The sequence below is a fragment of the Chloroflexus sp. genome (assembly GCF_056331925.1).
Window position 1 is genome coordinate 52162 of the sequence record NZ_JBWGQH010000005.1, and the last position, 57671, is coordinate 109832.

Genomic DNA, 57671 nt, shown 5'->3' on the forward strand with positions numbered 1-57671 from the left:
AATGGGACAACCGGTGCCGGCGTAGCGGTCAACCTGACCACGACCACCGGCGGCGGTGGGTTCTACCGGTTCGACAACCTTACTCCGGGGACATACACGGTGACAGTGAGCCGACCGAGCGGGTACGAGTTCACGGCGGCCAATCAGGGTGCAGATGATGCGGTGGATTCGGACGCTGACCCGACGAGTGGCGCGATGAGCGCGACAGAGTTGGTGTCGGGTGAGGAAGACTTGACGTGGGACGCCGGTCTCTACCAACCGGCTAGCGTGGGCAACTTCGTCTGGCGCGATGTGAACGGCGACGGCGTGCAAGATGCCAGCGAATCCGGTATCAGCGGTGTGACCGTCACTCTGACCGGGGCCGGGCCGGATGGCGTGTTTGGCACGGCGGATGATATCAGCCGAACCATGACCACCGGCAGTAACGGTGAGTACCTCTTTGATAACCTGCCGCCGGGTAGCTACCGGCTGACCTTTAGCGATATTCCGGCTGGATTGACCTTCAGCCCGGCTGATCAAGGCAGCGATGATACCGCTGATAGTGATGTCATCACGAGCGGCGGTGCCACCGATGTCTTTGCACTCACCAGCGGCCAGAGCGATCTGTCGCGCGATGCCGGTCTGTATCCGTTGTTGAGCCTCGGTAATCTGGTCTGGGTCGATACCAACAATAACGGTGTGGTGGATAGCGGCGAGAGCGGTGCGAGCGGGGTGCAAGTCCGGCTCTACCGTGACAGCAACGGCAACGGGACGTGGGATGCGGATGATCTACAAGTGGGTACAACGTGGACTGATAGCAATGGCAATTACCGCTTTGCCGGCTTGCCGCAAGGCAACTACTTCGTGGTCTTGCCGGGACGGCAATTCGGCATCGACGGCTTCTGGTATGGCTATCGCAGCAGCACTGGCGACTTCTCGCTAGCGGCTGGGCCATATGAGCCGGCGCCTGATACCAACACCGATCGCGATAACGACGATAACGGTACGCGACAGGCGGATGCCGACTCGGACTTCAACATCGTCAGCAGCTTGATCGAGCTGCGGCCTGACAGCGAGCCGGATACGGCCGTTGATGGCGACGGGAGCGACAGCAATCTGACCATCGACTTCGGCATCTTCCGGCCGGCGGTGGTGGGTGATACGGTTTGGAGTGACCGCAATGGTGATGGCCGGCAAGACGCCGAAGAGCCGGGAGTGGCGAATGTGCGAGTTACCCTCTACTACGTTGGCACTGACGGCATTGCCGGCACGGCTGACGATATGGAGGTAAGGACGCAGTTCACCGATGGCAATGGCTTCTACGAGTTTACTGATCTGCTGCCGGGCGACTACTATCTGGTCTTTAGTGAATTGCCAACGGGGGCGCGCTTCACCGCTGCCGATCAAGGCGCTGATGACACGGTTGACTCGGATGCTGATCCGGTCACCGGCATGACCGCCGTCTTCTCGCTCGAGGATACGATCGCTTGGGATTGGGACGCCGGTCTGCTCTTGCCGGCCAGTGTGGGTGATCGGGTGTGGCTGGATACTAACGGGAACGGGGTGCAAGATGCTGGCGAGCCGGGGATTACAGGCGTGACCGTGCGGCTAACCGGTACCGACATTGATGGGAACACGGTTGATCGAACCATCGTTACCGATGCGAACGGCACCTACCGGTTTGACAACGTGCAGCCGGGCACGTACACAATCACGGTGATGCCGCCAGATGGGTATGTAATCTCGGCAAAAAATCGAGGTGGTGATGACAGCACCGATTCAGACCTCAATCCGAGCGGGACAACCGATAGTTTCACCATTCTCGGCGGTGATGTTGCACTGACGTGGGACGCCGGTCTCTACCAACCGGCTAGCGTGGGCAACTTTGTCTGGGAGGACGTGAACGGGAACGGGGTGCAAGATACCGGCGAGCTGGGGATTGATGGCGTGACCGTGACATTGAATGGGACAACCGGTGCCGGCGTAGCGGTCAACCTGACCACGACCACCGGCGGCGGTGGGTTCTACCGGTTCGACAACGTGCAGCCGGGTACGTACACGATCACGGTGACGCCACTGACCGGTTATGTGATCACGGCAGCGAATCGGGGCAGTAATGACAACACCGATTCGGACATCGATCCGGTCACTGGTGCCACCACCACCTTCTCTCTCACGAGTGGCACCACCGATCTAACGTGGGATGCCGGATTGTACAAACCGGCGACGTTGGGTAATCGAGTCTGGCACGACCGCAATGCCAATGGCATTGCTGAGAGTGGTGAGGAGGGTGTCAGCGGAGTTACGGTCAGGCTGTATCGGGCTGATGGTACCCTGGTTGATACCGTCGTGACCGATAGTAATGGTCGCTACCTGTTTACCAATTTACCGCCGGGAAGCTACTATCTGGAGTTTGAACTACCGGGTGGCTGGGTCTTTAGCCCACCAATGCAAGGCGGTGACAGGGGACAGGATAGCGATGTCGATCCGAACACGCAGCGCACAGCAATCTTTACGCTCGGTTACAGTGCAACCGATCTCAGTTGGTGGGCAGGTATCCACCAGCCGGTGCCGCCGACAGCGATTACGTTGCTCAGCTTCACCGCCGAGCGCCAGAACAACGGAGTGTTGCTGCGCTGGGTAACCGGTAGCGAGCGGGATACGCTCGGCTTCGTGATCCTGCGCAGTACGAGTGACAATCGGGCAGATGCAGTGCAACTCTTCACGACACCAATTCCGGCACGAGGTAGTGCAGGCGGTGGTGAAAGCTATCAGTGGTTCGACCGCACGGCCCGGCCTGACGTGAGCTATCACTACTGGCTGGTTGAAATCGAGGCTGGCGGTGGGCGTAACGAGTTTGCCCTCCATAGCCCAGTGCTCCAATCCATCTATCGCCTATTGATACCGGTGATCTTGCGTTAAGCATAGACCGGAACAGTGACCAAACCGGTGACCGATCCTCACAATTGCGTGAGGCACGGTCACCGGTTATTTGTGCATGAGCGTGAGTTGAATTGGTGATGATGAGCGAGTCGGGGATCGAACCTGAGCGGCTCAATGGTTCGTTGCTCGTCTTGTTTGCGTGATCTGCTCGTGCTACAAAAAGGGTTTTTCAGACAATTTTTTGATTTTTAAGCAAAAATACATGCCAAAATCGGCTGAATATGTTATAATAGGCAAACAAGATCAAACCTCGATAAAACTCCACAAGAACGGTTGGGAAGGTGTGAGCAAACACCACGCTCAATGAGAGTAGTTGTACGGTTTACACGAGACAACGAGATAGGTACCGAACAAATCAAGAATTGCATATCTGCCTACAGCCAGAGCAGGAGTTGGTGTTATGTATATCCGTTGGGTGGTGAGAAGGCATAAAAATGCCGAGATAGCTAATACCAACTTTCACGATGCATATCTCGTCGAGAGTTATCGTGACGAGCGCGGACAACCGCGCCAGCGCACGATTGCGTACCTCGGCAACATTCGCCAAATCGGTGATGAGTTTCCGACAATTGAGCGCGAATTATTCCTCTTGCGGGCCGACCGGATCCTCGAATCACTCCCTGACCTGACTGAAAGTGATCGGCAAGAGGCACGTGAAGCCCTTCGACGCAAAGTACCGCCACTCACCCGGGACGAGGTAATCCGAGCCTTTACCGCTAATTTAACGTGGTACCGGCAATGGTGGGAGCAGAACGGTTGCCCACTCAGCGATGACGAATTGCTGAGTATCGTTCGTACAACCCGTAGTGGGTTAGAGCCGATTTGAAGTTTGCATAAGGCAACAATTTTGTCACACGCATGGTAATCACTCCATGGTAGGATATAACCATGGAGCAAAATACAATCCTCATAGTTGATGATGATGAGCAGATTCACGATCTGCTCACTGCAATAGTCGCCCCTCTTAGCCTTCGCCTGCTGGTCGTGCAGCGTGGTGACGAGGCACTGCATTTGGCAAGACAATACAAGCCCGATCTCATCTTGCTAGACGTTATGCTGCCCGATATGAGCGGGTTTGAGGTGTGTCGGACATTACGCGAAGACCCCATACTTGCGCAGATTCCGATTGTGATGATTACCGCATTACACGACCGTGAAGCGAAGATCCGCGGGTTTGAAGTCGGTGCTGATGAGTTCATCGCCAAGCCGTTTGATCTCGGCGAGATGCAAGCTCGGATCACGACCATTCTTCGCCTCAACCGCTATCGCCGTCTGTTGCAAGAACAAGCTCGGGTGAATGCCGAACGAGCACGGTTTGAGTGGGTGATTGAGAATTCTGATAGCCCCTACCTCATTGTTGATCGCGATGACCGGATTGTCTATGTCAATGCCTGTGCCCGTTCCTATCTCGGTCTTGCCCCTAACGAGCAATCGTCGCAATCGTTGCGCGAATTGGTTGCGCAGCGTTATCGATTGATCCCACCAGAAGCGTGGGAACGGTGGCCATTGCCGGTCGATATCCAACGCTTTCTCATGCATCCTGAGACGTTACATAGCCCTGAACAGTGGTTGAGTGTCGAAACGGCGATCATCCATCCGTCTGATGATCAAATTGTGGTGACATTCCGAGACATAACTAGAGAAGTTACAACGGAACGTGATATGTGGACCTTTCACACGGCTATCTCGCACAAGTTGCGCACGCCATTAGTGAGTATTATTGGAGGATTGAATATTTTACATGACAATATCGAGCAAATTGACCGCTCAATGGCGCGTAATATTGCCGCGATTGCCCTTAGTGGTGCGCACCGACTGGAAAGTGAAATCAATGATATTCTGCGCTACATTGATAGTCCAAGCGATGCATACCATTTTGATACCTGCACTGTATTCGATCTTCCCAATATGATCGCTACGATTAGTCAAGATTTGCACATCCGAAGTGTAAACCTCAGCCTTGATCCGGAACTTGATACACGGCGGTTACGCATTTCGCGCCGTAGTCTGGAACAGATTTTATATGAGTTATGCGACAATGCTATCAAGTTCCATCCCCAACGTCATCCGGTCATTATGATACGGGTCACGACCAATCCAGACCATGATCAGGTGCGGTTATTGTTTTGTGATGATGGTATCCATCTACCACCTGAGCAACTGCGCAAGATTTGGCAGCCGTACTATCAAGTTGAGCGCAGTTTTACCGGTCAAGTTGAGGGAATGGGGCTAGGATTGGCCCAAGTTGCACGTATTGCACTGGCGTTTGGTGGCAGCTATTGGGTCTGGAACCGGGTCGACCAGCCTGGCCTCTGTATCGAATTGCGTTTCCCCTTTGCTGAAGGTGAACAAAGCAATGTCTCTCCAGTGCCAACGCTACCTTCGAGTTGACGCTATCCGGCTCTTCTGCTACCCTGTTGCTTTAGGTATGTGCGAAGAAGGAGTCGGAGCGTGCGAATTGCGATTACCGGAGCAAATGGTCAGTTGGGGCGTGCATTGATCGCAACGCTCGCCGGTCATCACGATGTTGTCGCGTTGGGTCACGATCAACTCGAGTTGTCCAACCCGGCCACGGTTGATCAGATCGCGAACACGCGGGCAGAGGTTGTTATCCACGCTGCTGCCTATACCAATGTTGACGGCTGTGCTCGTGATCCCCTACTAGCCTATCGGGTAAACGGGTTGGGTACGCGCTATGTGGCGCTCGGTTGCCGTCGAATTGATGCAGCGATGGTCTATATCAGCACCAATGAGGTGTTTGCCGGTACGAGCCATCGTCCATACTATGAAGATGACCCCACCGGACCGATCAATCCCTATGGGCAGAGCAAATTGGCCGGTGAACAGGAAGTTCGTTTTCTCGTGGCGCGCCACTTTATCGTGCGGGTTGCGTGGTTGTTCGGTGGTGAACGTAATTTTGTGCGAACGGTGTTACGCTTAGCCGCTAATCCGCCAAACGGCGTACTCCGTATGGTTGCTGACGAGATCGGCAGTCCGACCTATGCCGGCGATGTAGCGGCAGGTTTGGCGCGCTTGATTACGACCGATTATTATGGAACGTATCATTTTGTCAACGACGGGATATGTTCGCGCTATGAGTTTGCCGCCGAGATCTTGCGCCAAGCGAGGATTGATATGCCGCTGCTACCGATCCGGTTACGTGATTTTCAGCGCGATAGTACCCCGCCACCCTACACACCGTTGGCGAATATCGCCGGGGCTGCACTCGGGATTACCTTCCGTCCGTGGCAGGAGGCCGTTGCCGATTATCTGGAGCGTCTGCGGTCTGCGCACGTATGACCATGATCGATGTCATCATTCCTAATTACAACGGACGTGAGTTATTACCGACGTGCCTCGACTCATTGCGGGCGCAGACACGGCGTGATTTTCAGGTAACGGTGGTTGATGACGCGAGCACCGATGACTCGGTCGCACTGATCCGGTCCCGTTATCCTGAAGTGCAAGTGGTGCAGTTGCCCCAGAATCGCGGTTTTGCGGCTGCCGTCAATGTCGCTTTGGCGCAGACGGATCGGCCGTTTGTGGTACTGCTCAACAATGACACAGAGGCCGATCCACAATGGTTGGCAGCGTTGATCGGTGCGCTCGAACGTTGGCCGCAGTTTGCTTTTGCCGCCTCGAAGTTGCGATTGTTTGATCGGCGTCACGTACTCCATTCAGCCGGTGATTTTTACCGATTGAACGGTGAGCCAGGTAATCGCGGTGTGTGGGAAGTTGATCGTGGTCAATACGATGTATTTGTCGAAGTGTTTGGGCCGTGTGCCGGCGCAGCGGCGTATCGGCGAAGCGCTTTGGAGTTGCTTGCCACAGATGGGTATGTATTCGACGAAGAACTGGTGATGTACTGCGAAGACGTTGATCTGAACTTGCGTGCGCGACGAAGGGGGTTGCGCACGATTTTTGTGCCGACAGCGGTGGTGTATCATCGGCTGAGTGCGAGTGGTGGTGGCGTCTTGGCAAGTTATTATTGTGGCCGCAACATGCCGTTGGTGTGGGTAAAGAATATGCCCACTCCGTTGGCCCGTCGCTATTGGCCAGCTTTGCTTCTTTCCCAACTGCGGTTTGCCCTCCACAGTCTGCGCCATATTCGCGAACCGGCTGCACGGGCACGTTTGCGCGGTCAGTTTGACGGTTTACGTGCGTTACCCCGCTTTCTTGCCCGTCGCGCTGCTAAGGTCCACGAAACAGCCACGTTCATTGCCGCGGTAGATCGCTCTAGCTATGCGAGATTCCCATGACGACCATTGATGCCCCATTCCTATCGATTGTTATTCCTGCCTACAACGAGGAGCGACGCCTACCATCTACCCTCGCAACCATCATGGCGTTTCTCGCCCACGAACCGTATACCGCCGAGGTGATCGTTGTTGATGATGGAAGCGACGATCGGACTGCTGAGATCGCAGCGACAACTCCCGGCGTGACCGTGTTACGCTGCGAGCATCGGGGAAAAGGTTTTGCGGTACGGGCCGGTGCTTTAACCGCGCGGGGTTCGATTATTTTACTCTGCGATGCTGATCTGGCAGTACCGATTGAAGAATGGTCGCGGTTGCGGGCTGCAATTGAGGCCGGTTATCCGATCGCAATTGGCTCGCGTGAAGGTCTCGGTGCATCGCGTGAAGGTGAACCGTGGTATCGTCACGTAATGGGCCGAGTGTTTAACTGGATCATCCAGATGCTTGCCCTACGTGGGATTAACGATACCCAATGCGGCTTCAAGGCATTGCGTCGTGACGTAGCCTGTGATCTCTTTAAACGGATGCGCATTTACGGCGATGATGCCCCGGTGGTCCGTGGTCCGGCCGTCACCGCCTACGATGTAGAATTGCTGTTTCTTGCCCGACGGCGTGGCTATTCGATTGCTGAGATTCCGGTTATTTGGCGCTATGGCGCCGAAACAAAGGTGAACCCATTACGCGATTCGTGGCGTAATCTGCGCGATGTGCTGCGAGTACGCCTCAACGATCTTTGTGGACGTTACGATACGACTTCAGCCCCGGTCGAGGAGGTTGCACCGTGATGAAACCCGCTCAACGTGCGTATTTACGTCGGCTCGCCCATCCGTTGCCGGTGACGGTTATGATCGGTAAGCATGGACTGACTGAAAATGTGCTCTCGAAGATTGAACAAGAACTCGACGCTCACGAATTGATCAAGATGCGCTTTCTTGATTACAAAGATCTGAAAGAGCCGTTGTTAGAGGCGATTGTCGCGACAACAGGTGCTGAATTGGTGGCAACGATTGGTCATACTGCCATTCTCTATCGTCAGCATAGCGACCCGGCACAGAGGAAGATTGTGCTATGAATACGAAAGCCTTACAACGCGGGTTTTGGCTCTCGTTTTGGTCGGTCGTCACTATTATGACGGTGCGGGGGGCGCTTATTCCGGCACGACTGCGCAATCCACGGATCACGAGTCTCAGCGGAATCGGGCCGGTGTATGCAATGCTCAGTTGGGGATATAGTGCAGGCGGCCGACCGGTGAATGTCATTTTTGATTTGCAATTCACCGGTGGCGCCACAGGGAGTGTGACCGTTGATGGTGAAGCGTTGGAAGCCGAGGTGCCATTGATCGGCATAGCACACATCGGCGAGGCTTACACGATTACGGCGACGTTGGTCTACCGCTGGCTTGGGTGGACGTTTACTCGCCAGATGCAGGTGTCGGGTCAGGTTGGTTAGCCTGTGCTTCGAGTTCGGCAATGCGAGCGCGGACTTCTGCGGCTAGTCGCTGCAATTCGCGGTTTACCACATATTGCCATTCTGCCGCTTCGTGATCTTCAAGCGCACCACCACCATATTTGAGTTCCATAGCCAAATGCCATCCCTTCCGTTCCGCGAACTTCTCGATCTCCGCGCAACGGCTCGGTGGCCAACGCCGGCGAATGAACTGGCGAAATGCTCGTTCCATTCGCCCCGATCCGTCAGGATTGAGTGATGGGAGCGAGAAGAATGGCTCCTGATCGCGTGGATCGGGCGCGGTGGCTTTACTGAAGTAGAGGGTGCGCTGGGTGATTGAGTAGCGCCATTCGCCATCGCCATGGTAGTTGCCGGGGTTGTTGGCGATGGCACCGGTCAGCATGCGGTCGGTGATGGTCATAGTGGCACCTGTTCTACACAAACCGATCTTACGACAGTAGCCCGTTCAGTACAGCATAGCACAGAGCCTATAAAGAGACAACTGGGACTTTCACTATTTTACGCTGACACCGAATTGGCGTATACTTCCATAAGGAAGATATTTTGAAATGGGTAGAGCTATTCTATGACGATTGATCCACGAGAGTATCGAGCAACGATCGGTCTCTTTGCCACCGGTGTCACCGTTATTACGGCAGATGATGGTAAACAGGTGCGGGGGATGACGGCTAATTCCTTGACATCGGTTTCCCTCGAGCCACTACTCTTGTTGGTTTGCGTTGACCGTAAGGCACGGATGGCTCCGGTGATTAGTGCAGCAACGCACTTTGCCGTCAATATTCTGCGGACCGATCAGGAAGCGATAGCACGTCATTTTGCCGGGCGTCTACAGCCCGATCTCGAAATCCTATTTACCGAACTAGCCGGGGCGCCGGTGTTGCACGATAGTCTGGCCACACTTGTATGCCGACGTGATCGGATTCTTGATGGTGGTGATCATGTAATCGTTCTTGGTCAGGTCGTTGCGCTCAGACGTGCCCCCGAAGGAGAGCCATTGCTCTATTTTGCCGGCTCATACCGTCAACTAGCAGAGCCGTCGCCAACATTGGCAGCAGCCGATTAGCTGTGCTACGATACACTCTGGTAGTAGAGAAGGCTTTTTTGCCTTCCTACCGGAGTTTTACCTATGGACCGGTTGTACCAGCGCTATCTGTTTGGTTTCAGCCTTGTATATGCTGTACTCATCTGGCTAGACGTACAGCTTGCGTTGGTGCGCTCTGATACCCTATTAGTGTGGTTTGCTACCGGGTTGTCAATCGGTGGCGTATTGGCCTTTGGGAACCGGGCGCTTTGGCCGGTCCTCTTTGGGATGCTCGTCGGATGGAGCGTCGTATGTTGGCAACTAGGCCTTGAGCCGTACCTCCTGATCACCGTGACGATGCTGTTTGCCTTCAGCGCCGTAGGGCAGGCGTGGTTGGCCGGTTGGTTAGTGTGCCGATTTGGTCGTTCACTGCCACCCGCTTCGTTGCGCTGGGGGTTGCATACGTGCGGATTGCTGGCGCTGGCTGTACTACCGGTGCCGGTGTTATGGTTAACGGTACTAACTGCCCTAGATGTGGTGGTGGTATCCGATCTGTGGATCGCTGCTCTCCAATGGTGGCTCAATCTCCTGACCGGCGTTTGGTTGGTCGCACCTTGGGTGGTTTTAGCTGTTACCTATTGGCGACGAAAACCAATACGTGAGCCGTGGCTGTGGCCGGTAAGTAGTCTACTGCTAGCGTTGTTATTGCTTACCCTCCAGCTCGTTTGGCGCGATGCACAGCAGCGTTACGCAACAAAGGTGCAGTCCGAAGCAGACGAAATAGTGAGCGTTATTGATGATCGTTTGCTCCGCTACGAACAGGCGATGCAGAGCCTGAGTGCATTCTTTTATGCGTCACAGTTTGTAGAACAGCACGAGTTTAGTGTTTTTGGGCGCATGATCCTCGAACAACTACCGGCGGTGCAGTCGGTGGGATGGGTGCGTCGGGTACGACAGGCCGAGCGGTTAAACTTTGAGTATGATCAGCAGGAGCGTGGGATACCCGACTTTGTAATTCGCGAACCGGGTGTTACGGGGCCACCAACCGCAGTCCGCGATGAATATTACCCGCTGATCTACGTTGAACCGTTCGCGACTCGTCGTGCATTGTTGGGGATGGATATGGCTATGGAGCCATACCGACGCGATGCGTTGTACCAGGCACGTGATAGTGGACAAGTGGTGATGACAGGGCTGATTCAGCCCTATGCGACCGATGTCGAATCGCCGGCTGTGCTCTTGATCATGCCGGTTTATACGTCTGGCCCACCTCCGCAAACCGTGGAGGAGCGACGGCAACGGATTCAAGGTGTGGTCTTGATGCTCGTATCACCGGCAGAGCTGCTCAAACAGGCGCTACAACCTATCGCTGCCCCCGATTTCGACATCCTTCTGATTGATGCAAGTGCAGTGCCACCTCGTCCCCTCGCCTTTCATTCGTTAGCGACAACGCAGGTCGATACAGTACCCGACCCGGTGAGCTATGTGCGTGAGGCAATCATTATTCACGAACTATCACGTTATGGTCGCGTATGGCAAGTTGCGGTCCGTCCCGGACCGACCTATCCACAGCGTTGGTTAGATGGGGATGCCATACGGCGTAGTGTGTTGGCGGTAGGTAGTGTAGCGATCTTTTTTCTCTTCGTTGGTGTGCGCCAGCGTCACGAAGTTCGCCAGCGTCGGCTCACGCGGACCTACGCCCTGCTTAGTGCCATCAACCAAATGATTATTCGCGAACGTGAACCACTGCGTATCTTTCAGGCAGTCTGCCAAATTGCCGTGAAACAGGGTGGTTTTCGGATGGCGTGGGTAGGGTTACGGAATACGACGAATAACCGTCTTGAGCCGGTTGCAGTTGCCGGTAAGGCAGATGATTATCTTGCCCAACTCGATATTGCGTTAACCGAAGATAATCCCTGTCCCACAGCGCAAGCATTGCTCCTCAAGCAGGCGATCATTGTCAACGATGTTGCTAACGATCGGCGGGTAGCGATATGGCGTGAGTCGGCGTTACGTTTAGGGTATCGTGCATTGGCGAGTTTTCCAATAGTGGTTGATGGTGAAGTATATGCCACGCTCAGTTTGTATGCCGCTCAGCCGGGATTTTTTGATACAGCGGAAGTTAAGTTGCTGAGGGAACTGGTGCAGGATATTGCCTTTGCCATTGTCGTTGGGCGGCAAGAAGCTCAACTACGGGCGAGCGAACAACGGAATCACTTGATCGTTAGTACGTTACCCGATATCGTATTTCGCCTCAACCGGGAAGGACGGATTATCGATGTTGCGGCCAGCAATACGAACAGTTTGCTCAAACCACCGGCAGAAATTCTGAACCAGACGTTGGAAGACTTGAGCGATGTGCTGAGTTCAGAAGTGATTAGCCAGCTTCACTCGGCATTGATAGCCGCTTTTGCCAGCGGCGAACTACAAACGGTGGCGTATGAGATGCTCTTTTCAGGTCAAGAACGCTTCTTCGAGGCGCGGGTCAAAGCCATCCCGACCGGTGATGAAGCGATTGTGCTGATGCGCGACATCACTGCCTGGCGAGTTGCCGAATTGCAGTTGCAAGCCGAGCGTGATTTGTTGGCGCAGCGTGTCGCGGAACGTACTGCCGAACTTAGTCGGGCCAATGCTGAACTGGCCCGGTCGGTGCGGGTCAAAGATGAATTTCTCGCTAATATGAGCCACGAGTTACGCACGCCACTCAACACCATCCTTACCCTGAGTGAGAGCTTGCTGGAAGAATTGCGCGGTCCGCTCAACGAACGGCAACGGGCATCAATCCAATTGATTGAAACGAGTGGTCGTCATCTATTAACGCTCATCAACGATGTGCTCGATGTGGCAAAGATTGAGGCAGGACGGATGGAGCTGGTCAAAGAGGTGGTTGCGGTCAGTGATGTGTGTGAGTCCAGTTTAGTTTTAATTAAAGAACAAGCGGCCAAGAAACAGATTCGGCTGCATTGTGTCATCGATGTTCCGCATACCCGTTTCCTCGCCGATCCGCGTCGTTTGAAGCAGATATTGGTCAATCTGTTGAGCAACGCCGTTAAGTTCACATCGGAAGGTGGTTCGATCGAGTTACGGGTGACTACCGATACGGCGCAAGGAACGATTGCGTTTGCAGTCAGTGATACAGGAATTGGGATTGCACCTGACCAGTTGCCACGACTATTTCAGCCGTTTGTGCAGCTTGACAGCAGTCTCACCCGACAACACGAAGGGACGGGCTTGGGGTTGGCGTTAGTGAGGCGGCTGGCCGATCTTCACGGCGGTAGTGTGAGTGTTACCAGCACGCCGGGATCAGGTAGCGTATTTACCGTCACGTTACCTTACCAACCACTCCAGTATGCGGTATCGAATACTGCGGCAAATGATCCATTACCGCCGGTGCGATCGGCACTGATTATTGAAAGTTCAGCCGTCGTTGCCGAACAACTAGCCCGCTACCTCGCCGATCAAAACATTCAGCCGGTGGTGTGGTTGTATGGTAATGGTGCGGTTGAGCAAGTAGCAGCCGTGCATCCTGATTTAATTGTGCTCAGTGTCGAGATGTCAGATCGCTCCGGCTGGGAGATTCTCGCCGATCTGCAACGTGATCCAGAGCTACGCCGCATTCCCGTGATCCTTGTCTCGGTAGTTGATGAACCGGAGCGAGGTTTTAGTGCAGGCGCTGCGGCGTATCTCGTCAAGCCGATCAATCGGGCGATGCTAAAGCAAGCATTGAGCCAAATCTCGTTTTCGGCTGTCTTACCCGCTGAGCCGGTAGTAGGAAAGGGTAACGGTGCGCGAGTGCTGGTTGCTGAAGACAATGAGATGAATCTCATGGTCTTGAGTGAATATCTGCAAGCTTGTGGTTACGAGGTGTGTGTGGCGCGGAACGGACGTGAAGCGTTACAGATGGCAGCAGAGTGGCAACCGAATCTCATCATTATGGATATCCAGATGCCTGAACTTGATGGCTTAGAGGTCATCCGTCAGTTACGGGCGCAGGCAGTGTATGCGACTACGCCGATCATTGCGGTAACGGCACTAGCGATGCTGGGTGATCGTGAACAGTGTTTGCTGGCCGGTGCAACTGACTATCTCACCAAGCCGATTAGTTTACGTCGGTTGGCTCAACAAATCGAACGATTGCTGACTCACTCGCCACATGCCAGATAATTCCGTTTCATCGGGTAAGCTGCATGTGCTACAATCAGACATAAGATAAGGCCGATGCAGTGCCTTTTTCCTGCGTTCGTATACCCGTACTTCCATCGGCCAATGGCGTTCGGCAACATCACAATCCTCGCGAGGAACGCACTATGTTTACCCGAATCGCGCTCAGCTTGTTGTTAGGGTTTATTTGCGGCACGACCGGTCTGGTCTTTATGCCGGATCTGGCGCGTGTGATGGGGCCATTGATCTGTGTTGGTGAGCTCCAGCCGGTACGCGATGAAGGGTCACTCCATTTTCGTTGCCGCACGGTTAATGGTACTGAGCAGCGACTTGATCTGAGGCAGATGCTACCGTATGCCGTGATCAGCACTTCCTTGCTCCTCATTCCACCGGTACACACAGCGATTCGCCGGTTTGAGCGTCGTTATATACTGATCCGGCAGGCGATGGAGCGTGATCTAGCGACTTCAGTGCCGGTACGTGCCGAGGTATTGAAGGTTGAGATGGTCGGCTCGTACAAACGGGCAATTCTCATGCGGGCGGTTGAACTTGAACTAACGCTATGGGTATATCCACCGGCGAATCGTCCGTATGAAGCACGGGTGCTGTGGCTCGTTGAAGAGACCGGTTTGCCTAAATTGCATCGCGGTACCATGCTCAATGGCCGGATCAACCCGTTGCGGCCACAGCGGGTCTACCCGGACGAAGAGTGGGCCAGCTATCTTTGGTCTGAACCGGTACCGACGGCATAAATGATGGGGTAGGTTGTCCACCTATCCCCACCCTGTCTTACCTCACCTGTTGGTACGATTATCGGCTATTGGTTGTGGGCAAGCTGGTGTTCCGATTGGGCAGCGTCGAGTAGTATCCAGAGAATGACTGCCAGCAATATCCAGTGCAACTGATCACGGATCAGAGCAGCGATACCGATCACTTCGCGGGCAAAGGGCACCATCGTATACAGCATCTGGAGGAAGCGGTCTGGCCATGCTTCCAGTTGAGTGAAGATCGTGTCAATACCAAGCTGGAACCAAAGGATCTGGTAGAAATAGGCTGCGCCAACAATTGAGAGCAGTGACGTTATGACGATCAAACCCAAAGCAAGATAAAGACGCCAGCGCGGCAGTGGTGCATCGGGGGTTGGGGGTACAGTTGCACCGGGCACCAGTTGTAGCAGACGGTTGGTCAGCTCTGGTGGTGCTTCCCACCGCAACTCGTGGCGGAGAGCTGCATCGAGCAATTCTTCTGGTGGTGTTGGCAATGGCGTGCTCATCCTTCACCTCCTCCCCCACCCCGGCAGCAGGCGTAGCGGTGTAATACACAGCAAGTGTTCGTCAGCCGGCTTCTGTGTCGGCTGACGAACAGCACGCGCTGTTGGTGGTTCATCGGCTTGTAACAGTTGGGCTAATCGCTCCTTACCGCGGCGGATGTGACTCTTGACCGTATTGAGCGGTAGGTCAAGGATTTCGGCAATATCGGTATACTTCAGGTCCTCGAAATAATACAGCGTAAGCACCAGCCGGTAATGTGGTTCAAGTTGTTCGAGCGCTCGTCGTACTTCTAGACGTAACTGGTTTAAGTCTAGGGACTGGGCAGGATCGATCAAGCGGTCAGTATCAGCCACCGTATGCAAGGCATCGAACTCATCGTCGTCGGGGGTAGGTGGCACAATCGGCGCTTGCCGTCCACGTCGACGGAGTTCATCGCGGCACAGATTCACGACGAGCCGGTACAGCCATGTGGTAAAGCGACTTTCGCCGTTGTACTGAGGAAGAGTACGAAACAGACGAATAAAAGCCTCTTGGGTCAGATCGGCGGCGTCATCAGCATTTTTCAACACGCTCATCGCGATGCTATAGACATAATGCTGTTGACTAATAATCAGATCGGTCAATGCCTGTTGATCGCCCTGTTGGGCACGCACAATCGTCTCGCGAGATGGTTCAGCCACAGTTCATACTCCTGATACCATCGGCGGTATCACATCCTCGCTGTAGCTCAGAGACAGCGAGCTTGGCTGAAGATATAGACGACGGCGCGGTGGAAAAAGTTGCGCAGAAAAAAACCGAGCGCCGCAGTCACGCGGCGCTCAGAATATGCTTACGGTACCGGATCGTAACCGCCGCGAGCGAAAGGATGGCAGCGAGCAATACGTTTAATCGTCAGCCAGCCACCACGCAAGGCACCGTACTTCTGTATCGCCTCGTAGCCGTAGTGCGAGCAGGTGGGGGTATAGATACAGCTCGGCGGCGTCCACGGCGAGATGGCGACTTGATAAAACCGAATGATTTTTAGAAGTAGCCAGCGGAGCATACGGTTACTCCAATGGATCCTTACCGATAGCAAAGGCGCACGACTCACAATTCCCCTGACCGATACATGAGATCTGCTCAACGGCGAACCGGCGTCCACCGCTCACCCAGGCGGTAGCCTCTTCGAGGATACCACGGGCGATATAGAACACCGGGCCGGGTTCAGGTCGGGTAATGCAGTTTGAGCAGCGGGTAATGTGGTAGACAAAGCGCCCGCGTTCCTCCTCGACATGGCTCGACTGGTCGGAGAAGCGGTCAAATGTTTGGGCAGTGGCGTTCAGCACGATCTTGAGTTTCATGGTGATCGGCATCAGCTTCAGTGCCAAATCCGCCATCCCAAGTAGCGGGCCGAACTCCTTCAGACCAAGCGAGAACGCAACCCGTCCGGCGCGCAACTCAAGACCGCGTGCTCCACGCGGCCCGTACATCGTGCCGAGCGCGACCGAATACTTCGAGATAGCCTCAAAGGGAAACTCGCGCTTCAAGTCGTTTGGCGGATAGGCATCGATGTACTGGTGCAGATCGGCAAGCCGGAGCAGGGCCTTCACGCCGTTCTGACCCATGACTTCCTCCAGCGACAGGAAGCAGAGTCGGCCGATCTTGTTAGGGTAGTACAGGCCGCGGAAGGCTTCTACTGACGTCATGGGTTCTCTGGCTCCTTCTCACAGCAACGAAGAGAACGATTTGTTCCACGAATGCTCATACTATAACAGAAAATCGCTATTAGCGCACCGTCTCCCATACCAAATGCGCTAGTTCGGGCAAGATGAGGCGTTCCATGCCGAGCTGGACGGCGTTAGGTGAACCCGGTAGACAAAAGATCAGTGTTTCACCGAAGACACCGGCAGTTGCACGTGAGAGCATTGCTGCCGGCCCAATTTCGGCGAAGGAGAGCATGCGGAATAGCTCACCAAAGCCGGGCAACCGTTTCTCGAGCAAGGCATCAATCGCTTCAAAGGTGCTGTCACGTCGGGCAATTCCGGTGCCGCCGTTGGTGATGATAACTTTACACCCTTCAGCAGCAAAACGACGCACCATCTCTACGATCTGCGCCGGCTCATCTCGCACCACGGCATATTGTACCACATTATGACCGGCTTGCGTCAATGTAGTACGAATAAAGTGCCCACTTTCATCGGTGGCTTCAGTACGGCTATCGCTAATCGTGAGGACTGCACAAGGAATGGATGCCGTTTGTGCTGCTGCCGACTGACGGTGTTCTTGGTGACCCATAGGATAGCCCTCGCCGTTGGTTAACTTGCTGTATCCTACCATATTTTGGGCAGATGTGCCAATGCGAGAACGACAAGCACGCAGTTGGTATACTGTCGCAATCAGTTCTCGATAAATGTGATAAACACTGAGGCAAATTTCTGCACTGTTATCTTGCAAATACCTTGTATTCCAAATCGGAATGTGATATAGTTGTCTCAGATCTCATCCCATCTTCACCCCTAATATTCCACAGCGTAGCGTTCCTCCTTTGCGTTCTCTCCTCGATTCGGTATTCGGCCTGCATCGGTGGAGGTGTCAATGTTAGCAACCACAACGGTTGGTGTCGATCACGATGAGGTGATAGCCGCTCTACGGCGCTGTTACGACCCATGCTGCAAGGAGCGACAGGTGAGTGTCGTCGATATGGGGCTGGTTGAGCGGGTAACGGTTGACGGTACACAGGTGGGGATCGATATTATTCTTACCACCGGTTGGTGTCCGTTTGCCGTTCATCTGCTGCAAATGATGGAAGAGGAGGTGAAGCGACTGCCCGGGGTCGAGCATGTGCAGGTGAACATTACGTGGGATACACCTTGGTCACCGGAACGGATGTCAGCTTTAGCCCGTGAACGGTTGCGGTTGCCACTTGAACAGTTGCTACCACTACGTGAAGCTCGGCTGCGGAGTGCGCAACAGGAGGTGCGCAATGATTGAAGACGCCTTTGTGTTCGATTGTGTCTGTCACGTGTTTAATTTTGATAAATCGAATGCGTTCGGCAAACCGGGTGAGATGTTTATTGATCATCTCTACGCCTTTCACCAAGTGCTGAATGCGCCCGGTGAGAAGACCCTCAGCCCCGAAGAGTATATGCGCCAGTGGCATCCTGAAGAGATCGGGCGCATGGTGTTTGATGAAAGCCCGACCGATATGATCGTCGCCCAACCGCTGCCGCTGACCGATTTGTTCAAAGATGGCTTGTCGTCGTGGGAGCGGTGCGCCGAGATGGCACGGCTCTACCCGGATCGAGCCATCTTTTGGGGACGATTAATCCCCTCGAGGGCAAAAAAGCGCTCGATCTGATGGAGATTCAGGTGAAGGAGTATGGCGCACGCGGGTTTAAGCTCTATAATGTCCGCTACGATTATGGTCAGCCCTTCCCATGGCGGATGGATGACCCACGAGTCGCCTTTCCAATCTTCGAGAAGGCGCTGGAATTAGGTGTCAATATCATCGGTGTGCATAAGGGCGTGCCGCTTGGCCCACAACCCATCGAACATACCCAAGCATGGGATATGGATGGTGCGGCGGCGAATTTCCCCGAGATTAACTTTATCATCTTCCACGTTGGCTTACCCTTCATCGATGAGGTGTGCTGGCAGTTGGTGCGCTATCCGAACCTCTATGCCTCGATTGCGGCAACGGTCAATTTCGTAACGCGGTCGCCGCGGGTGTTTGCCGAGACGATGGCGAAGCTGCTCTTCTGGTGCGGCGAGGATAAGATTATCTACGGTGGTGAGACGCCGATCTGGCATCCACGTGGTGCACTCAAGGCGTTCTGGGAGTTTGAACTGCCCGAAGATATTGTTGAAGGCTATGGTTGTGGCCAGTTAACGAAAGAGGCGAAGAAGAAGATTTTGGGCTTGAATCTGGCCCGCCTGCACGGGATTGACGTTGAGGAGAAGAAACGTAGCCTCGGTTTGGCAGCGTGACGAGTGACGGCTCCACGATGAGGTGAGGTACCGGCGGGTGCCATCTGTGGCAAGAGGGGTGATCGTCGGTTCACCCCTCTTGCGTTCTTTCGGTGTTGTGTTGGTGGTGCATAAGGCCACCGATACTGTTACGTGTCACGTAGCTCAGTTAATAACCATTCCAGCGCTAAGAGATACCCTCGCCAACCCAACCCGGTAATCTGACCACGTGCAATCGGGGCAATGACCGAGGTGTGACGAAACGCTTCGCGTTGATAGACGTTCGACAGATGAACCTCGATGATCGGCGTCGAAAGCATAGCAAGGGCATCACGCAAGGAGAGGCCATAATGCGTGAGGGCGCCCGGATTGATGATAATGCCCTGTGCATCCCAACCGTGGCGTTGAATGGCGTCGACGAGTTCCCCTTCGTGGTTCGATTGAATGCAGATGACCTGAACATCTGCCTCGGCACCACGCTGTTGGAGGGCGGTGTTGATGTCGGCCAGCGTGGTGGTGCCGTAGATGTGGGGTTCACGTCGGCCCAACATGTTCAGGTTGGGGCCGTGAATTACGAGAATGGTAGCTGTCATCACCGTGTTCTCTTTGGTATTGTTTCCAATTGATGATTTAGCGACTTACCAGTGGTATAAAGATCGGTTCGCCAAACATATCTGCCCGATAGAGATAGATCATTGAAAGCCGAATCCTACTCTGTTGTGACGGATCGCGCCGCGATGTCGCAGTGAGCACCAGGTCGTGGCGCAGTGCTGCCGGCTGGATCGGCGGGAGGTTGACGATGACCCTGATCCCAACATCGCGTTGGCCGCCGTTGAGGGTAATTTCGTTGGGGATCACCGTCACCCCGAACCTACTATCCAGCCCACTCACTGTCAGATCGAAGGTGTCGAGCGCATTGCCCAGATTTTCGAGTTCGATCCCACTAAAAGTGAGCCGGTTGATCCCAGACGGGATGCCACGTAGACGGTCACTGCTCAGTACGACACCGGTTACCAGCCCTACCCTCACCCGATCGAGCACACTTGCTTTGACCGACGGATCACTGCGAGAGATAGCAGTGACTCGCAAATTGCTCAGCACGGTATCGGCAGCAAGACCTGCTGGTAAGGTTAACAAGACCGCAATTTCACGACTTTCACCCGGTCCTAAATCAATTTGGTTCGGTGTCGCAATGGCGCTTAATCCGTCGCCTTGAAGTGCGGTAATAGTGTACGAATCGGCGCTGAAACCGATGTTGCGTACCGTGTGCGTAATGACGGTAGTCATGTCGGGTAATGCGATCACGTTACGTTCTGGTTCGATTACTACATTCCGTAAAGCACCGACTTGGATGGTGTGCTCGGCGCTTGCCAGTATGGTTGTGTCGCCGGTGGCGCGGGCAGTAACGGTGATCAGATTGCTGGTACCGGGTGGTGCGGTGGCAGGGACAGTGACAGTCACCGTAATGAGCATACTGCTTCCCGGCGTGAGGACGGGCGTGGTGACCGGTTCGATGACCGGTGCTGACCAACCGGGATCGGCACTCTGGGCGGCCAAATCATAGGCAGTAGTGGTTGAGCCGCTGTTCTGGAGGGTGTGGGTCAAGACAACGGTTGCGCCCGGCGTACTGTTCACCGTTGTGCCCGGCGAGAGTACAGCTCCGTTCACCGCATTGACGGTGACGCTATCAGCAACATCGGCATATACTGTCGGATTGCCTTGCGAGGTGGCGCGGATGGCGGCGGTTGCGGTTGCGCCGGCGGCGATGCCGGTTGGAACCGTGATCTGCACGGTCACCGTGATACTGGCATTACGCGCAAGGATAGGCGTCGCCACCGGATCGACCGTCGCCGTCCAGCCGCTCGGTAACCCGCTGAGGCTGAGGGTGAAGCGGTCGGGTGCATTGCCGGTGTTGGTCAAGGTGTGGGTAAAGGTGACGGTTGCCCCCGGATCGGCATTCGCATTGAGCGGGGTGGGCGCGAAGCTCAGATTGCGGATCGTCGTCACCGTTACCGTGGCGGTTGTACTCGCCGTGCTATCGGGTGCAGGCGGGGTCTGGCCGCCGTTACGGGCAATTGCACGCACTTCGATTAGCGTATCGCCGCCATCAGCCGTCGCTGGCACATCTACTTGTAAGGTGTATGTACAGGTGCTGCTATTGGTCGGCACTGGCGAGGGGCAGGTGGTGCTGCTACCGGCGAGGTTCCAGCCGGTAGGTAAGGTTTGCTCAAAATCAAACGGGGCCGGCGCATTGCCGCCGTTGCGCACGGTGATAGTGATCGTTGCCGTCGCACCGGGATCAACCGGGTTAGGGGCCACGATTGGCGTACCCACAAAGATCGGCGTGCCGCCGCCGATGACCTGCGCCGTGCCAGTCGCCGTGCGGTTGGCTGGCGGGTTAGCGCCGCTGGTGACACCGGCTTGGACGGTAAAGTTGTAGAAGCCAACCGGCTCACTGGCGCCAGCGGTAACGGTGAGAGTGATCGGGCGCGATTGTCCGGCGGCCAAGATGAAGTTGCTGGCTGGGGCGGCGGCAAACGTCAGGCTGGAAGCGGGAGTTGTGCCGGTCGGTGGTGTGATGAGAAAGGTATCGGTAAAGTTGCCGGTGTTGGTCAGCACATAGCTAAACTCAACCGAACTGCCCGGTGTCAATTGGCGGGTGGTTGGGTCCAGAGCAGTAAACTCGAAGCTGCGCACCACCGGAACGCGCACAGTATCGGTCGTCGGCGGATCGCTCTGCTCCGTGAAGATCTGCGTGCCCTGCTGACTCACCGCGCGCACGCGGAATGCAAACGGGTAATCACCGGCAATGAGGGTTCCACTATCCGGTACATTGACGACAATGGTGAGTGTCGTCGTGGCACCGGCAGTCAGTGTTGTGCTGCCGAATGTAGCCGAAACAATACTCCATCCGGTCGGTGGCGTACCGCTGAATGCCGGTAAGCCGCTGCTGCCGTCAGGTCGGATCACGCTGAGATTACCGGTCAACTGGCCGGTATTGGTCACAGTATGGGTAAAAGTGATCGTATTCCCGCTGCGTTCGATAATGTAACCGGGCGAGACTACCGGTTGCGCGGGAGTAATGGTCGCGGCTTGGGCAACGGTCGTTAGGGTGATACTGTTCGAGACCGTTTGATCGCTGCGTGCGGTAACAGTCGTGGTGTCGGTATCACCGGCTGCCGCTGTAAACGGCACGAGAACGCCGATCAGTATCTCGGTGCTGCCTTGGGGTGGCACCTCGACCAGAGCGGGACCGCTCGTCCAGCCGCGATCGCTGGTAAGGTTTAAGGTATAGGTACGGGTGACCGATGCAGTATGGCTAAGAGTCAACGTGTACGTCGATGTGCTACCGATACTCACAACCCGACTACTGCCACCGGTCACGGTGAGCGTAGCGGTTGGTGTGGCACAGGCATCGGTGGCACTGACGTTGAGCGCGTTGGAGAACGGTGAACTATTGCCGGTTGTCGGATTGTGGACGGTAGCGGTGATATAACCAAGACAACCGGTAACGTTGGCGCTGAAACTGCCGCCGGTTGTCGTCGTAACGCTGGTCAAGAAGACCGGCCCCTCCCGATCGCGGTCGGTAATACTGGCGCTGGTGGTAAAGATTTCGACTACGCAGTTTGCTCCGCAGCCCGTCGATCCGGTGACAATTGGCGAACCGGCGGTAATCGGGTTGAAGGTTGGCGCGACTAACCCACCGTTAGCTCCACTACCAAGGCTAATACCGTCACCTTCGTTATTTTGGGTCGTGTTGCGCGAGATCAATACTCCCGAAATACTGTTGGCGACAAAGATACCATGACCGAAACTTAACCGACCATTGCGCACCAATCGGTTGCCGATTAGTTGGTTGTTGCTACTGTTAACGGTAATGCCGTGAGCGGTACTGAAGGGGTTTACATTAGCCTGGCCGGTAAAGGCGATAAGGTTATTTTCAATTCGATTATTACTACCACTATTGAGTTGGATACCATCTTTACGAGTAGTCGTACCACTTCCCGGTGTCTCGCTACTCGAAGCGCGGACACCGATACGGTTACCAACGATCAGATTACTACTCGCATTATTACGTATATTGATGCCGCGGTCGACGCCACCAATGAGATTGTTACGTACTGTCGTATTACTGACGCCACTTAGTCGTAATCCTTCACTCTCGGCAACAATGCTGCTGGCAAGGATGCCGTTACCATCAGCCCGCACACCGAGATAGTTCCCCTCTACGATGTTGCTGTTAGCGGTACAGGTAGTGCATGGTTCGATCAATACCGCTGCCCCCGATCCGGTATAAGCAAAGTTACCGGCGGCGATCACATTACGGTCGGACGGGTTGGGTCCGCCGATCTGCGAATTACTACCGTTCTCAATATAGACCGTGGCGTCACCAGTACCGTAGCCAACAGTTGGTTGGTTGATAGTGGTGGTGGTTGTTTGGGAACCAGTTGGATCGGTACCCAGATAGTTGCCCCGCACAATCGTGTTACCGGATCGAATGCGGATCGCATTCGTGCGCGCACCGACAATCACGTTGCCCGGCCCGATAACGGTGTTTACACTGTTGCGTCCAACGAAAACACCTTCACCACCGTTCACTTGATTGATCGTGCCGTTACCGACCGGGAAGGGATTACCACCTGCATTGAGGGCAACACCGATCCAGTTCCCGACAATAGTCATAGGGCCGGTCGCGAATTGGGTATCGCTGATCACAATCCCGCCGTTGGTGTTGCCGCTAATATAATTTCGCCCACCCACCGGGTCAATTGGATCACCGATCACCGTGTCGATTGCACCGTACACAGCGCCGCCCGAAACTAAAATACCGATCCGGTTGGCAATAACCGTACCGGTAGGTGTAACGCCGATCCAGTTGCCGGTAATCCGGGTAGTACGTGGAATGCTGGGCGAGCCGGCGCTTGTCGAGTTGCTAAAGAGCACAATACCGGCAGCGTTGGAACCGAGATAACCACCGATCACATTACCACTGATAATGGTGTCGCGGGCATATTGCTCAATAGCGATACCACCGAGGTTTGTCGTTAACGGTGTGACCGGTAGGGCGGCATCGCCGGCAACGGTCGTGCCGATGTAGTTGCCAAGGATTTGGTTACCACTAACGAAGGCAGTGCTCGTGGTATTACCAATCGAAATATCGGCAATGACATTACCACTTATGACATTACGATCAGACGGATCACCGGTTCCGATCCGGTTATTGCTTGCGCCACCATCGACGAGGATACCATACCCCGTGTTCGGTTCAGGCAAACCGTTCAGATGGCCGATCCAGTTATTAGCGATCAGATTGTTCTGCGCATTGTTATACAGGTAAATACCGGCACCGCCGACACTGGTACCGCGACTAAAGCGGATAATCACCAGTCCGCGAATAACGTTGTTATTGGATGCGATGCCCAAACCATGCGCTGGGATCGGGGTATCGTTAGCGTCACGCAACTGTTCGCCGCTGATGACCACCGTATGCCCATTGCCACCGTCAATCGTGGTATTGCCTTCGGTTAGTGGTGGTAGCCCGGCGTTTTGGATGTAGATCGTTCCGCTCACGCTAAAGGTGATCGTGTCGGGGATACCATTACTGTTCGCGGCATTGATAGCTTCGCGCAGTGTACATCCGTTGGCACTGGTGGTACAAGTCCCGTCGTCGGTGTCGGCCAGTGAGTTAACTACAAATGCAGCGGCGTAGACCGGTTTGGTTGTAGGCAACAAGCCGATCAAGATAATTATCAGGATGGCAACGTGCAGATGACGGTGCATAGGGCCATTCCTACTGGAGTATGAGCGGAATCCAGACTACCGGTACCAAGACGCCTGATGAGTCGCGGACAATTGCTGTATTCTGAACTTCTGCCCCGCTCAGCGGTTCAGTCGAACCGGGGATTGATGCCCAAATGCGTAACGTTTCGCGGCTACCGGGCAAAATCAATTCACTGATCCGTACTCGGACACGTAACGTAATCTGATTAATCCGACCGGCGCCGGCGATGTTGTCGAGTGTCACCGTATTGCCGCTGATCGTAACACCACTCGTTCCTGACTCAAAGGCTACCATTGTACTGCCACGGCTGGCGGCAAAATTGAGTTGGAAGGTTGCGCGGCCATTGCTGGTATTGCGCAGCGTGTGCAAGAAGACGACCTCGCGACCAGCTTGCACGTCTTGTTCATAGCTGCTGCGTAATTCGGCCCCATACCGTAACCCGACGCTGGTTGTGTCACTCATCGTGATGGTTTGTGCGCCGAAGCCACGTGGGGTAGCGGTAATCACGGTTGTGGCCCGTAGCGGATTACCGTCGGGGTCGGTAGTCTGGGCGGCTGACGGTACAGTGATACGAACTGCAATCTCGGCGCTGGCTCCCGGCGCTAATGTAACCGTCGGTGTCAACACAGTGGTGTTGTAGGTGTCTAGTCCAATCGGATCGGCGGTAGCGGCACTAACGTCAACCGGCACCGTCACATTACCATTGTTAGTGATGCGGTGGTGGTAGATGTACGTGTCGGCAGGGAGAACGGTCGCTGTACTATTAACCGGATCGGCGATGAGTACCGGTAGAGCCTGGACGGTGGTAGTGAGGGTTTGTGTAATCGGATTGAGAGCCGGCGCCGTTAGCGAGAGGGTTGTCGTGTCGGTAATCGGTACTTGCACCGATGGATGAGAACCCGTCGGCAGCGTGAGGGTAACGGTAAGGAGCTGGCTGGCACCAGGCAAGAGGGTAAAGCGTTCGCTCGGCGCGACGGTCGCTGTCCACCCGCTGAGGGTTCCGGTTGTGGTAAGCCGGATCCGATTAACGCCAAGGTTTCCGTGGTTTTCGATCCGTAGTCGGTAGTTGATGGTGCTACCGGGAGCAGCACTCTGTTCAATCGGATCGATTGGAATCAGTCGTAGATCAAAGACCGGTGTGAAGGAACGGAAGACTGAAGTATTACCGAATTGGTCGGTAGCCGCGAAGACGAGCTGACGATAGCTCTGTGGTGGCGGACTAAGAAGTGTGCTGAATGCACCGGCCCCATTCACACTGACATTAGCGAGTTGCTGCCAACCTTGCTCGTCCGGTGTCGGTAGATCGGGATCGGTGCTGTAAATTTGGATGGAACAACTAACACATGCCGATACCGGCTCAAGATTTGCTTCCTGTTCGGCAGTACTGGTAAAGACATTCCCACTCACACCACCGTCTTGGAAGAGCTGGAGGTTAAACGGCGGATCGATGCTATGGTTTGGCCGGTCGAGGTTCTGATCAGGATCAGGTAGTGTGCCGTTGTACAACGTTGTATTGACCAACGCGATCCCGCCCAGCGTATTGGCCGCCATCTGATTTTGTGTAATACTGACGCGGCGGGCGTTGTCGGTAACGCGGACGCCGTAACCGGTGTTAGCGCGTAATCGATTGGTCGTGATGGTAACACCGAGGCTCGTACCGCCAACTTGAACTCCATCTCCGTTGTTCTGCTCAATGACGTTATTATTGTTGATGGTGATGGCGGATGAATGAGTCAGTTGAATCCCATCATCTGCGTTGAGGCGGATTTGATTGGCAGCGAGGGTAGCCGTTGTCACATTGGTGAGGGCAATGCCAATCCTGGCCGGACGAGGGAGCGGGTTCGACCCACCGTTCGGATCGGCGATCCAGCCGATTTGATTCTGCTGAACGGTTACCTGCTCGACATTATGTAGTTCAATACCGGTATTGCTACCATCACCGGCGATCAGATTGTTGGCAATGGTTATCTGTGCGCTGTTCCCGACTCTAATTGCAGGGCCGTTGTTTGGGGCAGCAACACTAAACGCATCACCGGTTGTATCGCGGCGCAGCCCGAAGGTATTAGCACGAATAGTAATGGTTAGATTAGTCGTGCCACCGATCTCGATCCCAGGGCCATTGGTTGCTGCAATCACATTTCCACTACTATCACCGATGGTTACGTTGGCGCTATTGACTACCGTAATCCCGGCGCTCGTACTACCGAGTGCAGTACGACCATCGGCACTGAGACCGATGATATTACCGTCGAGCGTTACCCGGCCCACATTATTGATGTGAACATCATAATTGGTGTTGGCAGCAATGACCGATCTGGTCATTGTCACTTCAGCAACACCATCAAACCGGATACCGCCATTATTGACAAAGGTTGTTGTGACGTTGGGGAGAACGCCGACAAACGTGCGCGTGATGGTGGCGTTAGCAACCCCGTTACCGATCCAAATACCTGGTCCACCGTTACCGCCGATCTGCACATCTCCGTTATCACTGCCGATTGTTGCCGTGCCGGTGCTTTCGCTAAATCGGATCCCACCCTGGTTGTTCGGGCGGGTGCTCGTGCGGCTCCGACTTAGCCCAATCACTGTATACCCATTGATCATTGTTTGCACCGGTGCCGCTCCACCACCACTCCGCACGTGTATTCCATACCCGTTGTTACCGCTGATCACGAGCGGTTGGGTGACGTTAGGGCTGCCGATCATCGTTCCTCGGGCGCCATCTTCGATCCGGATACCATCGCCGCCGTTACCAAACGCCGGTTCACCGTCGAGATTTACGCCGATAAGGTTACTACTGATGGTTGTCGTATAAGTCTGTGTGCCGCCGATAAGAATACCGCTCAATGAATTCGCACCGATGATATTGCGTTCAGCATTTGTGGCGCCGCCGACAATGTTGAGTTCAGTTCGGGCATTAGGATCGATGGTAAGGTCGCTCAGAATCTGAATACCGTACCCACCGTTCGATCGAGCGACGGTTGAGGTTGTGAACAGCACACCGATCCGATTGGCCTTGATCGTGTTTTGTGAAGCGTTTGTGATGACAATCCCATTCGCGATATTACCGGCAATCGTATTCGGTTTGGTTACATCACCAATCTGATTATTACGGGCCGCACTGCCAATGATCACGATGCCGTTGCGATTCCGCTGGGCATCGGGTGGCACTGTTCCATCAAGCTGTAGTCCAATAATGCAATTCCGCACCGTATTACCGGCGCTGCTGATATAGATCCCACTGCCGCGATAGCTTCCGGCATCGCTACTAGCACCATAGATGACCAATCCTTCAATCGTGGCATTACCACCGTTCAGTACTAAACCCGCATCGGCGCCGTTGGCATTAATAGCAATCAGTGGAGTGCCAAACGATAGATCGGCGCTAATCACCACGTTTGGTCGGGTTAGCGGAGGCAGTCGTTCGGTTAGCGTAATGACGTAAGGAGGGGTGCCTACAGTACCTTCGGTGATCAAGTTGAAGTTGATACTGATCGGGTTTGTCCCGGAGGTGGCGTTTGCTTTGGCGATGGCTTGGCGCAGACTACAATTGTTGTTAGCGAGCGAGTCGATACAATGGTTATTCAGATCCGTGACTGCTGTATCGGCCAGTGTATCGACAAAAAACTCGGTCACTTCTGATTGCCCCAGACTCACTTTGGGCCATAGCAGTATACTTGCGATGAACAGAAGAATCGCAATCCACCATACTCTGCGCCTGTACATATCCTTTGCCTCAACGAACAATACGCAGCATTGAGGGTGCTGGTCACCCTTGATGTGCTTTGGCTTACCTGTTGCTGTTGATTGTAGCATGGCGGATTGGAATGATGTCGAGCAACAGGTCTTTAGTCCTGATTTTACAAGCGAGGTAAGACCCCAATGGTGCGCAGGTAGGCGATTGAAGTTGCGTACTGTTGATCTTCGTATAGACTGATCTGCTCTTCACCGGAACCGCGTTCCCACGGCGTGCGCCAGTCATCGTCACGGAGGCGCATCGTTTGGGCAAACAGCCGCAAGACCGGCAGCACCTCACGCACATCGCAGGGCGGATACCCTTGCCACCAGTCATCATCGAGAATACGCACGTGACGAGCACTATGACTGACCAGCTCAATCTGACACGCGACATCAGGCGCATACTGCTCGATCAGGCCAAACAGACGACGAATGTCCAGGTCGCCCTCGCCGAGCGCACAACGCACGAGTCGCCAACCTTGGGTGGTGGGGTACGTTTCATAATCGGCCAGATGTACATTCCGAATCAGTGGGCCGAGCCGTTCAAACGCCGTATACGGTGTTTCACCGACAACAAGGCAGTTCACAGCATCGAAGCAGACACCGATGAAGGGGCTATCGACTGCGGTGCAGATCGCAGCAAGATCGGCGCTCGTTGCATCCTGATGGTTTTCAACTGCCAGCACAATATTGTGTTCGGCGGCCAGATCGATCACCGCACGCAGACGGGTCGTGACATCGGCCAAATGTGCCGACCAGTTGTCGGTGAAAGAACGACGATACCCTTCAAGTACTGGGCTGATCAGGACACGCAGCACGTGTGCACCGAGTATCGCCGCTGCCGGAATATGAGCCTTTAACAGTTCGATGTCGACAATCTCGCTATCAACAACCGGTGTGAGACCACAGCGATTGCACCGCTCGCGGAGTGTACTGAGCCGGTTGGGCGACAGATCGGGTAGCATACTGAGGGGAAACTCAATACTTTGCAGACCGGCGCGGGTTGCCAGAGTGATGATATCTTCGACACCAAGTGGATGACTAACGGCACGCACCGTCCCACGCCCGATCAGGCCACAGCGATAGCTAAAACTTAAAGCGGAAAGACCGATGAACACGGCCAAACCTCATCAACACCAATAGTGTAGAACATTATGATACCACACGTGGCAGACGACGTGATTCGCGCGGGGTATGGAGACACGGATAGTGTTCTCCATTATTTACCCACTACTATGTACCGGCAGGTTGTTGAGTTGTGCTAGACGGAGCACGCTGTTCGGCGATGGAAGCTATCGCAATTCCGCTAAGCAGCAGCACGATCCCGCCGAACTGTAAGAGTGCCAGTGTCTCACCGAACAAGAAGAAGGCCAGCAGGGTTGAGCCGATGGGTTCGCCGAGAATAGCCACCGCGACGTAGGTCGCCGACAGACTGCTGAGCGCGTAGTTAAAAGCGGTATGACCAAGGAGTTGCGGGCCAACTGCCAGGCCAAGAATGAATAGGTAGGTGATCGGTGAGAAACCGAAGAATTGCTGACCGGTCACGATAGCCCACACGATCAGCACCACGGCTGCACTGGTGTAGACGAGCCAAATGTAGGCCAAGACTGATAATCGTCGGCGGAGATCGCGCCCGATCAGGAGGTAAGCGCTCGCAGTCATGGCACCGATCAACGCCAGTGCGTTCCCAAGCAGTGGGTTGCTTTGTACAAGATTGGTACTATCGCTCACGCTGATGGCAATTGTCCCGATGAGGGTCAGGGCAATCCCGAGCAGCGTCGTCCAATGCAGACGTTCACGAAAGAAAAAGAGCGATGCCAATCCGACCCAGAGCGGGTTTGTCGAGACCAGAGCCGCGCTGCTTGCAACCGAAGTATACTCCAATGAGCTGATCCAACTGGCGAAGTGAATGGCCAGAAAGACACCGGCTCCCATACCGAAGAGCACATCACGTCGGCGAAGCTGACGGATCTCGTGTCCGGCCCGACTCAAGGCCAACGGGGTCAAGATGAGTGCTGCCAGCCCAAGTCGGCCGGCGGCAATACTCAACGACGACATACCGGCCCCTTGCGCGTAACGGATCATGATCGAAGCCGTTGACGCGATCAGCACACCGGCGAACAGAACGGTATATAGCCACAAACGATGTCGGTTCATGCAGTTACTTTCGTCCAGCGTATCAGCGAAGCAGCGACCCAGGTCGGTGGTGGTGTCTGGTACAGTTGGGTGGCATCACTCGCCACCAGATCGAGAATCTCGCCGTGGAGGGGGCCGCGCAGGAAGCGGAAGACCTGCCCCGCATCACGGGCATCGCTTTTCGCGCGAACACAATGTTGGTTATACCCCCAATAATCTCCGGCAGCGAGTAAATGGATGCCTTCTTCAATGGTTTGGCGAGCCAGGGCAAGACCACCGGCTTCGGGAGCAAGCGATTGTTCAGGCGGATCGCCGTAACCGATACCGTGATGAAAGGGATCGGCGGTAGAGACGATGACGGCATCACGGGCCAGTTCGACCAGCTCGTCGATACCGGGCAACGCTTCAGGATGACCACCGGCCAGATAGGGATAGCGTTCGATCACCTGTGGCCCGCGAATACCGCGGCGACGAGTTTCTAGATCCCAAAAGAAGCGGAAGCTGTAAAGGGCATGGTCAAGCTGCCATTCATTACCACGGTCGAGACCCGGTCCCTGAATGCCCCAGTAGCGTTCGTGAGTAGGCGAACCACCGGCAGCTACCCGTCGGCGGGCCTGTTCCATCTCATCGTTCCACGCATGCAGCACACTAATCACCAATACACGGTCGGCGCCGCTATCGAGGCAGGCGTGAACTGCGGCGGCAATCTGGTACCCACAATCAGCTACCCCGGCATGCGGAAAGACGATCACGCCACCGGCAGCCAAGGTGGGTGCTAGATCCCACTGTCGTGCTCGCTCCAGTAACTCATAACCACCACGCTCGCCGAGCGCTTCGTGTTCGGCCCGATACAGATCGTGAATGGCTCGATTCAGCTCATCATGGCGCATACCTTACCCAAATTGCTCGACAAAGCGCTGATCGCCACTATAAAACCAACGGATGTCATCGATGCCGTATTTGAGCATTGCAACCCGTTCGGGGCCAAACCCACCGGCAAAGCCACTAAACTCAGCCGGATCGTAACCGCCGTTGCGCAACACATTCGGATGCACCATCCCACAGCCACCGATTTCAAGCCAGCCCGCATACTTACAAATCCGGCAGCCCTTTCCACCGCAGAGGAAGCAGGTCACATCCATCTCGGCGCTTGGTTCGGTGAAGGGGAAGTAGCTTGGGCGTAGCCGCACCTGCGTACCCGGCCCAAACATACGCTCGGCAAAGAAGCCCAATGTTCCCTTGAGATCGGCCATCGTCACATGACGACCGACTGCCAAAAACTCAAACTGGTGGAACATCATCTCGCTACGCACCGTCACTTGTTCATTCCGATAGACCTTGCCGGGGATCAGCACGCGCAGCGGGTTGGGTGCATTCTTTCGCATCGCGTGAATCTGGCCGGGAGAGGTGTGGGTCCGCAACAGTACCGATGGCGCACCGGCCGGCATCTCAACATAAAACGTGTCTTGCATATCGCGGGCCGGGTGATCGTCGGGGAAATTGAGCAGGCTGAAGTTAAAGGCATCGTATTCAACTTCAGGGCTTTCCCAAACCTGAAACCCCATTTCGGCGAAGATCTGCTGCACTTGACGCAAAATTTGGTTGGTGAGATGGACATACCCAACAGCAGGTCGGCGACCGGGCATCGTAATATCGATCCGTTCAGCAGCCAACTCAGCAGCAATCGCCTGGGCTTCCAACCGTTCTTTGGCGGCTGCGAACGCTGCTTCTAACTGTTCACGCAACGAGTTCACACGCTGGCCGGCCAAAGGTCGTTCGGCGACAGGGAGGGTACCGAGACTGCGGCTGAGGCGGGTCAGACGACCCTGCTTACCGATGAAGCGGCTCTTCCATTCGGTGAGGGCTGTCAGATCGGTAACGGTGTTGAGAGCGTCAAGTGCTTCTTGTTCGAGTGTAGTCAGTTCATCGAGCAGTGTGGTCATGCGGCACCATTTGCTTGTGATACGGGCAGTATTTGCGTTGCTATTATACCTTAGTTATGAGGTATGTTAGCTAACGGGTGTTCTGAGCGAATGGTTTGCTGGCGAAGCGCTTCAAACAGAATAATACTGCCGGCCACCCCGGCGTTTAGCGATTCGATAGGTCCGGCCATCGGGATGGTAATGGTGGAATGGGCAAGGGTACGCGCTGCGGTGCTCACACCGTGGGCTTCATTCCCGATGATCAATGCCGCCGGTTGGCGCCAATCGACAGTGTAGTATGGCTGTTGCGCAGCGCTATCGGCAGCGTATACCGTGTAGCCGGCCAATTCGGTTGCAATGTCGTCCCATGGGAGTAGGCGGAGTGGCACAATGAAATGTGCTCCCATCGCCGCCCGGGCAACTTTCGGGCTAAATGGGTCGGCTGTACCGGGAGCACAGATCACAAGACCTACTCCGGCAGCGGCTGCCGAGCGCAGCAAGGTACCTACGTTACCGGGATCTTGGATCTCGTCGAGTATGAGGCGGAGGCCGGGACGAGGTGGGAGGTCGGGCCAGGCGACCGCCGCAACCACTCCCTGTGGTTGTTCGGTATCGGCAGCAGCGGCGACGACAGCAGGAGTGGCCGGGAAACAGCGTGGCAAGTCTTGGAGCTGGGCAAGCAATGTCGCACCTGCTGCCGTTGTCGCTAATTGGTCGGGTGCATACAAGACTACCTGTAGATGGGCACCGGCGGCCAACGCATCGCTCACAAGACGGACACCTTCGATCACGAAACTACGCTCACGTCGGCGAAGTCGAGTGGTATCGGCCAGAGCACGCAGTCGTTTCACATGTTGATTCGCGGTGCTGGTAATCACAGTGTGTTAACCCAAGTTGTCTCCTACAGCGCCATTATACGACGGGAATGCCACAGACAGAGGATTTGTGCACCATCGCCTCGCTCGGTGCCGGTCCTGGTGGGTGTGATGCGGGTATCGGCCCACATTCGCCGGCAAGGCGGTGAAAGACACTTTGCAGACGATGGTTATGACAGAAAATTAGGTAGCAAGCAACCGGCTCGCTACCTGAAACCTCGGTAAACTATCGAGTATCGGAACGTCTTACGTCACTTACCTTAGGCTGCAACTGCTGCCTGCGCTTGTTGCACGATGCGGCTAAACGCCTGCGGATCACGCACAGCCAGATCGGCCAGCATCTTACGGTCAATCTGGATGTTAGCCTGCTTCAGCGCATTTACCAAGCGGCTGTAGGTCGTACCGTTAAGGCGCGCAGCGGCATTAATCCGCATAATCCACAAGCGGCGAAAATCGCGCTTACGCCGACGCCGGTCGCGGTAAGCATCGGCGAGGGCGTGCATCACTGCTTCGTGGGCCACTTTATAGTGGCGACTGCGGGCGCCACGGTATCCCTTCGCCTGTTTTAACAGTTTCTTATGGCGCTTACGCACCATTGTGCCACGCTTGACACGAGCCATATCTGTTCTCCTTTAGCGGATAGGTCAGGGGGTGGCAAACCGAACCCTGAACTACATCCGAACTCAAACGATTAACATGCTGGTATAACGAATTCGCAGAGATACTACTCTGCGGTAACAGGAACTGTGAGCAAGGTGTAGCCCACAAGCTTAGTCAAGGCCGTAAGGCAAGGCTACTTGCAGCAACCGGCGATTAGCCGGTGAGGTGGGTTGATCCTTACCCCACGCACGTTGTGAGCGGCTAGGCCGATTGCGCTTATTGCCACGCACACCACGCTGTTGCAGAAACTTACCTGACGCCGTTATTTTAAAGCGCTTTTTAGCACCTTTGTGCGTCTTCATCTTCAACTTTGGCATGAATAACTCCTTTACCGCGACCGAATCGGCAATATGCAAGCCGGTCTCGCATTAGTTACCGTCGCCGTCGCTCGCGCTCATCGTCCTCGTTGTCCTCGTCGTCCTCATCTGCGTCGTACTCCTCATCGATGATCTCATCGTCTTCGTCGTAATCTTCATCGATAAGGTCGTCTGCTTCTTCATCCTCCTCAACTTCCTCATCAGGAGGCGGCGTGTCAGATGTTGTGCTGCTGGTTTGAGCAGGGGCAGCACTTGTTGCCGCAGCCTGGCGCTGTGCAGCAGCCTTTTGGGCCTGCTGAGCTGCTTTCAGCACCTTCGCGTTCGGTGCTAGCAACATCGAAAGCACGCGGCCTTCCATCAGTGGTTTTTGCTCGATGATAGCAATATCACTTAACTGTTCGGCAATCTCATCGAGCATCTTGCGCCCGATTTCCGGGTGAGCCACTTCGCGGCCACGGAAGCGCAGGTTAAACTTCACTTTATCGCCGGCCAACAAAAAGCGCCGCGCTTGATTCGCCTTAACAGCGATATCGTGATCATCGGTTTTGGGCATCAGCCGGATCTGTTTGAGTTCCGACTGTTTCTGATTACGGCGCGCTTCACGCTCCTTCTTGCTCTGCTCGTAACGGAACTTACCGTAATCGAGCAGACGACATACCGGCGGAACCGCATTGGGTGCAACCTCAACGAGGTCGTACCCCCGCTCCTCAGCCATTGCCAGCGCCTCGCGTAAGGGGACGATGCCGACCTGCGTACCGTTTTCGTCGATCAGGCGGACTTCACGGGCGCGAATGCGATTGTTGATGCGAAACCGGTCTCTGATAGCGCGACTCCTTCGTCTGGTGAGCGATGACGGTTGTCGTCAGGTCAACCGTCATCGTAACGACTTTCCTCAAGTTAGACGACAATACAACATATCCGTGAACAGATTGCTCACGTCAAGCCTGCATTATACCAGTCTGTAAAAATGCCGTCAAACTGTCGCCGGTAGGAATTGCATACGCCGTCTATCCATGCTATGATGAGACTAACATGGATGCCAGGGGAGCCTGGGGGAGCCGGGCTGAGAGGGTACCTTTGGCTATTGCCACCGGTACCGACCCTCTGAACCTGATCTGGGTTATGCCAGCGGAGGGAGGAGCAGTTCGCAGACTCGCTATCTGAGTCTGTGCGATCGAGTATAACCGTCCTGCCGCGGCAGGGCGGTTTTTTTACCCCTATCGCCGCGCTCGTCCGTTCACTGGCGCAAGGAGGTTGTGATGACGTTCAATGACCGGATCGCCGAGTTGCGAGATCGGGTGCGCCAGCAGCGCCCTCTCATTCACCACATTACCAATTTTGTCGTAATGAACGATACGGCTAATGTAACCCTGCATATCGGTGGGCTACCGGTGATGGCGCACGACCGAGAGGAAGTGGCCGAGATGGTGGCGGCTGCTGGAGCGTTGGTGCTGAATGTTGGTACGCTTTCACCAGATTGGATCGAGGCGATGCTCATTGCCGGCAAGCGGGCAAATGAACTCGGTATTCCGATTGTACTCGATCCGGTCGGGGCTGGCGCAACATCGTTGCGCACGAGTAGTAATCGCCGCCTGCTGGAGACGTTGCAGGTTGCTGTGATCCGTGGAAATTCGGGTGAGATCGGTGCCTTAGCCGGGATGGGTGGTGTCGTGAAAGGGGTTGAGGCGGTCGTTGAGGCCGATGATCCGCTGGCCGCTGCCCAGGCACTGGCCCGTCAGTATCACACGGTGGTAGCCGTGACCGGACGACGCGATCTCGTCACCGACGGATCGCGGGTGTTGGCGGTTGATAATGGTCACGAATGGCTCAAGACGCTGACCGGTACCGGTTGCTCGGCAACAACGGTTATTGCCGCCTTTGCCGCAGTCGAGCGTGATTATCTCTTTGCCGCTGCTGCCGGCTTGGCTTGTTTTGGTTTGGCGGCTGAGCTGGCTGCACCACAGGCACGTGGTCCGGCCAGTTTTAAAGTAGCCTTCTATGATGCGATCTATCACCTCGCAACCGATCAGATTCGGGCAGGTGCGCGGGTAGTCGATCTCAGTACGGAACAGAGTAAGACAGTGGCGCAGTCGTAGTCGTGAGTGGTCGGTATGTGTGGTGCGGTGCCAGCATACCGGCCTTGTGAGGAATGGATATGGCGCTCAGGCAAGCCGTTGATTGGAGTTTGTATGTCGTTACCGATGCCGGTTTCTCCCGTGGCCGTTCGCATGTAGCGGTGATCGAGGCTGCAATTGCCGGTGGCGCAACGGTAGTGCAGTATCGGGAAAAGCAGGCCCCGACCCGACAGATGGTAGCCGAAGCTCAGGTCTTGCGTGAGTTGACGCGCCGCACCGGTGTGCCATTGATTGTCAATGACCGCCTCGATGTCGCGTTAGCTGTTGATGCCGACGGTGTGCATCTCGGTCAAGATGATATGCCGGCGGCGTTGGCCCGTCGCTTGATCGGTCCTGACAAAATCCTGGGTATTTCGGTGAATACGTTAGCTGAAGCTGTGCAAGCGGTGCAAGACGGCGCCGATTATCTCGGTGTCGGGCCGATCTTTGCCACACCAACCAAACCGGATGCTGCACCACCGATTGGTGTAGATGGTCTACGCTTGATCCGTCAGCACGTGTCGTTGCCAATCGTGGCGATTGGCGGAATCAATGCCACGAATGCGTCTGAGGTCATGGCTGCCGGTCCTGACGGGATTGCCGTGGTGTCGGCAGTGGTCGCCGCCGAAGATATTGCGGTTGCGGCCCAGGAGTTGCGTGCGATGGTAAACGCAAGCCGCCAACGCCGTGAAGCTGCGTCAGATTGAGGATACATATGGAAGAGGAGGCGAAATGCCGATGAGCTTGCCACGTTGTCTGACCATTGCCGGTTCCGATTCAGGAGGTGGCGCCGGTATTCAAGCCGATCTGAAAGCTTTTGCCGCCCTCGGTGTCTATGGGATGAGTGCTTTGACAGCGGTGACGGCGCAGAACACCATCGGTGTCCAGGCGGTGTTTGAATTACCGGCGGTATTGGTGGCACAGCAGATCGATTCGGTGGTTACCGATATTGGTGTTGATGCCGTCAAAACCGGTATGTTGGCGAATGCTGAGATTATTGCCGTTGTGGCCGAGAAAGCGCGCACCTACCGCTGGCCGTATCTAGTGGTCGATCCGGTGATGGTTGCTAAAAGCGGCGATCTATTATTACGCCCAGAGGCACGAACCGCACTGATCTCACTCCTGTTTCCACTGGCAACCATTGTGACACCTAACTTGCCCGAAGCAAAGGCGTTAACTGGTCTGAACATCACTTCTGTTGCCGAGATGGAACAGGCCGCCCAGCAGATTCATGCGCTCGGTCCACGGTGGGTGTTGGTCAAGGGCGGTCATTTGGCCGATGATAGCGTTGATGTGTTGTACGATGGCCATGGGTATCGTTATTTCAGTTCATCACGGATCGAGACAAGGCATACCCACGGTACTGGCTGCACGTTTGCCTCGGCGATTGCTGCCGGGTTAGCAAAAGGTTTGTCGGTGCCTGAGGCGGTGCAGGCAGCGAAGGACTACATTACGCTCGCTTTGCAACACGCACCCGGCCTGGGGCAAGGCCATGGTCCGGTGCATCACTTTGCCGCATGGTATAGGTGATGCAGGGGCGGGGGGATGGTGTACGTGCGGTCGCCTGGACCGGTACTATTCGTTGACGAAACAGATAATTAGGCGTATGGTATCCTCGTCGGTCAGCATGTGGCCGACATCTAAGGATGAGGATACCAGCATGCTTGTCAACAACAAAGTCATCGTTGTTACCGGTGGTGGTAGTGGCATCGGTCGAGCGCTTGTTTTGCACCTCCTGACCAAGGGGGCGCGCGTCGCTGCAGTTGATCTGAACCCGACTACCTTACAGGAGACGGCACAAATGGCCGGTTCATCGGCGAATCGGTTGTCTACCCACACGGTCGATATTACCGATCGGGCAGCGGTAGCGGCCCTGCCCGATCAGGTTATCGCGGCTCACGGGGTCGTTGATGGTTTGATCAATAATGCCGGCATCATCCAGCCGTTTCTACGGGTGCCTGATCTTGATGAAGCCACCATCGAACGGGTGATGAAGGTCAATTTCTACGGTACTGTATGGATGACCAAAGCCTTTTTGCCCCATCTCCTCTCGCGACCTGAAGCGCATATCGTTAATGTTTCGAGCATGGGCGGCTTTTTACCGGTACCGGGCCAGACGATCTATGGTGCGGCGAAGGCGGCGGTGAAGTTGTTTACCGAAGGTCTCTATGCAGAATTGCTCACAACAAACGTGTGTGTCACGGTTGTCTTTCCCGGCGCGGTGAGTACCAATATCGTTGCCAATTCGGGCGTGAATCGGTTACCGACGGGGACGACCAATAACCGGCGTGCGCCGACGGCACTTGCACCAGAGCGCGCGGCTCAGATAATTGTTGAGGGTATCGAACGCAACCGGTATCGGGTGTTAGTCGGGAGTGATGCGCGGTTGATGGATCTCCTCTCGCGCCTTAATCCGCAATTTGCGGCGCGCTTTATCTTTCGCCAGATGAAGAGTTTATTGCAGCAATAGCCATCACCAAGCAGTGCTGAAGTTTCTCTTCATGACTTTATAATCATCTGGATAAAGGCACGCGGCGTTAAGTTAAGGGGGTGCTGCTGGTGAAAGGGGTGTCGGTTGACCAGTGTTGTGCAGCGCCTTCGGGACGTGGTTTCAATTCGCCGGGGCTTTGGTTGCCTGGTGTGCTATCAGCGATTGTCGTACCACTACCTTCATCGAAGCGGTAAAGCGCGATGGTGTTTGCATCAATGGCGTGCGGTGTCGTGGGCCGGCTAAATGGGTCGGTGTAACGCACCACGTTTGATATGCGGACATCGTCGAGTAGGCCGTTGTAGTGAAGGCTACCGGTTACCTTGTGTTTTTCAGCTCCAAACACAAGGTAGGGATCACTGTTGGGATAATCGGTGGGGCGATTGAGCCGGTAATCGATCCGTCCACTTGGTCCGATCATTGTTGCATCGAGCTGTCCATCAACGAACAAGCGTACTTCTCCGCTATTGGCGCGGGTAACGGCGATATGATGCCAGGCTCCGTCCGTGATGATGGTGTTGCCTGTGAGCAGCCGATCATCGCTATCAACGCTGAATCCGACCACGAGTTTGTTCGCGCAGATGGCAATACCGTAGTCACCATAATCACCTGCCCAAAAGACATCACGATCGATGATAATATTGCCGTAGTACCATCCATCACAATCAGGAGCGGTATTATCGCTGGCGGTGGCTTTCATCCAGAACTCAATCGTCAGATCGCCGCTCACATTGACCGGTCGGGAAGTGGTGAGCTGACCACTGCTATCGATAGTTCCCAGCGGTATCTTGATGCGGTCACGGTCGTCGTTACTACTGCCAAAGAAACGAATGGCATAGCCGGAGCTGGTTGGGGTAGCGGTTGTCGATGTCGTTGCCGGGACGCCGGTCGGCGGTAAAGCGGCGGTTGCCGATCCGATAGTGGAGGTTGTAGTGGGCTGCTGAGCTTGCGTAGGAGCCGGCGTATTCACTCCGGCGCTACAGCCGATAATAAGCCCACAGAGGAGAACTATCAAGCCAAGCCGATATTGCAACTATCACCTCCCCTTATAGCGACAAACAACGTCTGTGTCGCTTTTGTACTACGCCGGTCTCTCTGTCTCAATAGCCTGATGGTACCGCCTGTGGCTTAGGGTGCAGGTGTTCGCGCATGATCCGTGCCGCCCGTCGGCCCAATTCGACTGCGTAGTTGGTGCCGCGATCCCACGGATAGACTTGGCTCATGCTAGCCCAATAGAGGCCGGGCAGGGGAGTTGGGATGGGCGGAATGTTGCGGCTATGGTTAACCGGCACAATCGGTTGAGCGTAGAGTTCGCGGTGTAGCCAATAGGCTCGTACCCATTCGCGTTGGAAGGCGGGGTTGATCTGGCGTAGTGCCGGCACAAAGCGTTCGAGCAACCCTTCTGGGGTGAGCCGAAAATACTCGTGGTCGGGGTCGAGATAATCGCCGCAGTAAATCAGATTATCACCGCCATAGCGACTCGGTTCAATAAAGTTCGTATGTTCAACCAGCGCCAGAAACGGGAATTCATCCTTCGGTAGATTGAGCCAGTAGATGCCGTTGGTAAGCGGTCGACGTAGAGCGATAGTCATCACAACTGCACCCATCGAACGCAACCGGTGTAATTGGCCGAGGTAGCCACTCGGGAGATGCGGAACCAGCCGTGCCAACAGTTCTGGCGATCCGGTAACGAGCAGAGCATCATAGTCGGTTGGCGGATGATCACCGGCCAGTACCTGCCAACCGCCGGCAGTTTGGTGAACGGCTTTCACCGGTGTTTGCAGTACAACCTGTACGCCGCGACGGAGGCATGCTGCACATAATGCGTCGGCGAATGCTTGAAAACCGCCGACAAAGTAGCCCAACTGAAAGCTACGTGCGCGAAGTCGTGCCCAGAGCCACGCCATATTGACCTCATCGGCGTGAAGACCGAACTTTCCTTCGAGTAATGGATGCCAGATTACCTGTGCAGCGTTCTTGCCCGAAAAGCGCTCGATCCATGCTGTAGCGGTGGTTTGTTCGAGTTTCTGCCAATTGTTCGTAAGATACTTGAGGTAAAACGCGGTCAACCCAAACCGTAACCGGTCGATGAAGGGTAAGCCGGGAAAACGTAACACCGGCAGCACGCCATCGAGGGCATAACCGCGTCCTCGCCACCATTGAGCCGTCACCGGACTGCGAAAGAAGAGCCGGTCACGCAGGCCGATCTCGTTGGTCAGGGCAATAATGGCATGATCGGTGGTGAAGATATGATGATAAAATCGCTCGAGCGGCCATTCCCACGTCGGATCGCGAAAACCACTGGCTAAGCCTCCTACCTGCTCGCCGGCTTCGTAGATCGTGACCGTATAGCCGTGGCCGGCAAGGTCATAGGCAGCGCTCAGACCGGCAAAGCCCGCACCGATGATCGCAACCTTCATGGCAGAACCTTTTGTGTCGTGATAGCTTCATCGTTGGCCGAGGGGCTTGTTTGAGATTGCAACGCTGCCGCTCGCTCCATATCGCGCCATGTCAGGCTTTGACGCAGCATATACCATGCACCAAGCAGGGTAACCGGCAACCATAACGCAACGTGTAATACCAGCGTATAGCCGGCAGCGATCGCATGGACAACACCGAATTGGGTCAAAATCGCAATGCCGGGCGCATCAAACGTACCGATATATCCCGGTGTGGAGGGGATGGTGGTAACGAGATTCACCACCGCCGTCATGAGCATCAAGACGAGAAACGATACTTCAAACGGAAAAGCATGCATCACAAACCAGTATTTTAACGTTTCACCTAACCAGATCAGCGTTGAGGTCATCAGAATAACCAGCATCTCACGTGGGCTACGCAGCGATTGTAGGCCGATGATGAACCGATCAAAAAGGCCGTGAATACGCGGGCGCAAAAATGGTGGGGCAAAACGATCAACGGTTAAGGTGTAGAGCCGACTCATACGTTGTGGATAAGCAGCGACGGCAATGAAGCCGATCAATGCTACGATAAACATCGCACTAAACCCGATCACGAGGGTGCGGAATGTGTTCGGCAAAGGAGCAAAGGGAAGGGTAATTGCGACGAACAAGAGCATCACCAGACCGTCAAACAGTCGTTCAAGCACGACGGTCGCCAACGAGGCACTCATCGCGATACCGCAATTGCGACGCAGCACATAGCTCCGCAACACTTCGCCGGCGCGTGCAGGGTAGACGTTATTCCCCATGTAACCGATAACCACAATTGGGAAGAGGGAGCGTAACGGCACAAAGGCAATGTGATTGAGCATCGATTGCCAGCGCCACGTGCGCACCCAGACCGTGGCAAAATAAACGACAATGCCCGGTATCAGCCACCAGTAATTCGCCTCGCGCAGTGCTTCCCAGAAATGGACGAGATCGAGACCGTAGAGGGCGACACCGAGGAATATGATACTAATGATGAATCCAAGCCATAATTTCCAGTTTCGCACCGATCTTCCTTATGTTCACCAAGTGGATGTGTGCTAACGAGTCGTTTTGTTCACTGCAGGGTGTTCGTACAGTGAATCTTTGAGCATCTTACCCTTGCTCTGACCGACTGTCAAAGGGGAAGTACCAGCAGGGCAAAGGGCAAAGGGACAAAGGAGTCGATCCGGATATTGCCGTGGTCACTCTGCGCCATCAATCCACTCGATGAGCCACCATCGAGATTAACAGCGATGGTAAGTTCAAGATCGGCGGTCGCTAAAAATTGTGACCATTCCGCAAGGCTAAAGCTGGCGGCGGGCGCAACGATGAGCAGCACATGTCCTTGATCATCGAGCGCGATAGCGCTGCGACGCGCGCGTTGACCATCTTCATCGGTATATGCGGCAGTGCCATCCGAACGTACCAACAGCGGCCATCCTTGAATTGCTTGCTCGAAAACGGTACCGTCGTAGGGTTGCTCGGCCAATGGCCACAGGTGCGGTCTCCCTTCTGCATCAACCGCAAACATTCCACCCTGCTCGACGTAACTTTGGCCAATGATCTGCCGATTACTGATCAGCAAGGCGACCGGCTCACCAGCTCTGTTAAAAAAACCACCGTTAATTGCAGCGACCGCACTGTATTGCGCAGCCCACGCACTCAGCATCCGTGGCGCGGTCGGATCGTAGCCTACTACGAACCGTACCTGCGTTGGATCGACGCGAATAACCTGCACGGATGAACCCGGTGCATCAAGGCGACGGAATTCAATCCCGGTTGTCAGCACTTGCCACTCCTGAACTGTGGCTGTCGGAGAAGCAGGGACGGTGGGCATGAGCGTAGGTATTTGAACCGGTCCGTGCATCGGTGTCGGTGACCCACTACACGCCGCTAACCAGAGGAGGCATAGCAGCCAGTACTTCAGTATGGCGGGCCAGTGCGATCTGAATTGGCAAGAAGGTCGGTAATTAGTCATACTGGTGCGGCTGCCATAGTTCATGCCGTTAACGTAACCATCAGCCGTGTCAGGGGATCGTGCTGATCGGTGTGTTTCCTTACAATAGCTTGGGGCAACTATACCACGCCCTTGTGGGTCACACACCACTGTGCTCATGCACCCGCCATCTATATCCGCTCTTGCCATTCATGAGTTGCCCGAACGCGCTGACTCACCTACCCCAACTGGTGGTACCCCGACCGATAGTACAGGAGCGGTCGTCCGCCAAACACACGTGCATCTACTACTTCGCCGGTAAAGATAGTATGGTCGCCACCGGGCAACGCACTATGCAGGCGGCACTCAATCTGGGCCAACACGCCATTGAGGAGTGGTAAGCCACGCGGCGAGAGGGTAAAACTGTGTGGCGCAAACTTTTCACCATCGTGCATGGCGAAGCGACGTGAGAGGTATTCTTGATCTTCAGACAGAATATTGACGGCGAACTGCCCGGCAGCAGCGATCACATCGTGGCTGGCGGCAGAACGGTCGATACATACGAGCACGAGTGGCGGATATAAGGAAAGCGACGCAAACGAACTGACCGTCAGTCCGGCCAACCGACCTTCGTAATTCGTGGTAACTACCGTCACTCCCGAGGCAAAATGGCTCATCGTTTGGCGAAACAGTGATTCGTCGATCATCGTTTTCCTGCATTACGGCGCGCAGCGATGGCAGCGTGGATCTCGGCTCCAATCGCGTGTTCGGCGCGGGCTTCGTCGTCAAGTAAGAGGAGTTGCGGCACGGTTGGCGAAGGGCCACCGTCACGATTAATCGCAACCATACTAAAATAGCCAGTTGTACAGAGGCGACGGTCGCCGATCAACGGATGTTCGGCGAAAAGGTGAACGCGTACAACCATTGAGCTGCGTCCGACATAAATCACACGTGAGAAGGCTTCAACGATTTCGCCTTGCCCAATCGGCGTGCGAAAATCGATCCGTTCCGTTGAAGCCGTAACAACCGGCAAACGGCAGAAGCGCAGGGCGGCGATAGCAGCAGCTTTATCCATCAGTGCCATCACGTCACCGCCAAACATCGTTCCGTAGCCGTTGGTCTGATGTGGCAAGATGATCTCGGCCATCCGCTCTTCGGCGGCAGCTTTAGCCGGACGATTTTGCATGGTGATGTCATCCATAGTGTTTGCTGAGGTATAGAGCGGCGCTCACCTGAGCGCCGCCGTTGCGATATTCCTCTGTGCGATAGAAGTTGGGGCTGCGTGGTCGGTACCGTTACCCGCCCCATCCCTTCGAGAGTTGCGTCTCTTCGCCGGGTTTACGTTTGGGTAGCCGATAGATAAACCGCACAATCTGGTCGGCGGCAACGAACATAATGATCAGTGCCTGGACTATCTTGATCACGTCGATGGACAGGCTAGCTCGTACCTGCATTAGGCGAGCACCGGTCAGCAAACCGCCCCACAGCAACCCCGAAAAGATAATCCCAACCGGATTAGCACGGGCCAAAAGGGCTACGGCAATCGCGTCGAAGCCGAGGCCGGAAAAGAAATCAGCACTCAGCGCCCCCCGAACACCGATCACTTCAATTGCACCGGCAATCCCGGCCAGCCCACCGGCCAACGCCATCGCCAAAACGATGGTGCGAGGCACGCTCATCCCGGCGTAGCGGGCAGCATTCGGATTTGTGCCGGCAGTGCGCATCTCGAAACCTAGCGTCGTGCGGTAGAGCAGCCAGGCGACGACAAAGACAAGTACGAGTGCTAGCGGAATGCCGAGGTGCAGTACCGTCGAACTCCCAACTTGAATACCGGGTAAGCGAGCTGTCTCAACAATCAGCCGTGACCGGGCACCGGTCGTGTCGGCAGGATCGCCCAAAATGTAGGGTGTCTTACTACGGATGAGCCAGTCGGTCATACGAAGGGCAATGTAGTTGAGCATGATCGTATTGATCACCTCGTGCGCCCCGGTGCGAGCTTTGAGAAAACCGGCAATAGCGGCCCAGGCTGCCCCACCAAGTGCGCCGGCGATCAACGCGGTCGGAATGTGAAAAATCGCCGGCATTTGCAACGTTGTCCCGATCACGACCGCAGCAACAGCCCCGGCGTAGAGTTGGCCTTCTGCACCAATATTAAACAAGCCGGCTTTGAAGGCTAACGCTACGCACAAACCACAGATGATAAACGGTGTCGAACGCACAACCGTATCGGCGATGGCCCGTGGCGAGCCAAATGAGCCTTCCCAGAGGCCAATATAGGCGGCTTGCCAGTCCGCACCGGTAATTCCGATAATGAATGCGCCGACCACCAACGCGCTAAACACCGCAAGGATCGGCACTAGTATTCCCGACCAGCGATCCCAAAAGTGGCGGAGCGCCGAGGGTCGTACTCCTGTTTCGGTGGCTGCTTGCGCCATGCTGTTCTCCCTGACTGCTCGCGCTTAGGCAACAACCGGTAGCGAGCGATCGAGCGTCGCACCGGCCATCAACAGACCAAGTTCTTCGCGTGAGAGTTCGCCGTTTTTCACCGTTGCGACGATCTGGCCGTGATACATGACGGCAATGCGGTCGGCCAGAGACAAAATCTCATCGAGTTCGGCGGATACCAGTAAGATAGCAACGCCCTCATCACGCTTTTTCACGATCTGATTATGGATAAACTCTATCGAACCGACGTCAATCCCACGGGTTGGTTGAGCCGCGATCAGCAATTTCAGCGGGCGGGTAAACTCGCGGGCCACAATCAGCTTTTGCTGGTTACCACCGCTCAGTGAACTAGCCGGTACGTGGATGCTCGGTGTGCGCACATCGAACTCGGCAACCAAACGTGTGCAATGCTCGCTAATGGCCTGATCGTTGCGCACAATCCCGTTGGCAAACGGCGGCAAATAGTACAATTCCAGAACTGAGTTATCGGTCAGCGGGTACGAGGTCACTAACCCGTCGCGCTGACGATCTTCGGGAATATGGGCCACACCCAACTCGCTAATGTTACGTGGTGTAGCGTTGGTCACATCAACACCGGCAATCCGAACAGTGCCGGCTTCACTTGGCCGCAGACCGGTGAGTGCCGCAACCAGTTCGGTTTGGCCGTTGCCTTGTACGCCAGCGATTCCGAGGATCTCACCTGCGCGTATTTCGAGAGTGACTCCACGTACTGCCAACAAATGACGGTCATCGCGCACATGCAAGTCACGGACTTCGAGAACCGGCTCGCCGGGGTGAGCCGGCTGCTTCTCAACTTTTAAAATAACTTCGCGTCCGACCATCATCGCGGCCAGACTCGCTTCAGTCGCTTGCGCCGGGGTCGTTTCACCGACTACCCTACCATTACGCAGCACGATAATCCGGTCGGCAACCTCAAGAACTTCACGCAACTTATGCGTAATGAAGATGATCGAAGCGCCTTGAGCCGTCAGTGTACGCATAACCCGCACGAGATCGTCAGCCTCTTGCGGCGTCAGCACTGCGGTTGGCTCATCGAGAATGAGAATATCGGCGTTTCGATAAAGCGCCTTGATAATCTCAACGCGCTGCTGTGCCCCTACATCAAGATCGGCAACTAAAGCATCAGGGTCAACGGGGAGGCCATACTGGGCGGAGATAGCCCGAATGCGTTCAGCAGCCTGTTTGCGGTTAAGGAACGGGCCGTTGGTGACTTCGTTCCCGAGGATGATGTTTTCGGTTACGGTCATCACCGGTACCAATTGGAAGTGCTGGTGTACCATTCCGATCCCACGGGCAATCGATTCATGCGGATTACTAATCCGGATTGGTTCACCCTTGACAAAGATTTCGCCCTCGTCTTGATGGTACAGCCCGTACAGAATATTCATGAGTGTTGATTTACCGGCGCCGTTTTCGCCGAGCAAGGCCAATACCTCGCCCTTGTGTAGCTTCAGCGACACATTGTCATTAGCGATGACACCGGGAAAGCGTTTGGTAATCCCGCGAGCTTCCAGTACAACTGATCGTTCCTGGCCGTTCTGTGTCACTGGTGACCTCGTGTAACTTGACTATCGCCGATTGAATTGATAAGCACGTCTTGTACAGACAGCGCTGGGGATCGTTTCCGCAGCGCAGATTCACGCATCGGTGCGCACCGGCTTGCCTTGCCGCAGTACGAACGCTCCATTCACGATATATCGTATTGTAGCATATTCTGTCGGTTGCACCGGCAATTGTTCATACACCGAGTTCGGTGCGTAGGGTTTGGAGATGATGTTCAACGGTGGTGATAAGGGCAGCCCGTTCATCTATCGGTAAGAAGGCGGCTTGTGCCGCAGTGCGTGTGATCTGACAGAACTCATCGGCAGTAAAACCGAGATAGGTGACCGCACGGCGAAATTCTTCACTGATCGTGGTCTCGAAGAAGGTGGGGTCATCGGAATTGATCGTGACCAATACGCCGTTATCGTATAACCGACGTAGGGGATGACTCGACCATGTTGGAACCGCTTTTGTGCGAACATTGCTACTCGGACAAACATCGAGCACGATCTGGCGTTCGGTCAGGGTCTGCATCAGCAACGGATCATTCACACTGCGGATGCCGTGACCGATCCGGCTTACTGCGAGGACATCAATTGCGCCCCACACACTGGTCGGCCCAACCACTTCGCCGGCGTGGGCCATCACTCCTAGGCCGGCGGTGCGGGCGGCGGTGAACAGATCGATAAACTCTTCGGGTGGATGACCGATCTCATTCCCACCGATTGACCATCCTACCACACCGTAGGAACGGCATGCGATGGCCGTCTCGAGGATCGGCCATGCAGCAGCGGCACCATACTGGCGGCCATAATCGAGGACCAACCCCACCCGTGGCCCTCCGTATTGCGCAGCACGGGCAAAACCGGCGGCAGTACCGGCCAGCGTCTCGACGAGATCGACGCCACGCCGCACGTGTTGCATCGGTGACAACATCACTTCGGCGTAGACAACACGCTGTGCTGCCAGTTGCATGCCCAGTTCGAAAGCCAGCAATTCAAAATCTTCGCCGGACACGATAGTTGCCGCGAGCGCCATAAATGTATCGAGAAAGGCGTGAAAATCGTCGTAATGGAAGAGTTGCGCCAATTCTTGTTCGGTACTCACGGGAAGAGGGATACCGTTGCGTCGGCTTAGCTCTAGAAAGGTGCGAGGGGCAACGGCACCTTCGAGGTGAAGGTGTAATTCGATTTTGGGCATGCGTTCAATAAAAGCCGCGAGCGCCGGTGTCAGCATGATTTTCTTCCCGGAGTCGGAACGATATTGCGTAGTATTATAGCGTGTCTACGTAAGTTAATTGTTGCTGATGCCGCTCGCTCGCAGCCGTTCGGCAGTATCGTACACGATCAGGGCCTCGATGATCTTATCGAGTTCACCGTCGAGTACTGCCGGCAAGTTTGAGAAGTTTTGACCGATGCGATGATCGGTAATGCGATCTTGGGGGAAGTTGTAGGTGCGAATCTTTTCAGCGCGCTCCCCACTGCCGACTTGAGCCAGCCGTGAGGCACCGATTTCGCGTTGGCGCTTCTCTTGTTCACGCGCATAGAGCCGAGCGCGCAAGACGGTCATAGCTCGTTCACGGTTTTGAATCTGCGAACGGCCATCTTGGCAGGTGACGACTATCTCTTCCGGGGTGCCGGGCTTGTACACGATCCGCACTGCCGAGTCGGTCGTATTCACTCCTTGCCCACCGTGACCAGCACTGCGAAAGACATCGATACGTAAGTCTTCGGGTTTGATCTCGATCTCGGTCTCTTCGACCTCCGGCAACACAGCGACGGTCGCGGTTGATGTATGGATGCGCCCACGTGCTTCGGTTGCCGGTACTCGTTGCACGCGATGTACCCCACCCTCGTATTTCAACTGACTGTACGCCCCTTCACCGTGAATCTGGAAAATGACTTCTTTAATCCCGCCAATACCATTTTCGGTAAGGCTATCGACTTCTACCTTCCATCCTCGCGACTCGGCAAAGCGGGTGTACATGCGGAAGAGGTCGGCGGCAAACAAGGCTGCTTCGTCGCCACCTTCACCCTGCCGAATTTCCATAATGACATCTTTCGAGTCGTTGGGATCGCGTGGCAACAAGAGTACTTTCAATTGCTCTTCGAGGGTAGCAAGCCGCTTACGTTGGGTATCGAGTTCCTCTTGCGCCAAAGCGCGCAGTTCGGGATCGTTCTCATCGAGCATCGCCTCGGCCTCAGCAATGGCACGCTGGGCCACCTGGTATTCGCGGTAGGTAGTAACAATATCTTCTAATTCACGCTGTTCACGCGCATACTGCTGCAAGAGGGTGACATTGGTTGCCACCTCGGGCTGAGCCATAAGCTGAGTCAATTCATCGTAGCGCTGAGCAACAGCTTCAAGCTTATCAAACATATGTGACGATTCCTTGGGATGATTTTATCTTTTGGTTAAAAACACTTGCCGGCAAAGCAATGGCTTTTCGTATCACGATCTCTCATGTATTTTTAGATAGTTAGTGGCACAATGCGCGCGTAACCGCATCAGCGCATCGTGCCACCGATAAACGTCTCCTACAAACCAAGAGCGGCAGCTTTCGCCAGCTTCTTGCGGCGATTGCGTTCGGCGCGGCGGCGCTTCTCTTTGCGCTGCTCGCTCTTCGAGATGAAGTGCATCTTCTCGCGGTATGTCTTGGTGATTCGCTCGGCAACGACACCTTTATTGAAGCGACGAATCAGTTGTTCTACCGTTTCACCTTCACGACGTTCAACTCGCATAGCGCTGCTGGATCGGCGGCACGGCACTCACTATCGGCATAGAACTGTCATGCGGCGTGGGGCGTCGCCCAGCTCTATGGTCGTATCCGCGATCCTCTCTCATCACCTCCTTCGTGCTAGATTTGGTGTGCCCCGCAGCAGCGGCAATGCCGTGATCCCTACACCGAAGCAATAGTATACCGGAAGGTTCTCGAAACTGCAACTCTCCGGTTCTAGGACAATTGTCGTAACACAGCACCGCCATACGCCGGGAGCCACACCTTTCCGGCAACGATTTCGGCAGTTTGCGTGACGAACGCTATGTCCCATGTTCCTGCCGGGAGTGGTATGCTACCGGCCTGTGATGAATGATGAAGCGCAACCAACCACGTTTCGCCGTTGGCAGTACATGTATAGGCGAGTTGTCCGTGGTGGTCATCGATGTGGGAAAAGGTGCGCTGACCACGCCAGACGGCCGTTGTAGACCGGCGGAAGGCGCCGAGTCGACAGTAAAATGCCAACAGTTCACGATCTTGGGCCTCACTCCACAGCATCGGTAGCCGTGATTCTTCAGGGTGACCACTGCCATCGGCATGGCGAACATCGAGGCGCTGGCTTAGTCCGACTTCCGTACCGTAGTAGAGAATCGGTGTGTGTGGTAGTGTGTATTGACAGAGGGCGGCGAGCCGGAGCCGACGGGTATCACCACGGACCACCCACAAAAAGCGGTTCATATCGTGATTGTCGAGGAAACTGGGCAAAGCGAAGCCGGTGGGGAAGTATGCCAAATGACGTTGGAGAAAGACGGCAAAGGCGCTGGCATTCATTTCATCGAAAGCGAAGAAACGACGCAACGCTTGCAACAGCAAGAAATCGAGACACCCATCGAGCCGACCGTAATACGAGCGCAGAATGTCGGCAGTATCGACTGCTTCACCGAGCAAGACACAATCAGGCTTGACGGTACGCATCGCAGCCCGAAAGACCGTCCAGAAATCGTGTGAGGGGCCAATGGTGTAGTCGAGCCGGTAGCCGTCTATTCCCTGTTCGAGCCAGTAACGAGCCGCATCGATCATAAATTGTCGCGCCGCCGGATGATCGAGATCGAGTTGTGGTAATTCGTGTACGCCAAAAAACGAGACGTAGCGGTCGGGGTAGCGGGTAAAAATAAACCAATCCCGTTCTGGGCTGGTCGGGTCGCTGATTGCACGTTGGAAGATGGGGTGTTGGTTCGAGAAGTGGTTGGCGGTGAAATCGAGGAGCACGCGCAGGCCGCGATCATGAGCGGCAGCAAGTAGATGTTGCAGATCGATCATGGTACCTAACCGCGGCTCGACGCTGTAGTAATCGGTGGCATCGTAGCCGTGGTGAGACGGTGAAGGAAAGAGTGGGGAGAGCCAAATGGCAGTTGTGCCCAGACTGGCGATATAGTCGAGCTGAGCGGTAATACCGGCTAACGTACCCCCGTAAATCCCCATCGGTGTCGGTGGATCGGCGAATTGCCGACCGGGGCCGGGGTGAAAACGGTCGATAAAGATATGGTAGATCAGCGCTTCATTGAGCCACGCCGGTGTTCCCTCATCGCCGACGCGGTAGGCACACGTGCGGGGACGACGGTAGAACGTGAGGTTGAACTCTGCGCCCATCTCGCGCAGATAGTGATCGCCGGGGCCGGGTTGCCCGATCACGCTCCCATCGCCTTCAGTCGCGCCGATCACTTCGCTGTACCATAGCGAACCCTTGCCTTCACGTAGCCACGCTTCAATCCGATAACGCACGACGGTGCCGGTGGCCTGGGGAGGTAACTCTATCATCCATTCTTCGGCATACCCCCACAGCAAGGTGTCCCACTGACTGGCGATGCGCTGACCGGAAGCTACTGCACTGCCGGGCGCAGGCTGACCACGCTGCCCCGCCGGTTCGCTGCCATCGGTGGTGTAGTAGACACTGACGCAATCGGCAGTAATCGATGGACCAAGAGTCACAAATAGCCGCACCGGCTCACCGGCTTTGGGGGCAGATGGTTCCATACGGTAGCGGTGCGAAATACCGGCCAATTCAGCGCGCACATAACCAAGCCGGCGGCTGTCGGTGGCCATCGTGCCAAAAATAAAATCGGCAGAAACGTGTATCTGTTCCACAGTGATCAATCCTCTAATAGACAGTACTACTTCGGCGACGGTGTAGTGTCGCTATCGAGATTACCCCTTCACGCCACCTAGGGTTAGCCCACCGACGATATACCGCTGCAACAGTAGATAGACAATCGCTACCGGCAGCGACAACAAGATCGAAAACGCAGCGAAACGCGACCACGGAATTTGCCCGGCGTACTGGCCGGTCATATTGTAAAGGGACATCGCCAACGTAAAATCTTTAGGATCGGTAAGGAACTGCCACGACAAAAAGAACTCGGTCCAACCGCCGGCAAAGCCCAGAAACCCGGTCACGGCTAATGCAGGAGTAGCCAGCGGTAACACTATCTGAAAGAAGACCTGATTAGGAGAAGCACCATCGATAATCGCAGCTTCTTCCAGCTCTTTCGGAATCGTATCGAGATACCCCTTAAGGTTCCAAATTGCAAACGGTAGGGCGCCTGATACCATTGCAATGCCGACCCCAAGCAACGAATTGCGCAACACAAACACGTCGCTCCGTGCTGGAGTTAACCCGCCATAGATCAAACCAAGACTGATAACTAAGCCCACCGCGCCGAAGAAATAGTTGCCCGGCCCGGCAGAACCCAAGCGAATAGCCGGAGCAACGGCGAATATGGTCAGTCCAAGGAGCATCAGACCTGCCAGTATCAACACGATACTCAGTATCGCACTACTAATGCGGATACTATTGAGCAGTGCGAAGAGCGGGGCAATAGTAGCGACACTCGGCAGGACGGTAATCGCCAGCACGGCAATCATCATAAACTGACGACCGGGAAATTTAAACCGCGAGAACGCATACGCTGCACTGACGCCGACAAGTAACGAAAATGCCGATACGCCACCGGCAAGGCGAACACTGTTGAAGGCCAGTTCGGCGAAGGTCACCGGATTGGCGGTTGGGCGGTCGAGCACCTGCAAATACGCTTGGAGGGACGCGCCGGGAGGGATCAGGTTTAGCTCGGTAGGACGCGAGATGTTCCGTGGATCGAGCGACATGCTCACAATCCAAAGGATGGGAAACAGCACCGTCGCGGCGATAAACAGACAGATTGCCTGCAAGATCAGTTGCTGCCACCACTGTAACCGACGACCGGCGGAGGTACTGCCTGAACGGCGAGGATGAGCAGTTACACTAGACATCGTAGCTCTCCGTGGCGCGCGAAATCTTGTTGGTAATTAAGAAGATCGGGATCAGCACCAGCGCAATGATTACCGAGAAAGCGGCTGCGACGCCGTAGAGTTGGTTAACGTTGATCAGCTTAAACGCCTGCGTCACCATGATCTCGGTACGACCGAGTGGCCCACCACCGCTCATAAAATAGATCACGTGGAAGAGGTTGAATGTCGTTACAATTCCAACCATTGCAGCCGGAACCATTGCCGGACGTAGCAATGGTAGGGTGATCCGCCAAAACTGCTGCATCCCGGTTGCACCGTCAATACTCGCCGCTTCGTACATCTCTTTTGGGATCGACTGCAACGCACCAGTGGCGACGATGGTCATAAACGGCCAACCGAGCCAAATGTTGGCGATAAGCATTGCGTAATAGCTGAGCGGTAGGCCAATGCCGGGAATAGGGTCTTGGATCTGATTAAACCAGCGGATTTGGACCGGATCGAAGCCAAAAGGGGTGATAATAAGGTTGATCAATTGGTTGATCGAACCATACTGATCATCAAACATGTTACGCCAGACGGTGGCAACCACAATATTGGGTAACACCATCGGTAAGATATAAATAGCACGGTAGATTTTACGTCCCCAAAGACCTTCTACATTCAGCAGGACAGCAATAATGATACCAAGTGCAACGTGAAACCCAACATTTGAGAAGGTCCACCATAGATTAAATGCAAGTAATCGCCAAAAGTCAAAATTACCGCCCAGTCGAGCAACGAATTGGGGGTTGTTGGTAATAATATCGAGATAATTTTTGAAGCCAACGTATTGAGCTGGGCGGTAGTTAGGTGGCGTAGCTCCATTAGGACCGAAAGGGTTGAGGGTTTGCTTGCCCTCTTCTTTGATTACCCCGTAATCGGTAAACGACATCCAGACTTGAAATGCCAGCGGGTAGAAGGTAACGACCAGCATAATGATCAGCGCCGGCAACAGGTAGATAAGCGGGGTACGTAATTGTTTCCACCCCTCACGCAGGGCCGATCGCGACGTCTGGGCCGATGGTGAGGCCAGCTCCGGGTTCGTGATTGCCATATGCAATTCCTCTCGCGGTTGGACTTGGTGCCGATAATGATACCATTGCCGGCCCCTCAGTGTCGAGGAGCCGGCAAGGTACAGGCATTTACTTACCGTTTGCGGTGTTCATCAGCGCACAGGCTTCGGCCACAGCCGCAGCCGGATCGGCGCCACCATCGAGTACCTTCGTCATGGCGTCGCCAAAGGGGCCCCAGTAGTTGTCGAGTTCAGGAATCTGTGGCCGTGGTACACCGGTCGCCGAAGCTTGGGCAAACGCTTGCACTAGTGGGTCGGAAATCTGAACTTTGGTGCTTACCGGCACATGACCGGCCTCGTCGACATATACCTTCATCGACTCAGGGCTGGTCAGGAACATTGCTAATGCGACGGCACCGGCAATGTTTTGGCTGTTGATGCTAACGTAGAAGCCATCAACACCGGTGAGCGGCCCGGCAGGTTTGGTAGCGCCTGGCATCGGTGCCACACCGAGGTTATCGCCTAACACGGCGCGGTAGTCACCGAGTACCCAAGGGCCGTTGATGATCATGTCGGCCTTGCCATCCTTGAACAACGAATCGGCCTGCCCACCGTCGGTCGAGAAGGTGACGGTTGGCACCTCCTTCAACGCCTTGAGGTAAGCGAACCACTCAGGACCACCGACCTGATCGGCAATGCACTTGCCGTTATTATCCATCAGTTGGCCGCCAAATGCCTGCAACCAGCCGAAATTGTGGTAGGCATTCTGGTTGAGCACCAGCGTCTTGCCCTCTTTGACCATGGCCAACAGCTCATCGGTCGTTGTTGGCGGGTTTGTAATCTTGCTCTTGTTGTAATAGAGCGCTACCGCCTTGAACGACTCGGGAATACCGTATAGCTTGCCATTGAGCGACATACCGGCCACACCGGTCGGCGCGACATCGGTCAGCATGCTCTGATACTCGCTGAGATCGGCCAAGACGCCGGCGCGAATCTGGCTACCGAGACTATCGTTCGGGGCGATGAACATATCAGGCCCACCACCGGACGATACTTCGTTGTTGAACTTGTTGAAAATCTGGTCGAATGGGATTTGTAACACATTGATGGTAGCCTGCGGATACGCAGCACGGGCACGGTCGATCAGTAGATTGATGGCCTTCTCTTCGGCGCTGCCGGTTCCGTAGGCGTGCCAGAGCGTGACAGTACCGGTAATCGCCATTCCGCCGGTAGCAGGTTGGCTAGCAGCAGTCGGTTGAGCGGGGGCCGATGTCGGCTGAGCGGGAGTGGGAGCTGAACCACAAGCAGCGAGGAAGGTAGCGAACAGAGCGAGCAGGGTAAGCAGTGAAAACATCGAACGCTTCACAAGTTCCTCCTTTGTTCGAGGCAACAGTGCCTAATCAACCATATAACACCGTTCGAGAGTTGTTGAGTATGTCCATTAACGATCAGATTCGAGCGATAGATCACCTCCCTTTGTATCAAACTTACCGTGCTGCGAGATGTTCAATTGGTGGCGGAGTTTGAGCAGCAAGCGGGTAAGCGTATCGCACTCAGCTTGATCAAGCACCGACCACCGTCGGATAAGCGATTCACGGTGAGCTGCTCGTACCTTTGCCAGATGTAAACGACCCTGTGGCGTGAGAACGATCCGCTGAACTCGCCGATCGGTTGGATCCGCTACTCGTTCAACGTAATGAAGAGCGCACAACCGATCGACCAGGCGCGTGGTACTACTTTTGTCGATCAAAAGATAGTGGCTCAGATCCGACAACCGTACCCCATGGTGCTCATCCAGCAGCAACAGTGCTGCGTACTGGGTAGGATTGAGCTGGAATTGGCGTAATACGCGACGATCGCCATCGTCCAGCAGAACATAAATTTCTTGGATCATACGGTGCTGCTCGATGCCGGATGGCGCCATAGAATTACTTTGTTGTCAATCGAATAGTTGTATTTTGAATTATTGTGTAAGCGATTATATCCCATGAGACAACTGTTTGTCAAGCAGTGACGTTGTACCTCTGCTGCCGAAGCCGATGGGCTTCCCGGTGCTTATCGATACGGTTCAGAAACGGGTATAATATGAATTAGACTCTGTGATAACGATTGTTGTTGGGTTTGTATGACAACCATCACCGTGCGCGATGTTGTGCGATTGGCGTTGCCGGATGGAACCACGGTAGCTGCCGGTACTGCTGGCTTAGGCCGTCAAGTGACTTGGATTGCCACCCTGCGAGCAACATTACCAGCCTTTGCCGAACTTCGCGGCGGTGAACTTGCCTTGCTATCGGTTGCAGCGGCACAAGCGCTTGATCCACGGTTAACGCTGGACGTATTGATACGTCGCTTGGCGCAAGCACCGGTGCCAATTGCCGGGGTGGTTGCCTTAGGTGCCATCACGCCGAGCGATGTGCAGGCGGCGGAGGAAGCCCGGTTACCATTGTTGCAATTGCCCGATGATGCCGATCTACGGGAAGTTGAGCGCGAGATTAAGCGTTTGATTACCGATTATGAAGCGCAGTTTGAACGTCGCGCTGCTCAACTGTACGACTTGCTTACCCAGTGCTCGTTGCAAGGTGGCGGGATCGGCGGGTTACTCGATCTGTTGCACGAGCGGACCGGCCAGAGTATCGCTTGTTATGCTCCAAACGGCGTACTGCGCGCGCAACGTGGGCGTGGTCAGGCGCGGTTGGCGTTGCAGGCTTTGCGCCCAACTGCGCGTGGTGAGATAATGTTGCTCAATCAGCAGGTTTGGGTTGAGCCGATCGGTAATCAAAATGTACCAACCGGCTACGTCGCCATTGCCGGTCCTACGCTTGATCGGTGGGATCAGACGGCTGTGCAGCGGGGTGCGCTGGCGTTGGCGTTAGAGCTGGCGAAGGAACAAGCCGTACAGGCGGCTGAGGAACGGCTGCGCGGTGACTTTATCGCCAGTATTCTGGTCGGTACCTCCGGTGATTTCACCGCCGCGATCCAGCGCGGTCAAGAGCTTGGTTATACGCTGAATATGCCTCATACCGCATTGTTGATACATATCGATGCGGCGAGTGTGGCAACCTTAGGACGTGCGGCGGCCAATATTCAGAGTGAGTTGAAGCACCTCAATATCAACGCGCCGATCTCGCGTCGTGAGAGTAGTGTGCTTTGTATGATACCGACGGTGAG

Annotated in this window: 52 protein-coding genes and 1 riboswitch (1 of these 53 running past the window's edge); of the genes, 19 read left to right on the forward strand and 33 right to left on the reverse strand. The window is 55.1% G+C overall.

Annotated elements, in window-relative coordinates; all coding sequences use genetic code 11:
* From AC01ZF_RS04050 to AC01ZF_RS04085, 8 genes are all read left to right on the forward strand, one after another.
* A partial coding sequence (locus AC01ZF_RS04050) for an SdrD B-like domain-containing protein (RefSeq protein ID WP_476575134.1) occupies positions 1 to 2901 on the forward strand: 2901 nt, incomplete at its 5' end.
* Positions 2902 to 3322: 421 nt separating this feature from the next.
* Positions 3323 to 3748, forward strand: a complete 426-nt coding sequence (locus tag AC01ZF_RS04055; protein WP_287904481.1) for a hypothetical protein — start codon at positions 3323 to 3325, stop codon at positions 3746 to 3748.
* Positions 3749 to 3810: 62 nt separating this feature from the next.
* The gene (locus AC01ZF_RS04060) at positions 3811 to 5313 is read left to right on the forward strand and encodes an ATP-binding response regulator (RefSeq protein ID WP_424674519.1); all 1503 of its coding nucleotides are present in this window, start codon (positions 3811 to 3813) and stop codon (positions 5311 to 5313) included.
* 60 nt (positions 5314 to 5373) lie between these two features.
* Entirely contained in the window at positions 5374 to 6222 is an 849-nt protein-coding gene (gene rfbD, locus AC01ZF_RS04065; RefSeq protein ID WP_424674518.1) for a dTDP-4-dehydrorhamnose reductase, read from the forward strand.
* Complete coding sequence (locus tag AC01ZF_RS04070) at positions 6219 to 7181, forward strand: glycosyltransferase family 2 protein (protein WP_476575135.1); 963 nt, start codon at positions 6219 to 6221, stop codon at positions 7179 to 7181. Before rfbD ends, AC01ZF_RS04070 begins: the two co-directional genes overlap by 4 nt.
* Positions 7178 to 7963 (forward strand): dolichyl-phosphate beta-glucosyltransferase, encoded by a 786-nt coding sequence (locus AC01ZF_RS04075; RefSeq protein WP_424674517.1) that lies wholly within the window; start codon positions 7178 to 7180, stop codon positions 7961 to 7963. Before AC01ZF_RS04070 ends, AC01ZF_RS04075 begins: the two co-directional genes overlap by 4 nt.
* Entirely contained in the window at positions 7963 to 8250 is a 288-nt protein-coding gene (locus tag AC01ZF_RS04080; protein WP_424674525.1) for a YhbY family RNA-binding protein, read from the forward strand. Before AC01ZF_RS04075 ends, AC01ZF_RS04080 begins: the two co-directional genes overlap by 1 nt.
* A complete protein-coding gene (locus AC01ZF_RS04085) occupies positions 8247 to 8627 on the forward strand; it encodes a hypothetical protein (protein WP_424674516.1) in 381 nt (126 codons plus the stop codon). The genes AC01ZF_RS04080 and AC01ZF_RS04085 overlap by 4 nt, the downstream gene beginning before the upstream one ends.
* Here the strand turns inward: AC01ZF_RS04085 and AC01ZF_RS04090 are convergent.
* Positions 8590 to 9045: a hypothetical protein gene (locus AC01ZF_RS04090; protein WP_424674515.1), complete on the reverse strand. Its 456-nt coding sequence runs from the start codon at positions 9043 to 9045 to the stop codon at positions 8590 to 8592. The two genes, AC01ZF_RS04085 and AC01ZF_RS04090, sit on opposite strands and share 38 nt — an antisense overlap.
* 165 nt (positions 9046 to 9210) lie before the next feature.
* Here AC01ZF_RS04090 and AC01ZF_RS04095 point away from each other — a divergent pair, with 165 nt between their 5' ends.
* The 3 genes from AC01ZF_RS04095 (at position 9211) to AC01ZF_RS04105 (ending at position 14579) form a co-directional block, all read left to right on the forward strand.
* Positions 9211 to 9708 (forward strand): flavin reductase family protein, encoded by a 498-nt coding sequence (locus AC01ZF_RS04095; RefSeq protein WP_428111287.1) that lies wholly within the window; start codon positions 9211 to 9213, stop codon positions 9706 to 9708.
* 63 nt (positions 9709 to 9771) lie between these two features.
* Entirely contained in the window at positions 9772 to 13830 is a 4059-nt protein-coding gene (locus AC01ZF_RS04100; RefSeq protein WP_476575136.1) for a response regulator, read from the forward strand.
* A 143-nt stretch (positions 13831 to 13973) separates the two neighbouring features.
* Positions 13974 to 14579 carry a hypothetical protein gene (locus AC01ZF_RS04105; RefSeq protein WP_424674512.1) on the forward strand — a complete coding sequence of 202 codons (606 nt, stop codon included), beginning with the start codon at positions 13974 to 13976 and terminating at the stop codon, positions 14577 to 14579.
* A 65-nt stretch (positions 14580 to 14644) separates the two neighbouring features.
* On the opposite strand, the gene AC01ZF_RS04110 is transcribed toward AC01ZF_RS04105, so the two are convergent.
* From AC01ZF_RS04110 to AC01ZF_RS04130, 5 genes are all read right to left on the reverse strand, one after another.
* The gene (locus AC01ZF_RS04110; protein WP_424674511.1) at positions 14645 to 15100 is read right to left on the reverse strand and encodes an anti-sigma factor; all 456 of its coding nucleotides are present in this window, start codon (positions 15098 to 15100) and stop codon (positions 14645 to 14647) included.
* 3 nt (positions 15101 to 15103) lie between these two features.
* Entirely contained in the window at positions 15104 to 15778 is a 675-nt protein-coding gene (locus AC01ZF_RS04115; RefSeq protein ID WP_424674510.1) for an RNA polymerase sigma factor, read from the reverse strand.
* A 149-nt stretch (positions 15779 to 15927) separates the two neighbouring features.
* On the reverse strand, positions 15928 to 16140 hold the full coding sequence (gene yidD / locus AC01ZF_RS04120; RefSeq protein ID WP_424674509.1) for a membrane protein insertion efficiency factor YidD: 213 nt from the start codon (positions 16138 to 16140) through the stop codon (positions 15928 to 15930).
* 4 nt (positions 16141 to 16144) lie between these two features.
* Positions 16145 to 16783, reverse strand: coding sequence for a 4-vinyl reductase (locus tag AC01ZF_RS04125; protein ID WP_287904450.1), 639 nt, complete (start codon positions 16781 to 16783; stop codon positions 16145 to 16147).
* 79 nt (positions 16784 to 16862) lie between these two features.
* On the reverse strand, positions 16863 to 17372 hold the full coding sequence (locus tag AC01ZF_RS04130; RefSeq protein ID WP_424674508.1) for a MogA/MoaB family molybdenum cofactor biosynthesis protein: 510 nt from the start codon (positions 17370 to 17372) through the stop codon (positions 16863 to 16865).
* A 300-nt stretch (positions 17373 to 17672) separates the two neighbouring features.
* On the opposite strand from AC01ZF_RS04130, the gene AC01ZF_RS04135 reads away from it, so the two are divergent.
* From AC01ZF_RS04135 to AC01ZF_RS04145, 3 genes are read left to right on the forward strand one after another with little or no spacing between them, the layout of a single operon-like run.
* Positions 17673 to 18068, forward strand: coding sequence for a metal-sulfur cluster assembly factor (locus tag AC01ZF_RS04135; RefSeq protein WP_424674507.1), 396 nt, complete (start codon positions 17673 to 17675; stop codon positions 18066 to 18068).
* The gene (locus tag AC01ZF_RS04140; RefSeq protein WP_428131952.1) at positions 18061 to 18435 is read left to right on the forward strand and encodes a hypothetical protein; all 375 of its coding nucleotides are present in this window, start codon (positions 18061 to 18063) and stop codon (positions 18433 to 18435) included. Before AC01ZF_RS04135 ends, AC01ZF_RS04140 begins: the two co-directional genes overlap by 8 nt.
* On the forward strand, positions 18390 to 19064 hold the full coding sequence (locus AC01ZF_RS04145; RefSeq protein WP_476575137.1) for an amidohydrolase family protein: 675 nt from the start codon (positions 18390 to 18392) through the stop codon (positions 19062 to 19064). Before AC01ZF_RS04140 ends, AC01ZF_RS04145 begins: the two co-directional genes overlap by 46 nt.
* A 128-nt stretch (positions 19065 to 19192) precedes the next feature.
* Here AC01ZF_RS04145 and aroQ read toward each other — a convergent pair whose 3' ends face one another.
* The 11 genes from aroQ to infC form a co-directional block, all read right to left on the reverse strand.
* Positions 19193 to 19636: a type II 3-dehydroquinate dehydratase gene (gene aroQ, locus AC01ZF_RS04150; protein WP_424674504.1), complete on the reverse strand. Its 444-nt coding sequence runs from the start codon at positions 19634 to 19636 to the stop codon at positions 19193 to 19195.
* Positions 19637 to 19673: 37 nt separating this feature from the next.
* On the reverse strand, positions 19674 to 24824 hold the full coding sequence (locus AC01ZF_RS04155; protein ID WP_476575138.1) for a beta strand repeat-containing protein: 5151 nt from the start codon (positions 24822 to 24824) through the stop codon (positions 19674 to 19676).
* Positions 24825 to 24834: 10 nt separating this feature from the next.
* Positions 24835 to 28461 (reverse strand): beta strand repeat-containing protein, encoded by a 3627-nt coding sequence (locus tag AC01ZF_RS04160; RefSeq protein WP_424674502.1) that lies wholly within the window; start codon positions 28459 to 28461, stop codon positions 24835 to 24837.
* A 224-nt stretch (positions 28462 to 28685) separates the two neighbouring features.
* Positions 28686 to 29681 carry a sugar phosphate isomerase/epimerase family protein gene (locus AC01ZF_RS04165; RefSeq protein ID WP_424674524.1) on the reverse strand — a complete coding sequence of 332 codons (996 nt, stop codon included), beginning with the start codon at positions 29679 to 29681 and terminating at the stop codon, positions 28686 to 28688.
* Between the two features lie 115 nt (positions 29682 to 29796).
* Positions 29797 to 30720 carry a DMT family transporter gene (locus tag AC01ZF_RS04170; RefSeq protein ID WP_424674501.1) on the reverse strand — a complete coding sequence of 308 codons (924 nt, stop codon included), beginning with the start codon at positions 30718 to 30720 and terminating at the stop codon, positions 29797 to 29799.
* Positions 30717 to 31589, reverse strand: a complete 873-nt coding sequence (locus AC01ZF_RS04175) for a hypothetical protein (protein WP_424674500.1) — start codon at positions 31587 to 31589, stop codon at positions 30717 to 30719. Before AC01ZF_RS04175 ends, AC01ZF_RS04170 begins: the two co-directional genes overlap by 4 nt.
* 3 nt (positions 31590 to 31592) lie before the next feature.
* Positions 31593 to 32642, reverse strand: a complete 1050-nt coding sequence (gene pheS, locus AC01ZF_RS04180) for a phenylalanine--tRNA ligase subunit alpha (protein ID WP_424674499.1) — start codon at positions 32640 to 32642, stop codon at positions 31593 to 31595.
* Between the two features lie 50 nt (positions 32643 to 32692).
* Entirely contained in the window at positions 32693 to 33472 is a 780-nt protein-coding gene (locus tag AC01ZF_RS04185; protein ID WP_424674498.1) for a TrmH family RNA methyltransferase, read from the reverse strand.
* A gap of 284 nt (positions 33473 to 33756) precedes the next feature.
* On the reverse strand, positions 33757 to 34116 hold the full coding sequence (rplT, locus tag AC01ZF_RS04190) for a 50S ribosomal protein L20 (protein WP_287904416.1): 360 nt from the start codon (positions 34114 to 34116) through the stop codon (positions 33757 to 33759).
* 150 nt (positions 34117 to 34266) lie between these two features.
* Positions 34267 to 34473: a large ribosomal subunit protein bL35 gene (locus AC01ZF_RS04195; protein WP_287904413.1), complete on the reverse strand. Its 207-nt coding sequence runs from the start codon at positions 34471 to 34473 to the stop codon at positions 34267 to 34269.
* Positions 34474 to 34528: 55 nt separating this feature from the next.
* On the reverse strand, positions 34529 to 35296 hold the full coding sequence (gene infC / locus AC01ZF_RS04200; protein WP_476575153.1) for a translation initiation factor IF-3: 768 nt from the start codon (positions 35294 to 35296) through the stop codon (positions 34529 to 34531).
* Between the two features lie 208 nt (positions 35297 to 35504).
* Positions 35505 to 35627, forward strand: a riboswitch (TPP riboswitch).
* A gap of 105 nt (positions 35628 to 35732) precedes the next feature.
* Here infC and thiM point away from each other — a divergent pair.
* The 4 genes from thiM to AC01ZF_RS04220 all read left to right on the forward strand — a co-directional run bounded on the left by thiM (position 35733) and on the right by AC01ZF_RS04220 (position 39057).
* Positions 35733 to 36569 (forward strand): hydroxyethylthiazole kinase, encoded by an 837-nt coding sequence (thiM, locus tag AC01ZF_RS04205; RefSeq protein ID WP_424674497.1) that lies wholly within the window; start codon positions 35733 to 35735, stop codon positions 36567 to 36569.
* 59 nt (positions 36570 to 36628) lie between these two features.
* Positions 36629 to 37294: a thiamine phosphate synthase gene (gene thiE, locus AC01ZF_RS04210; protein ID WP_424674496.1), complete on the forward strand. Its 666-nt coding sequence runs from the start codon at positions 36629 to 36631 to the stop codon at positions 37292 to 37294.
* A 25-nt stretch (positions 37295 to 37319) separates the two neighbouring features.
* On the forward strand, positions 37320 to 38117 hold the full coding sequence (gene thiD, locus AC01ZF_RS04215; RefSeq protein WP_476575139.1) for a bifunctional hydroxymethylpyrimidine kinase/phosphomethylpyrimidine kinase: 798 nt from the start codon (positions 37320 to 37322) through the stop codon (positions 38115 to 38117).
* Positions 38118 to 38247: 130 nt separating this feature from the next.
* A complete protein-coding gene (locus AC01ZF_RS04220) occupies positions 38248 to 39057 on the forward strand; it encodes an SDR family NAD(P)-dependent oxidoreductase (RefSeq protein WP_424674495.1) in 810 nt (269 codons plus the stop codon).
* A gap of 67 nt (positions 39058 to 39124) precedes the next feature.
* Here the strand turns inward: AC01ZF_RS04220 and AC01ZF_RS04225 are convergent, their stop codons facing one another.
* The 16 genes from AC01ZF_RS04225 to AC01ZF_RS04300 all read right to left on the reverse strand — a co-directional run bounded on the left by AC01ZF_RS04225 (position 39125) and on the right by AC01ZF_RS04300 (position 56397).
* Positions 39125 to 40108: a LamG domain-containing protein gene (locus AC01ZF_RS04225; RefSeq protein ID WP_476575140.1), complete on the reverse strand. Its 984-nt coding sequence runs from the start codon at positions 40106 to 40108 to the stop codon at positions 39125 to 39127.
* 67 nt (positions 40109 to 40175) lie between these two features.
* Positions 40176 to 41495: an NAD(P)/FAD-dependent oxidoreductase gene (locus AC01ZF_RS04230; protein ID WP_428111265.1), complete on the reverse strand. Its 1320-nt coding sequence runs from the start codon at positions 41493 to 41495 to the stop codon at positions 40176 to 40178.
* Entirely contained in the window at positions 41492 to 42532 is a 1041-nt protein-coding gene (locus AC01ZF_RS04235) for a lysylphosphatidylglycerol synthase transmembrane domain-containing protein (protein ID WP_424674492.1), read from the reverse strand. Before AC01ZF_RS04235 ends, AC01ZF_RS04230 begins: the two co-directional genes overlap by 4 nt.
* Positions 42533 to 42642: 110 nt before the next feature.
* The gene (locus tag AC01ZF_RS04240) at positions 42643 to 43296 is read right to left on the reverse strand and encodes a phosphodiester glycosidase family protein (RefSeq protein ID WP_424674491.1); all 654 of its coding nucleotides are present in this window, start codon (positions 43294 to 43296) and stop codon (positions 42643 to 42645) included.
* Between the two features lie 386 nt (positions 43297 to 43682).
* Positions 43683 to 44150 carry a flavin reductase family protein gene (locus AC01ZF_RS04245; RefSeq protein ID WP_424674490.1) on the reverse strand — a complete coding sequence of 156 codons (468 nt, stop codon included), beginning with the start codon at positions 44148 to 44150 and terminating at the stop codon, positions 43683 to 43685.
* Entirely contained in the window at positions 44147 to 44644 is a 498-nt protein-coding gene (locus AC01ZF_RS04250; protein ID WP_424674489.1) for an acyl-CoA thioesterase, read from the reverse strand. Before AC01ZF_RS04250 ends, AC01ZF_RS04245 begins: the two co-directional genes overlap by 4 nt.
* A gap of 94 nt (positions 44645 to 44738) precedes the next feature.
* Positions 44739 to 45878, reverse strand: coding sequence for an ABC transporter permease (locus AC01ZF_RS04255; protein ID WP_424674488.1), 1140 nt, complete (start codon positions 45876 to 45878; stop codon positions 44739 to 44741).
* Between the two features lie 24 nt (positions 45879 to 45902).
* Positions 45903 to 47456, reverse strand: coding sequence for an ABC transporter ATP-binding protein (locus AC01ZF_RS04260; RefSeq protein ID WP_424674487.1), 1554 nt, complete (start codon positions 47454 to 47456; stop codon positions 45903 to 45905).
* Between the two features lie 190 nt (positions 47457 to 47646).
* Positions 47647 to 48687: an adenosine deaminase gene (gene add, locus AC01ZF_RS04265; protein WP_428111261.1), complete on the reverse strand. Its 1041-nt coding sequence runs from the start codon at positions 48685 to 48687 to the stop codon at positions 47647 to 47649.
* A gap of 57 nt (positions 48688 to 48744) precedes the next feature.
* On the reverse strand, positions 48745 to 49830 hold the full coding sequence (gene prfA, locus AC01ZF_RS04270) for a peptide chain release factor 1 (RefSeq protein ID WP_424674485.1): 1086 nt from the start codon (positions 49828 to 49830) through the stop codon (positions 48745 to 48747).
* 158 nt (positions 49831 to 49988) lie between these two features.
* A complete protein-coding gene (rpsU, locus tag AC01ZF_RS04275) occupies positions 49989 to 50192 on the reverse strand; it encodes a 30S ribosomal protein S21 (protein WP_012256396.1) in 204 nt (67 codons plus the stop codon).
* 212 nt (positions 50193 to 50404) lie between these two features.
* Positions 50405 to 52312 carry an alpha-amylase family glycosyl hydrolase gene (locus tag AC01ZF_RS04280; RefSeq protein ID WP_424674484.1) on the reverse strand — a complete coding sequence of 636 codons (1908 nt, stop codon included), beginning with the start codon at positions 52310 to 52312 and terminating at the stop codon, positions 50405 to 50407.
* Between the two features lie 60 nt (positions 52313 to 52372).
* Positions 52373 to 53473, reverse strand: coding sequence for a sugar ABC transporter permease (locus AC01ZF_RS04285; RefSeq protein WP_424674483.1), 1101 nt, complete (start codon positions 53471 to 53473; stop codon positions 52373 to 52375).
* Positions 53466 to 54545: a carbohydrate ABC transporter permease gene (locus tag AC01ZF_RS04290; protein ID WP_424674482.1), complete on the reverse strand. Its 1080-nt coding sequence runs from the start codon at positions 54543 to 54545 to the stop codon at positions 53466 to 53468. Before AC01ZF_RS04290 ends, AC01ZF_RS04285 begins: the two co-directional genes overlap by 8 nt.
* Before the next feature lie 88 nt (positions 54546 to 54633).
* Positions 54634 to 55869, reverse strand: coding sequence for an extracellular solute-binding protein (locus AC01ZF_RS04295; protein WP_424674481.1), 1236 nt, complete (start codon positions 55867 to 55869; stop codon positions 54634 to 54636).
* A 75-nt stretch (positions 55870 to 55944) separates the two neighbouring features.
* Complete coding sequence (locus AC01ZF_RS04300) at positions 55945 to 56397, reverse strand: MarR family winged helix-turn-helix transcriptional regulator (protein ID WP_424674480.1); 453 nt, start codon at positions 56395 to 56397, stop codon at positions 55945 to 55947.
* Positions 56398 to 56628: 231 nt separating this feature from the next.
* Here AC01ZF_RS04300 and AC01ZF_RS04305 point away from each other — a divergent pair, with 231 nt between their 5' ends.
* On the forward strand, positions 56629 to 57671 hold the 5' portion of the coding sequence (locus AC01ZF_RS04305) for a PucR family transcriptional regulator (RefSeq protein WP_424674479.1). It continues 514 nt past the right edge of the window; 1043 of the gene's 1557 nt are visible here — the first part of the coding sequence; its start codon is at positions 56629 to 56631; its stop codon lies beyond the right edge, outside the window.

Bases quoted from the DNA above. Each gene is read 5' to 3' on its own strand.
- AC01ZF_RS04055 (WP_287904481.1), top strand. From the start codon at position 3,323: ATGTATATCCGTTGGGTGGTGAGAAGGCATAAAAATGCCGAGATAGCT.
- AC01ZF_RS04060 (WP_424674519.1), top strand. From the start codon at position 3,811: ATGGAGCAAAATACAATCCTCATAGTTGATGATGATGAGCAGATTCAC.
- AC01ZF_RS04070 (WP_476575135.1), top strand. From the start codon at position 6,219: ATGACCATGATCGATGTCATCATTCCTAATTACAACGGACGTGAGTTA.
- AC01ZF_RS04075 (WP_424674517.1), top strand. From the start codon at position 7,178: ATGACGACCATTGATGCCCCATTCCTATCGATTGTTATTCCTGCCTAC.
- AC01ZF_RS04080 (WP_424674525.1), top strand. From the start codon at position 7,963: ATGAAACCCGCTCAACGTGCGTATTTACGTCGGCTCGCCCATCCGTTG.
- AC01ZF_RS04085 (WP_424674516.1), top strand. From the start codon at position 8,247: ATGAATACGAAAGCCTTACAACGCGGGTTTTGGCTCTCGTTTTGGTCG.
- AC01ZF_RS04090 (WP_424674515.1), bottom strand. From the start codon at position 9,045: ATGACCATCACCGACCGCATGCTGACCGGTGCCATCGCCAACAACCCC.
- AC01ZF_RS04095 (WP_428111287.1), top strand. From the start codon at position 9,211: ATGACGATTGATCCACGAGAGTATCGAGCAACGATCGGTCTCTTTGCC.
- AC01ZF_RS04100 (WP_476575136.1), top strand. From the start codon at position 9,772: ATGGACCGGTTGTACCAGCGCTATCTGTTTGGTTTCAGCCTTGTATAT.
- AC01ZF_RS04105 (WP_424674512.1), top strand. From the start codon at position 13,974: ATGTTTACCCGAATCGCGCTCAGCTTGTTGTTAGGGTTTATTTGCGGC.
- AC01ZF_RS04110 (WP_424674511.1), bottom strand. From the start codon at position 15,100: ATGAGCACGCCATTGCCAACACCACCAGAAGAATTGCTCGATGCAGCT.
- yidD (WP_424674509.1), bottom strand. From the start codon at position 16,140: ATGCTCCGCTGGCTACTTCTAAAAATCATTCGGTTTTATCAAGTCGCC.
- AC01ZF_RS04125 (WP_287904450.1), bottom strand. From the start codon at position 16,783: ATGACGTCAGTAGAAGCCTTCCGCGGCCTGTACTACCCTAACAAGATC.
- AC01ZF_RS04130 (WP_424674508.1), bottom strand. From the start codon at position 17,372: ATGGGTCACCAAGAACACCGTCAGTCGGCAGCAGCACAAACGGCATCC.
- AC01ZF_RS04135 (WP_424674507.1), top strand. From the start codon at position 17,673: ATGTTAGCAACCACAACGGTTGGTGTCGATCACGATGAGGTGATAGCC.
- AC01ZF_RS04140 (WP_428131952.1), top strand. From the start codon at position 18,061: ATGATTGAAGACGCCTTTGTGTTCGATTGTGTCTGTCACGTGTTTAAT.
- aroQ (WP_424674504.1), bottom strand. From the start codon at position 19,636: ATGACAGCTACCATTCTCGTAATTCACGGCCCCAACCTGAACATGTTG.
- AC01ZF_RS04155 (WP_476575138.1), bottom strand. From the start codon at position 24,824: ATGCACCGTCATCTGCACGTTGCCATCCTGATAATTATCTTGATCGGC.
- AC01ZF_RS04170 (WP_424674501.1), bottom strand. From the start codon at position 30,720: ATGAACCGACATCGTTTGTGGCTATATACCGTTCTGTTCGCCGGTGTG.
- AC01ZF_RS04175 (WP_424674500.1), bottom strand. From the start codon at position 31,589: ATGCGCCATGATGAGCTGAATCGAGCCATTCACGATCTGTATCGGGCC.
- pheS (WP_424674499.1), bottom strand. From the start codon at position 32,642: ATGACCACACTGCTCGATGAACTGACTACACTCGAACAAGAAGCACTT.
- rplT (WP_287904416.1), bottom strand. From the start codon at position 34,116: ATGGCTCGTGTCAAGCGTGGCACAATGGTGCGTAAGCGCCATAAGAAA.
- AC01ZF_RS04195 (WP_287904413.1), bottom strand. From the start codon at position 34,473: ATGCCAAAGTTGAAGATGAAGACGCACAAAGGTGCTAAAAAGCGCTTT.
- thiM (WP_424674497.1), top strand. From the start codon at position 35,733: ATGACGTTCAATGACCGGATCGCCGAGTTGCGAGATCGGGTGCGCCAG.
- thiE (WP_424674496.1), top strand. From the start codon at position 36,629: ATGGCGCTCAGGCAAGCCGTTGATTGGAGTTTGTATGTCGTTACCGAT.
- thiD (WP_476575139.1), top strand. From the start codon at position 37,320: ATGCCGATGAGCTTGCCACGTTGTCTGACCATTGCCGGTTCCGATTCA.
- AC01ZF_RS04220 (WP_424674495.1), top strand. From the start codon at position 38,248: ATGCTTGTCAACAACAAAGTCATCGTTGTTACCGGTGGTGGTAGTGGC.
- AC01ZF_RS04230 (WP_428111265.1), bottom strand. From the start codon at position 41,495: ATGAAGGTTGCGATCATCGGTGCGGGCTTTGCCGGTCTGAGCGCTGCC.
- AC01ZF_RS04245 (WP_424674490.1), bottom strand. From the start codon at position 44,150: ATGATCGACGAATCACTGTTTCGCCAAACGATGAGCCATTTTGCCTCG.
- AC01ZF_RS04250 (WP_424674489.1), bottom strand. From the start codon at position 44,644: ATGGATGACATCACCATGCAAAATCGTCCGGCTAAAGCTGCCGCCGAA.
- AC01ZF_RS04255 (WP_424674488.1), bottom strand. From the start codon at position 45,878: ATGGCGCAAGCAGCCACCGAAACAGGAGTACGACCCTCGGCGCTCCGC.
- add (WP_428111261.1), bottom strand. From the start codon at position 48,687: ATGCTGACACCGGCGCTCGCGGCTTTTATTGAACGCATGCCCAAAATC.
- prfA (WP_424674485.1), bottom strand. From the start codon at position 49,830: ATGTTTGATAAGCTTGAAGCTGTTGCTCAGCGCTACGATGAATTGACT.
- rpsU (WP_012256396.1), bottom strand. From the start codon at position 50,192: ATGCGAGTTGAACGTCGTGAAGGTGAAACGGTAGAACAACTGATTCGT.
- AC01ZF_RS04285 (WP_424674483.1), bottom strand. From the start codon at position 53,473: ATGTCTAGTGTAACTGCTCATCCTCGCCGTTCAGGCAGTACCTCCGCC.
- AC01ZF_RS04290 (WP_424674482.1), bottom strand. From the start codon at position 54,545: ATGGCAATCACGAACCCGGAGCTGGCCTCACCATCGGCCCAGACGTCG.
- AC01ZF_RS04300 (WP_424674480.1), bottom strand. From the start codon at position 56,397: ATGATCCAAGAAATTTATGTTCTGCTGGACGATGGCGATCGTCGCGTA.